General features: G+C 63.4%; 51 protein-coding genes and 1 pseudogene (1 of these 52 running past the window's edge). 26 read left to right on the forward strand and 26 right to left on the reverse strand.

Annotated features, from left to right (window positions below; genetic code table 11):
- From FJ425_RS12750 to FJ425_RS12760, 3 genes are all read left to right on the forward strand, one after another.
- Positions 1-1,239 (forward strand): hypothetical protein (locus FJ425_RS12750; protein ID WP_210239101.1); only part of this gene is annotated, 1,239 nt, incomplete at its 5' end.
- Positions 1,240-1,274: 35 nt separating this feature from the next.
- Entirely contained in the window at positions 1,275-3,287 is a 2,013-nt protein-coding gene (locus FJ425_RS12755; protein WP_246673494.1) for a type I secretion system permease/ATPase, read from the forward strand.
- A gap of 1 nt (position 3,288) precedes the next feature.
- On the forward strand, positions 3,289-4,590 hold the full coding sequence (locus FJ425_RS12760; protein ID WP_140723871.1) for an HlyD family type I secretion periplasmic adaptor subunit: 1,302 nt from the start codon (positions 3,289-3,291) through the stop codon (positions 4,588-4,590).
- Positions 4,591-4,682: 92 nt separating this feature from the next.
- Here the strand turns inward: FJ425_RS12760 and FJ425_RS12765 are convergent, their stop codons facing one another.
- The gene (locus tag FJ425_RS12765; RefSeq protein WP_140723874.1) at positions 4,683-5,222 is read right to left on the reverse strand and encodes a dihydrofolate reductase family protein; all 540 of its coding nucleotides are present in this window, start codon (positions 5,220-5,222) and stop codon (positions 4,683-4,685) included.
- A 118-nt stretch (positions 5,223-5,340) separates the two neighbouring features.
- A complete protein-coding gene (locus FJ425_RS12770) occupies positions 5,341-6,654 on the reverse strand; it encodes an outer membrane beta-barrel protein (RefSeq protein WP_140723878.1) in 1,314 nt (437 codons plus the stop codon).
- Positions 6,655-6,929: 275 nt separating this feature from the next.
- Here FJ425_RS12770 and FJ425_RS12775 point away from each other — a divergent pair, with 275 nt between their 5' ends.
- The 6 genes from FJ425_RS12775 to FJ425_RS12800 all read left to right on the forward strand — a co-directional run bounded on the left by FJ425_RS12775 (position 6,930) and on the right by FJ425_RS12800 (position 14,517).
- Entirely contained in the window at positions 6,930-7,871 is a 942-nt protein-coding gene (locus FJ425_RS12775) for a hypothetical protein (RefSeq protein ID WP_140723881.1), read from the forward strand.
- 179 nt (positions 7,872-8,050) lie between these two features.
- The gene (locus FJ425_RS12780; protein WP_140723884.1) at positions 8,051-9,094 is read left to right on the forward strand and encodes a LacI family DNA-binding transcriptional regulator; all 1,044 of its coding nucleotides are present in this window, start codon (positions 8,051-8,053) and stop codon (positions 9,092-9,094) included.
- A 76-nt stretch (positions 9,095-9,170) separates the two neighbouring features.
- Complete coding sequence (locus FJ425_RS12785) at positions 9,171-10,418, forward strand: sugar ABC transporter substrate-binding protein (protein ID WP_140723887.1); 1,248 nt, start codon at positions 9,171-9,173, stop codon at positions 10,416-10,418.
- A 338-nt stretch (positions 10,419-10,756) separates the two neighbouring features.
- Entirely contained in the window at positions 10,757-11,677 is a 921-nt protein-coding gene (locus tag FJ425_RS12790; protein ID WP_140723890.1) for a sugar ABC transporter permease, read from the forward strand.
- Positions 11,677-12,534, forward strand: a complete 858-nt coding sequence (locus tag FJ425_RS12795; protein ID WP_140634152.1) for a carbohydrate ABC transporter permease — start codon at positions 11,677-11,679, stop codon at positions 12,532-12,534. Before FJ425_RS12790 ends, FJ425_RS12795 begins: the two co-directional genes overlap by 1 nt.
- Before the next feature lie 18 nt (positions 12,535-12,552).
- Positions 12,553-14,517, forward strand: coding sequence for a glycoside hydrolase family 127 protein (locus tag FJ425_RS12800; RefSeq protein ID WP_140723893.1), 1,965 nt, complete (start codon positions 12,553-12,555; stop codon positions 14,515-14,517).
- Positions 14,518-14,529: 12 nt separating this feature from the next.
- Here the strand turns inward: FJ425_RS12800 and FJ425_RS12805 are convergent, their stop codons facing one another.
- The 4 genes from FJ425_RS12805 to FJ425_RS12820 all read right to left on the reverse strand — a co-directional run bounded on the left by FJ425_RS12805 (position 14,530) and on the right by FJ425_RS12820 (position 18,714).
- Positions 14,530-15,336, reverse strand: coding sequence for an endonuclease/exonuclease/phosphatase family protein (locus FJ425_RS12805; RefSeq protein ID WP_181170758.1), 807 nt, complete (start codon positions 15,334-15,336; stop codon positions 14,530-14,532).
- Between the two features lie 24 nt (positions 15,337-15,360).
- Positions 15,361-16,821, reverse strand: coding sequence for a phospholipase D-like domain-containing protein (locus tag FJ425_RS12810; RefSeq protein WP_140723896.1), 1,461 nt, complete (start codon positions 16,819-16,821; stop codon positions 15,361-15,363).
- A 148-nt stretch (positions 16,822-16,969) separates the two neighbouring features.
- Positions 16,970-17,617, reverse strand: a complete 648-nt coding sequence (locus FJ425_RS12815) for a class I SAM-dependent methyltransferase (RefSeq protein WP_140634146.1) — start codon at positions 17,615-17,617, stop codon at positions 16,970-16,972.
- Between the two features lie 38 nt (positions 17,618-17,655).
- Entirely contained in the window at positions 17,656-18,714 is a 1,059-nt protein-coding gene (locus FJ425_RS12820; RefSeq protein ID WP_140634144.1) for an aminopeptidase, read from the reverse strand.
- 194 nt (positions 18,715-18,908) lie between these two features.
- Here FJ425_RS12820 and FJ425_RS12825 point away from each other — a divergent pair, with 194 nt between their 5' ends.
- From FJ425_RS12825 to FJ425_RS12835, 3 genes are all read left to right on the forward strand, one after another.
- The gene (locus FJ425_RS12825; RefSeq protein ID WP_140723898.1) at positions 18,909-20,486 is read left to right on the forward strand and encodes an HD domain-containing phosphohydrolase; all 1,578 of its coding nucleotides are present in this window, start codon (positions 18,909-18,911) and stop codon (positions 20,484-20,486) included.
- 90 nt (positions 20,487-20,576) lie between these two features.
- The gene (locus FJ425_RS12830; protein ID WP_027024197.1) at positions 20,577-20,849 is read left to right on the forward strand and encodes a hypothetical protein; all 273 of its coding nucleotides are present in this window, start codon (positions 20,577-20,579) and stop codon (positions 20,847-20,849) included.
- 9 nt (positions 20,850-20,858) lie between these two features.
- The gene (locus FJ425_RS12835) at positions 20,859-22,055 is read left to right on the forward strand and encodes a substrate-binding protein (RefSeq protein WP_246677925.1); all 1,197 of its coding nucleotides are present in this window, start codon (positions 20,859-20,861) and stop codon (positions 22,053-22,055) included.
- A 220-nt stretch (positions 22,056-22,275) separates the two neighbouring features.
- Here the strand turns inward: FJ425_RS12835 and FJ425_RS12840 are convergent.
- Together FJ425_RS12840 and FJ425_RS12845 are read right to left on the reverse strand one after the other, a co-directional pair.
- A pseudogene (locus FJ425_RS12840) lies at positions 22,276-22,464 on the reverse strand (hypothetical protein); the annotation flags it as partial.
- 157 nt (positions 22,465-22,621) lie between these two features.
- Positions 22,622-23,371, reverse strand: a complete 750-nt coding sequence (locus FJ425_RS12845) for a DUF899 family protein (RefSeq protein WP_095767840.1) — start codon at positions 23,369-23,371, stop codon at positions 22,622-22,624.
- A gap of 121 nt (positions 23,372-23,492) precedes the next feature.
- On the opposite strand from FJ425_RS12845, the gene FJ425_RS12850 reads away from it, so the two are divergent.
- Complete coding sequence (locus FJ425_RS12850) at positions 23,493-24,713, forward strand: helix-turn-helix domain-containing protein (RefSeq protein ID WP_140634140.1); 1,221 nt, start codon at positions 23,493-23,495, stop codon at positions 24,711-24,713.
- Between the two features lie 31 nt (positions 24,714-24,744).
- A complete protein-coding gene (locus tag FJ425_RS12855; protein WP_140542750.1) occupies positions 24,745-25,386 on the forward strand; it encodes a DUF5074 domain-containing protein in 642 nt (213 codons plus the stop codon).
- Positions 25,387-25,411: 25 nt separating this feature from the next.
- On the opposite strand, the gene FJ425_RS12860 is transcribed toward FJ425_RS12855, so the two are convergent.
- From FJ425_RS12860 to FJ425_RS12870, 3 genes are all read right to left on the reverse strand, one after another.
- Positions 25,412-26,500 carry an acyltransferase family protein gene (locus tag FJ425_RS12860; RefSeq protein WP_140634138.1) on the reverse strand — a complete coding sequence of 363 codons (1,089 nt, stop codon included), beginning with the start codon at positions 26,498-26,500 and terminating at the stop codon, positions 25,412-25,414.
- Positions 26,501-26,607: 107 nt separating this feature from the next.
- Positions 26,608-27,870, reverse strand: coding sequence for an MFS transporter (locus FJ425_RS12865; protein WP_246673491.1), 1,263 nt, complete (start codon positions 27,868-27,870; stop codon positions 26,608-26,610).
- Positions 27,867-28,598: an MBL fold metallo-hydrolase gene (locus FJ425_RS12870; protein WP_140634136.1), complete on the reverse strand. Its 732-nt coding sequence runs from the start codon at positions 28,596-28,598 to the stop codon at positions 27,867-27,869. Before FJ425_RS12870 ends, FJ425_RS12865 begins: the two co-directional genes overlap by 4 nt.
- 114 nt (positions 28,599-28,712) lie before the next feature.
- Here FJ425_RS12870 and FJ425_RS12875 point away from each other — a divergent pair, with 114 nt between their 5' ends.
- Positions 28,713-29,378, forward strand: coding sequence for a metalloregulator ArsR/SmtB family transcription factor (locus tag FJ425_RS12875; protein WP_140634134.1), 666 nt, complete (start codon positions 28,713-28,715; stop codon positions 29,376-29,378).
- A 69-nt stretch (positions 29,379-29,447) separates the two neighbouring features.
- Here the strand turns inward: FJ425_RS12875 and FJ425_RS12880 are convergent, their stop codons facing one another.
- The 8 genes from FJ425_RS12880 to efp all read right to left on the reverse strand — a co-directional run bounded on the left by FJ425_RS12880 (position 29,448) and on the right by efp (position 38,831).
- Positions 29,448-29,777: an SMR family transporter gene (locus FJ425_RS12880; protein WP_140634132.1), complete on the reverse strand. Its 330-nt coding sequence runs from the start codon at positions 29,775-29,777 to the stop codon at positions 29,448-29,450.
- Between the two features lie 384 nt (positions 29,778-30,161).
- A complete protein-coding gene (locus tag FJ425_RS12885; protein ID WP_140634130.1) occupies positions 30,162-30,884 on the reverse strand; it encodes a DUF899 family protein in 723 nt (240 codons plus the stop codon).
- A gap of 103 nt (positions 30,885-30,987) precedes the next feature.
- Positions 30,988-31,371, reverse strand: coding sequence for a VOC family protein (locus FJ425_RS12890; protein ID WP_140634128.1), 384 nt, complete (start codon positions 31,369-31,371; stop codon positions 30,988-30,990).
- A gap of 382 nt (positions 31,372-31,753) precedes the next feature.
- Positions 31,754-32,962 carry a calcium-binding protein gene (locus tag FJ425_RS12895; protein ID WP_181164977.1) on the reverse strand — a complete coding sequence of 403 codons (1,209 nt, stop codon included), beginning with the start codon at positions 32,960-32,962 and terminating at the stop codon, positions 31,754-31,756.
- Between the two features lie 449 nt (positions 32,963-33,411).
- Positions 33,412-34,680: a calcium-binding protein gene (locus tag FJ425_RS12905; RefSeq protein WP_140723901.1), complete on the reverse strand. Its 1,269-nt coding sequence runs from the start codon at positions 34,678-34,680 to the stop codon at positions 33,412-33,414.
- 106 nt (positions 34,681-34,786) lie between these two features.
- Positions 34,787-36,118 carry an HlyD family type I secretion periplasmic adaptor subunit gene (locus FJ425_RS12910; protein WP_181175917.1) on the reverse strand — a complete coding sequence of 444 codons (1,332 nt, stop codon included), beginning with the start codon at positions 36,116-36,118 and terminating at the stop codon, positions 34,787-34,789.
- A gap of 26 nt (positions 36,119-36,144) precedes the next feature.
- Positions 36,145-37,848 (reverse strand): type I secretion system permease/ATPase, encoded by a 1,704-nt coding sequence (locus FJ425_RS12915; RefSeq protein WP_246677926.1) that lies wholly within the window; start codon positions 37,846-37,848, stop codon positions 36,145-36,147.
- A 413-nt stretch (positions 37,849-38,261) separates the two neighbouring features.
- Positions 38,262-38,831: an elongation factor P gene (gene efp, locus FJ425_RS12920; protein ID WP_140542739.1), complete on the reverse strand. Its 570-nt coding sequence runs from the start codon at positions 38,829-38,831 to the stop codon at positions 38,262-38,264.
- Between the two features lie 129 nt (positions 38,832-38,960).
- Here efp and epmA point away from each other — a divergent pair, with 129 nt between their 5' ends.
- On the forward strand, positions 38,961-40,007 hold the full coding sequence (gene epmA, locus FJ425_RS12925; RefSeq protein WP_140723907.1) for an EF-P lysine aminoacylase EpmA: 1,047 nt from the start codon (positions 38,961-38,963) through the stop codon (positions 40,005-40,007).
- A gap of 12 nt (positions 40,008-40,019) precedes the next feature.
- Here the strand turns inward: epmA and FJ425_RS12930 are convergent, their stop codons facing one another.
- Positions 40,020-41,123 (reverse strand): glycosyltransferase, encoded by a 1,104-nt coding sequence (locus FJ425_RS12930; protein ID WP_140723910.1) that lies wholly within the window; start codon positions 41,121-41,123, stop codon positions 40,020-40,022.
- Complete coding sequence (locus FJ425_RS12935) at positions 41,123-43,144, reverse strand: glycosyltransferase (protein WP_140723912.1); 2,022 nt, start codon at positions 43,142-43,144, stop codon at positions 41,123-41,125. The genes FJ425_RS12930 and FJ425_RS12935 overlap by 1 nt, the downstream gene beginning before the upstream one ends.
- Before the next feature lie 80 nt (positions 43,145-43,224).
- On the opposite strand from FJ425_RS12935, the gene FJ425_RS12940 reads away from it, so the two are divergent.
- The 6 genes from FJ425_RS12940 to lpxK all read left to right on the forward strand — a co-directional run bounded on the left by FJ425_RS12940 (position 43,225) and on the right by lpxK (position 48,886).
- A complete protein-coding gene (locus FJ425_RS12940; RefSeq protein WP_140696838.1) occupies positions 43,225-44,568 on the forward strand; it encodes a TldD/PmbA family protein in 1,344 nt (447 codons plus the stop codon).
- Positions 44,555-45,364 (forward strand): 3'(2'),5'-bisphosphate nucleotidase CysQ, encoded by an 810-nt coding sequence (locus FJ425_RS12945; protein WP_140723915.1) that lies wholly within the window; start codon positions 44,555-44,557, stop codon positions 45,362-45,364. Before FJ425_RS12940 ends, FJ425_RS12945 begins: the two co-directional genes overlap by 14 nt.
- Before the next feature lie 75 nt (positions 45,365-45,439).
- Positions 45,440-45,685, forward strand: a complete 246-nt coding sequence (locus FJ425_RS12950) for a DUF4170 domain-containing protein (protein ID WP_041002569.1) — start codon at positions 45,440-45,442, stop codon at positions 45,683-45,685.
- Positions 45,686-45,690: 5 nt separating this feature from the next.
- Entirely contained in the window at positions 45,691-46,470 is a 780-nt protein-coding gene (locus FJ425_RS12955) for a lysophospholipid acyltransferase family protein (protein ID WP_140542733.1), read from the forward strand.
- Entirely contained in the window at positions 46,467-47,783 is a 1,317-nt protein-coding gene (gene waaA / locus FJ425_RS12960; protein WP_140542732.1) for a lipid IV(A) 3-deoxy-D-manno-octulosonic acid transferase, read from the forward strand. Before FJ425_RS12955 ends, waaA begins: the two co-directional genes overlap by 4 nt.
- A gap of 74 nt (positions 47,784-47,857) precedes the next feature.
- Positions 47,858-48,886 (forward strand): tetraacyldisaccharide 4'-kinase, encoded by a 1,029-nt coding sequence (gene lpxK, locus FJ425_RS12965; protein WP_140724247.1) that lies wholly within the window; start codon positions 47,858-47,860, stop codon positions 48,884-48,886.
- A gap of 40 nt (positions 48,887-48,926) precedes the next feature.
- On the opposite strand, the gene FJ425_RS12970 is transcribed toward lpxK, so the two are convergent.
- Together FJ425_RS12970 and FJ425_RS12975 are read right to left on the reverse strand one after the other, a co-directional pair.
- Positions 48,927-49,718, reverse strand: coding sequence for a glycosyltransferase family 92 protein (locus FJ425_RS12970; RefSeq protein WP_246677927.1), 792 nt, complete (start codon positions 49,716-49,718; stop codon positions 48,927-48,929).
- 106 nt (positions 49,719-49,824) lie between these two features.
- Complete coding sequence (locus tag FJ425_RS12975; protein WP_040986608.1) at positions 49,825-50,058, reverse strand: DUF2093 domain-containing protein; 234 nt, start codon at positions 50,056-50,058, stop codon at positions 49,825-49,827.
- 115 nt (positions 50,059-50,173) lie between these two features.
- On the opposite strand from FJ425_RS12975, the gene FJ425_RS12980 reads away from it, so the two are divergent.
- Positions 50,174-50,776: a hypothetical protein gene (locus FJ425_RS12980; protein WP_140723920.1), complete on the forward strand. Its 603-nt coding sequence runs from the start codon at positions 50,174-50,176 to the stop codon at positions 50,774-50,776.
- Positions 50,777-50,782: 6 nt separating this feature from the next.
- Here the strand turns inward: FJ425_RS12980 and FJ425_RS12985 are convergent, their stop codons facing one another.
- Positions 50,783-51,709: a LysR substrate-binding domain-containing protein gene (locus FJ425_RS12985; RefSeq protein ID WP_140723923.1), complete on the reverse strand. Its 927-nt coding sequence runs from the start codon at positions 51,707-51,709 to the stop codon at positions 50,783-50,785.
- A 90-nt stretch (positions 51,710-51,799) separates the two neighbouring features.
- On the opposite strand from FJ425_RS12985, the gene FJ425_RS12990 reads away from it, so the two are divergent.
- Together FJ425_RS12990 and FJ425_RS12995 are read left to right on the forward strand one after the other, a co-directional pair.
- Complete coding sequence (locus FJ425_RS12990) at positions 51,800-52,693, forward strand: EamA family transporter (RefSeq protein ID WP_140723926.1); 894 nt, start codon at positions 51,800-51,802, stop codon at positions 52,691-52,693.
- Between the two features lie 152 nt (positions 52,694-52,845).
- The gene (locus tag FJ425_RS12995) at positions 52,846-53,571 is read left to right on the forward strand and encodes a hypothetical protein (RefSeq protein ID WP_140723929.1); all 726 of its coding nucleotides are present in this window, start codon (positions 52,846-52,848) and stop codon (positions 53,569-53,571) included.
- A 52-nt stretch (positions 53,572-53,623) separates the two neighbouring features.
- Here the strand turns inward: FJ425_RS12995 and mutL are convergent, their stop codons facing one another.
- The gene (gene mutL / locus FJ425_RS13000) at positions 53,624-55,486 is read right to left on the reverse strand and encodes a DNA mismatch repair endonuclease MutL (RefSeq protein WP_140723932.1); all 1,863 of its coding nucleotides are present in this window, start codon (positions 55,484-55,486) and stop codon (positions 53,624-53,626) included.
- A gap of 167 nt (positions 55,487-55,653) precedes the next feature.
- Here mutL and FJ425_RS13005 point away from each other — a divergent pair, with 167 nt between their 5' ends.
- On the forward strand, positions 55,654-57,042 hold the full coding sequence (locus FJ425_RS13005; RefSeq protein WP_140723935.1) for a DUF262 domain-containing protein: 1,389 nt from the start codon (positions 55,654-55,656) through the stop codon (positions 57,040-57,042).
- Between the two features lie 86 nt (positions 57,043-57,128).
- Here FJ425_RS13005 and FJ425_RS13010 read toward each other — a convergent pair whose 3' ends face one another.
- Positions 57,129-57,323: the final stretch of a LysR substrate-binding domain-containing protein gene (locus FJ425_RS13010; RefSeq protein WP_140634096.1), read on the reverse strand. It continues 708 nt past the right edge of the window; only the last 195 of its 903 coding nucleotides appear in the window; its start codon lies off the right edge, out of view; it ends in the stop codon at positions 57,129-57,131.

A 57,323-nucleotide genomic window follows, 5' to 3' on the forward strand; every position in this document is an offset into this window, starting at 1 on the left:
ACCGGCACGGCCACGAGTTCCTATCAGGACGATGCCGGTCACAGCGTGCCGGTTACCGCCCATGACGATTCCAGCTATTTCGGCGCCGATCCGCACATCACGCTCGACAAGAAGACGAACGGCGTCGACCACGGCCTCGACATCTTCCAAGGTCAGGCGGTCACCTGGACGTACGATGTGACCAATGACGGCAATGTCGCGCTCACCAACGTGGTTGTGAAGGATGACAATGGTACTCCGCTCAATCCTAGCGACGACTTCAATGCGACGGCGATCACCAGCAGCGGGTTCAACACCGGCGACGGCAATTTGAACGGCGTCTTCGACATCGGCGAAACCTGGCACTACCAAGCCACGGGCACGGCGCAGGTGGGTAGCTATGTCAACAACGCGACGGCCACGACCGACGCATATACAGACACCGCCGAACATTCGCGCACGCCGAGCGCCACGGATAGCAGCGACTATGAGGGCTTCTCCAACAAGGCGCTGACGCAAGGGTTCTGGGGCAGCCACACGGATGTTTGGGACAACGTCGGCGGCAACGAAGGTAATCCATCCAAGAGCGCATACGCTTCGGGCGTGTTGTCCAGCCTCGATGTGAATCCGAGTAAGGACGACCTGACCACAGCGAAGATCGACGAGAGCAAATATCTTCTGCTTGGCGACACCAACTCCGACGGCATAGCCAACGACACGCACGATCTGTGGATCTCAATCTCGCTGGCGAAGTCGATCGAATCCGCCTCGGCTGGCGGTGACGCGCGGCTAATCATGCTGCAGCAGGCGATTGCAACCCAGCTCAACATCAACAACGGCGTCGCTCAGCCCGATAATCTGATCGACGAAGCGGTGATGTGGCTTAAGAGCCAAGGCGCCTGGTCTACGGCTGGCGCTAACCTTGACGCCAACAATGACGGCTTCATCGACACCAACGGCGCCGGCACAGCGTTACTGGGCAACGCGCTCAAGACTAACACCAATGCTTGGACCAAATATGTCGACGTGACTGATCCTGCCGGCATCACCGACTGGAACGGGGGCAAGGAAGCCGACGGCGAAGGCTTGAAGAACGCCCTGATGTGGTTCAACCAGGGCCAGTTGGTGACCTCCGGCCCCGGCCCCGGCGGTCATGTTGCCTGGTTCAACGGCACCAGCATCGTCGACGACCACCCGAATACGCTCGACCAGTTCTGGGTGACGCTGCACGAGGTTGTGGGGCTGACGGGCATCAGCTGAGCGGTGTGATCTAATCGGGCCTAGTGAAAACCGCCATGGCAACAACTGGCATGCTCGGCACAGGGCAGGCGAGGACGACGCTGGCAGGCCTCGTCCTTCTCATCTTTGGCGTGGCGATTGTTGCGCGCGGATCGCTCTCAGGGGGCACGGTGTTGGGCGCAACAGCGGTCGCCGCCTTCGGCGGTCTGGTTCTGTTTCGCGCGCGCTCTGACGACGTCAGTGGGCGCGCGACAGTCGCAAACATCGGCGCCAGCGCTCGCCCGGCAGCAAAACCCGCCAGGCGCCCTCAGCGCTCGGAACTTGCCGAAGCGCTTCGCGCCTGCCGCTCCGCCTTCCTCGCAGTAGGACTGTTCAGCGGCGTGCTCAACGTTCTGATGCTCGCCGGCTCGCTCTATATGCTTGAGGTCTATGATCGCGTGCTGCCGAGCCGCAGCCTGCCGACGCTGGTTGGCCTCTCCATCCTGCTCCTCATTCTCTATAGCGGACAGGGAGTGCTCGAATTCGTGCGCGGACGCGTGCTCGTCCGCATCGGCGGGGCGCTTGACGAAGCGCTCGGCGGCCGAGTCTATCAATCAATCCTGCGTCTGCCCCTCAGGACGGGCCGCGACAGCGACAGCTTGCAGCCGATGCGCGACCTCGACAGCGTCCGCGTCTTCCTGTCGGGCAGCGGGCCAACGGCGCTTTTCGACCTGCCATGGCTGCCGCTCTATCTGTTTATCATCTTCATGTTCCACTGGCTGCTCGGCGTGACGGCGCTGGTCGGCGCGATCGTGCTGGTCGCGCTCACGATCATGGCCGAACGGCTGACGCGAAAGCCGGTTTCGTCCGGAACGTCGAGCGGCATCCGCCGCAACGGCCTGGTCAGCGCCGCCAATCGCAACGCCGAAGTCGTTGCCGCCATGGGGATGGCCGGCGGTCTTACCGCGCGGTGGGAAGACGCCAACCTCGATTACATCGCCGAGCAGCGCAAGGTGAGCGATGTGGCAGGCGGCTTCGGCGCGATATCGAAGGTCCTGCGCATGCTGCTGCAGTCGTCCATGCTCGGTCTCGGCGCCTGGCTGGTCATCGAGGGGCAGGCAACGGCGGGTATCATCATCACCGCCTCGATCCTCAGCGGTCGCGCATTGGCTCCGGTCGATCTTGCGATCGCCAACTGGAAGGGCTTTGTCACCGCGCGCCAGGGCTGGCAGCGGCTGAACAGGGTGCTGGCGGCGCTGCCGGCTGAAACCGAGCCGATGTTGCTGCCGCCGCCGAGCGCGAATGTCGGCATGCAAAACGTCTCGGTCGGCGCCCCGGGCACGCAGAGACTGCTGGTCCACGACGCAAGCTTCGCTCTGGAGGCCGGCCACGGCGTCGGTATCATCGGGCCCAGCGGGTCGGGAAAGTCCACGCTGGTGCGCGCGCTTGTCGGCGCCTGGCAACCGCTCGCCGGCCGCATCAAGCTGGACGGCGCCGACCTCGATCAATGGTCTCAGGCGGAGCGCGGCCGCCATATCGGATACCTACCGCAAGATGTCGAGCTCTTCGCCGGCACCGTGGCCGAGAACATCGCGCGCTTCGAGCCGGACGCGGACGCCGGCGCCATCATCGCCGCGGCGAAGGCGGCGGGCGCGCACGAGCTGATCGTCGGTTTCCGCGAAGGCTACGAGACCGAGATCGGCGAGCATGGCGAGGCGGTCTCGGCCGGCCAGCGCCAGCGCATCGCGCTGGCGCGCGCGCTCTATCGCGATCCTTTCCTCGTTGTGCTCGACGAGCCGAATTCCAATCTCGACATGGATGGCGAGCAGGCCCTGATCAAGGCCATGTTGGGCGTCCGCGAACGGGGCGGGGTTGTCGTGATCGTCGCGCACCGGCCGAACGTGCTGGCGGCCGTCGATTTCGTGCTGGCCATGAACCAGGGACGCGTCCATGCCTTCGGCCCGAAGGACGAGGTGTTCGCCAAGATGTTCCCGACGCTGCGGCCGGTGCCGGCCGGCGCCCCGCAACTGAGAGTGGCTTCCGACGGTCCCCATCTGGCCGTTGCCGACGGAACCGAGGCAGGGCGCTGACATGGCTACATCAGGCGCCTCGCATTTATCCATCCGCTTCTACACGCGGCTCGGCGTCGGCGTGGTGATCCTGCTTGCGGGCGGCGTCGGTGGCTGGGCATCGGTCACCGAAATCGCCGGCGCGGTCATCGCCCCCGGCATCCTCGTCGTCGATTCCCACGTCAAGGACGTGCAGCATTCCACCGGCGGCATCGTTGCGGAGATCGACGCCCGGGACGGCGACCACGTGAAAGCTGGAGATCTTCTGGTCCGTCTCGACCGCACTGTGCCGGCAGCCAACCTTGGCGTGGTGAGCAAGGCGCTCGACCAGCTCGCCGCGCGCAAGGCGCGCCTCGATTCGGAGCGCCGCGGCAGCGATGCCATCATCTTTCCGAACGAGCTTTTGGACCGCATTGCCGATCCTGATGTCGCCGAGGCAGTGGCCGGAGAAAAGCAGCATTTCGAGACACGGCGCACGTCGCGCGCGGGCCAGAAGAGCCAGCTTGCGGAACGCATCGCCCAACTCGAGAAGGAGATCGCCGGCGACACGGCGCAGGCTGAGGCCAAGAGCAAGGAGATAGAGCTGGTGCAGAAGGAGCTTGCCTCGGTGCGTACGCTCTGGGCCAAGAAGCTCATCTCCATCGACCGGCTGACCCAGACCGAGCGAGAGGCCACGCGCCTCGACGGCGAACGCGGCCAGCTAGTTGCGGCCCAGGCTCAGGCGCAGGGGCGGATCGCCGAGATCAAGCTGCAGATCATCCAGATCGATCTCGACCTCAGCACCGAAGTGAACAAGGACCTGCGCGATGTCGACGGCCGGATGGGCGAGCTTCTGGAACGCAAGGTCGCCGCCGAGGACCAGTTGAAGCGGGTCGACATCCGCGCGCCGCAGGACGGCGTCGTGCAGCAGTCGATCGCCTATACGATCGGCGGCGTGGTGAAGCCGGGCGAGACGATCATGCAGGTCGTGCCCGACAATGACAGCCTTGCGGTGGAAGCCAAGATCGCGCCGAGCGACATCGACCAGCTGTGGGTCGGCCAGCCCGCTTCGCTGCGCTTCTCGGCCTTCAACCAGCGCACCACGCCGCAGATCGACGGCGTGGTCGAACGGACCTCGCCCGACATCACCATCGACCAACGCACCGGCGTCAGCTATTACACGGTGCGCATCACCACGACCGCCGCGGAGGTCGCGCGGCTCGGCGAGGTCAAGCTGGTTCCCGGCATGCCGGTGGAATCCTTCATCAGGACCGAGGATCGCTCGGTGATGTCTTATCTGGTCAAGCCGCTGCAGGACCAGATCAGCCGGGCATTTAGACAGTAGGCCACCAGTACGTTTCACCGTTTCACGGAAACGGCGAAACGCCCTATCTCTTTGTTTTGACGCAATTCCGGACGGAAAACCGCCCCTCTAGTCTAAGCTTTCGCGACCGCCCTATATTCCATCGCCACCACGCCATTGCTGAACGGCACGGCCGAGACAAGCTCGAGCGCTATCGGTTTGTCCGAAGGAAAAAGCCGTTCGCCCTGGCCTGCGGCTGCCGGATAAACGAGTAGTCTGAGGGTATCGACGAGGCCAACGCCGAGCAGTTGCCGGGCGAGATTCACGCTGCCATGCACATAGATGTTGCCGCCGCTTCGTTGCTTCAGCCGGGTGACCGCATCGGTAAGGGGGCCTTCGAGCAATTCGGCCGGATGCCAATCGACCGCTTTCAAGGTCGTCGAGGCGACATATTTCGGCAGTGCGTTGAAGCGGTCGGCAAAGTCGCCTTTTTCGGCAGGCCAGTGGCCGGCAAAGATTTCGTAGGTCACGCGTCCGAGAAGCATGGCGCCGCTGTCGGCAAGCTCATCCTCCTTGAATGCCTGCATCTCATCGTTCCAGGCTATTTCTGGCAGTTTCTCGTGCTCGGCGATTCCGTCGATGGTGATGAATTCGGTGACGATGAGCTTTCTCATGGCATCCTCCATTGGTTAGGTCTCGCACCATAGGACGGCCACGCCGGCGCATTCCCGACAAAACAAAAAAGCCCGCCGGAATGACCGGCGGGCTTTCGCTTTGGCTGGAGGCCTTGGCTTAGTTGAACTTGTACTTGGCGTCGATCCGCACGGTGTGGAAGGACGGCGTCGCCATCGCGAGACCGCTCGGGATCGGTAATGCATCCGAGAAGTCTTCCTTCTCGAATTGCGAGTAACGGTATTCGATGCCGACGGTCATCTTGTCCGACAGGGCAGTTTCCAGGCCCGCGCCGACCGAGAAGCCGCTGGAGCCCCAATCGACGTCGAGCGGTGCCGGAGCATCGAGCTTGAAGTGCTGCCAGCTGTAGCCTGCGAGCGCATAAGCCAGGGTCGCCTCGTTGACCTTCATGCCGATGCGGCCGAGCACGTCGAAACCATAATCGGTATTGAGGCTGATCGAGTCGACACCGCCCAGGATGCCACCCAGATCAAGCTTCGACTTGATGCCGGAGAGACGCGCGTCGACCAGGCCGCCGATCACCCAGCTGCCCATTTCCTGGTCGTAGCCGATGCTGGCTTCGCCGAACACGCCTTCGCCGCCGAGGCCATTGAACTTGGCGCCGGCGAGCGGCGGAATCTCGATCTGGTGCACGACCGCGCCGGCACCGAGCCCACCGCCGACATAGAAGCCGGTCCAGTTGTAGGAAGGCGTCTCGAAGCTGGCGCCGCCGCCGTCATTGGCGTTGAAGCGATAGCTGGCGGCGACCTCGAACGTATGGCGCGAGGTGTCGAGGTTGAGCGTGCCGTCCGGCGCCGGCAATCCGGCATCCGAGAGCAGGCTGTCGTTGGTGCTGAAGCGGGTGTAGCGGTACTCGCCCTTTAGCGTCCAGTTGCTGCTGATAGCCGTTTCGACACCGGCGCCGACAAAGTAGCCGCCCTGATCCCAATCGAAACCGAAGCCGGCATTGGTGTCGAGCTTGTACTTCTGCCAGGCATAGCCGCCCAGGACATAGCCCAGCGTGGTCGGCGTCAACAGGTAGCCGGCGCGAACGCCAACATCGAAGCCGTAAGTTTCCTTGATATCGGCATTGAGGCCGCCGGCATCGAGCGAAGTCTTGATCGTGCCGACATGCGCGTCGATCAGGCCGCCGAGCAGGAAGCGCTGCGATACCATGTAATCATAGCCGGCAGTCACCTGGCCGTAGACGCCTTCACCACCGATGCCGTTCAGCGAAAGGCCCGGCACAAAATCGCTGCTGAGCTTGTGAACATTGGCGCCGGCGCCGACGCCGAAGCCGACATAGACGCCGCTCCAGTTGAAGCCCGGAGCAGCCTGCTGCTGGACCACGTCGGCGGCCTGCGCGGCCGACATCAAAGCGACGGCCGAAACGGCGCCCAACAAAACGGATTTCGCGGAAATACGAAGAAGCATGATTCAGAACCCCAAGTTAAAACCCGTCGAGGTTCTAGCAGGGGTTGTGAGAATTTGTGGTGGCAGAAATACCACACCCATGGGCAAACTGCCGTTACGACAGGTACAAGCAGGCGATGCTCCCGAAAATGGCCAGCCGGATGGCGGCGATCATTTCAACACGGGCGATGCCGGCGGCGTCTTAGATCTCGGATGGTTTTGCAGGAGTCTATTTTGTCCATCATGCCGCAAAGCATGTTATTCGATCGACGGAAACTTAACGAGGGGAAAAAATTATGAGACAAGGTCTGCGGATTGACGCCAACTATACGGAGGATGTCGTCGGCTTCGCTTTGGAATCTTTCCTAACTCTGTTGAGCTTTCCTCGGCATCGCTTTTCGATTGAGCCATTTTCTAGGGGCAAGGAGCGTTGGCTCGGCGCGGATGCACGGCTCCATGGCAAGATTCGCGGATTTCGACCCTTCTACATGCAGTTCAAGCGGCCGGCGGCCTATCCGGATTTCAGCACCTCGAAGATTGTTTCCGACCGCCGTAAAGCGGGACTGGCCACGACTCCGCGCGCCCTTTACTTTCCTCTGCGCCAGAAGCAGCAGACGCACCGCGACTTTCAGCACAACGTCCTGCTTCGCTTGCGCGAACGATTGCTCAATCGCGGGTTGGGCAATGCGGCTTATGTTTGCCCGCTGTTTTTGGATCGCTCGGCGTACCGACTCAATCTGCATTGGTCCGGTCTCGCGCTGTGGGGACGGATCTGGCGCCACTATCCCTGGGATTTGGAGCAGGTGTTGCTCGAGGACGGCGGACGTCGGATCAGGTTCGACCGAATGCCCGTCTTCGCGGAGCATATTTCTGTGCCACCGCACGCTGCGGTCTCCACCGCGTCGCATAAGTACAGCTTCACCGAGAGCGGAACCGACCTCTGCTTCCATTCGCCTGAGGCGCTGCCTGACGGATCAATGGATCTAGCAACATTCCTCAACAAAGTTTCGGCCGGATTCCTCGATGGCGGAGAGAAACTGTCTCCCGATGGCTCGGATCAAGTGCTGAGCGAACTGATAGCCGGCGTCGATGGCGATCCGACCACTGGGCCGACGTTCCGCCCCGAGGGCGAAGATCCCATCGGGCGTTGGTTCTCCTGGGGCGACCATCTGCGCAGCGAATATGAGATCGAGCAATTCGCGCTGGTTCGGTGGGAGGACGAGGCGGACCTATTTTAGTGCGGATGGAGCGCCAAGCTCCGCCTCTTCGCAAGCCCCTTGCCAACCTCCGCACCTTCCCCTAATCTCCACCTGAGAAAACCTTTTCCCAATCCGCTCCGCGCTCGCTGACCTCACTTGTCATCACCGCAGGGCGGTAAGAGAAAACCTTTTCCCAGCTAGGGGAATTCGCCGCGCCAATGTCCGCCGACGCCGAGCCAGCGCCAGTTTCCGCCAAGCCGCCGGTCACGCTGCGCGAGGTCGCCGCCGCGGCCGGCGTCAGCGTGGCGACGGCGTCGAAGGCGCTGAACGGGCAGGGGCGGATGACTGCGGAAACGCGCGAGCGCATCCGCGAGACGGCGCGGATGCTCGGCTTCCGGCCGAACAGCCTGGCGCAGAGTCTCTTGCGAAAACGCTCCTTCACCGTCGGGCTGCTCACCAACGATACCTATGGCCGCTTCTCGCTGCCGCTGATGGCCGGCGTTTCGGATGCGCTGGTCGACAAGGGCGTGTCGGTGTTCCTGTGCAATGTCGAGGACGACCAGCGGCTCGGCCAGCTGCATGTCGAGGCCATGCTCGACAAGCGGGTCGACGGCATTGTCGCCACGGGAAAACGCATCGACCGCCATCTGCCGGTCGATCTCTCCAACCTGCGCATCCCGGTCGTCTACGCCTTCACCCAGCCGGATCCCGGCGCGGTCGGCCTCGTCTCCGACGATGCCGGCGGCGCGCGGCTGGCGGTGGAGCAGTTCTTGCGGCTCGGGCGCCGCCGCATCGCCCATGTCAGCGGCCCGGCGAGCTTCGCCGTGGTGCATACGCGGGCCGAGGCTTATCGCGACGTCCTGAGGGAGAACGGCTTGCCCACAGCCGAGCCGCTGCTCGGCGCCTGGTCGGAAGCCTGGGGGCGCGATGCGGTGGCAAGACTGTTCGGCAAGGCGGGTAGCTGGCCCGACGCCGTATTCTGCGGCAACGACCAGATTGCCCGCGGCGTCATCGACGCGCTGCGCGAGCGCGGCATTAGCGTGCCCGACGATGTCGGCGTCATCGGCTTCGACAATTGGGAGATCGTGGCCGAGGCGACGCGCCCGCCGCTCACTTCCATCGACATGAACCTGGCAAGCCTCGGCCGCGAGGCCGGGCTTGCCCTGCTTTCGCTCGTCGACGGCCAGCCGGCCGCGCCGGGCATCAGGAAACTGCCGTGCCGGCTGGTGGTGCGTCAGTCATGCGGCAGTCCGCCGCAATGAAGCAACAAGGCTTACGCGCTCGGTTCCGCCGAGCGGCGTGGCCAAAACCGGGAGGAGAACCATGAGGAGGAGTAAAATGAAGACCATGTTTGCCAAGCTGGCTTTAGCCGCGGCCGTCATCGGCGGCGGCCTGCAGGCGGCGTCCGCCGAGACCGCCAACATCTGGGTGCGCGCCGACGGCTCGAACTTCATGCCGCGCATCGTCGACGCCTTCAACAAGGCCAACAAGGACCAGATCAAGCTCGACATCATTCCCAACGCCGAGATCATCCCGAAATATGGCGCGGCCGCGGCCGGCGGCACCGCGCCCGACGCGCTTTCGCTCGACCTGATCTACACGCCGTCCTTCGCCGCCGCCGGCCAGTTGGAGGACATTACAGATTGGGCGAAATCCTTGCCCTATTTCGCCAGCCTGTCGCCGGCGCATGTGAAGACCGGCACCTATAAGGACCGCATCTACGGCCTGCCGTTCTCAGCCGACGCCTCGGTGCTGATCTGGAACAAGAAGCTGTTCAAGCAGGCGGGGCTCGACCCCGAGAAGGGACCGACCAACTGGGCCGAGATCGAGGCCGACGCCGAAAAGGTCAACGCGCTCGGCGGCGACATCAAGGGCTTCTATTTCTCCGGCAATTGCGGCGGCTGCAACATCTTCACCTTCACGCCGCTGATCTGGGCCTCGGGCGGCGACATCCTGTCCGAAGACGGCTCGAAGGCAACGCTCGACAGCCCGCAGCTGCGCGGCGCGATCGACCTCTATCGCTCGATGGTCAAGAAGGGGCTGGTGCCCGAGGGCGCGCAGACCGACACCGGCGCCAATTTCTTCGCCGCCTTCGCCGGCGGCAAGATCGGCATCTCGCCGTCCGGCGCCTTCGCCATCGGCGCGCTCAACACGCAATACCCGGACGTCGACTACGGCATCACCTTCCTGCCGGGCAAGGACGGCGGCTGGTCGTCCTTTGCCGGCGGCGATAATTTCGTCGTCACCAAGGGCACCAAGAAGATCGCCGTGGTGAAGGAGTTCCTGGACTTCGCCTATTCGCTCGAGGGCCAGACGATCCTTGCCAAATATGGCAGCCTGCCGGTGCGCAACGACATCGCCAAGGACGCGTTGAAGGATCTCGACCCGCGCTACCAGGTGGCGGCCGAGGCGATGGCCAAGGGCAAGACGCCCTATTCGGTGGTATTCAACGACCTGATCAACTCGGCCAACGGGCCGTGGACGCAGATGATTAACGAGGTGTTCTTCGGCGACGACGTCGACGGCGCGATCAAGAACGCGCAGGACACCATGCAGTCGATCATCGACCAGGCGCCGAACAAGTAGACACCAGGGCCAACCGGCGGCGAGGATAGCGCAACGCCTCGCCGCCAAGGCTCTGACCGGCCGCCCGCCCCGTCTCCCTGGCCGGGCGGCCGGGGACTGTATCGCTGAATGGCAGGAACTGACGCGTTGAGAAAGCTCATTCACCAGCATCGCCAATTTGAGGCGCCGCGAGGTTCGCTCCCCCTTCTCCCCTTGTGGGAGAAGGTGGATCGGCGCGCAGCGCCGAGACGGATGAGGGGTGTTCCAGGGATAGCCAACGTCTCACTCCGCTGGAACACCCCTCATCCGGCCACTTCGCGGCCACCTTCCCCCACAGGGGGGGAAGGGGAGGCGCTGCCATGACCGCCATCACCGCAACCTCCGCTCCCGCCCGCTCACGCATCGGCGTCAGCCGCCGGCAATGGGTGGGCCTGCTCTATGTCCTGCCGGCCGTCGCCCTGGTCACCGTCTTCTTCGTCATCCCGCTCGGCATGACCGCCTGGATGTCGCTCCACAACTGGCCGCTGATGGGCGAGCATGCCTTCATCGGCCTCGACAACTACTTTGCCATCCTGCGCGACACGCGCTTCTGGAATGCGCTGAGATTTACGTTCTACTACACCGTGATCGTCACCATCGCGATTTTCGCCGTCGCGTTTCCGTTGGCGATCTTCATCGAAAAACCGCGTCCGCTGACCAATCTCTACCGCACCGCTTTCTTCATGCCGGCGGTGGTGGGCTTCGCCTCGGCGAGCCTGCTCTGGTCCTGGCTGCTCAACGTCGATTCCGGCCTGTTCAGCCCGGCCGCCTTCGATCTCGGCCTGACCGCGAAGAAGATCAATCTGCTCGCCACCTTCCAGCCGGCCTTCTGGTCGATCATCGCCATGGTGGTCTGGAAAGTCGCCGGCTTCACCATGATCATCCTGATGACCGGGCTGCAGTCGATCCCGCAGGACCTGCAGGAGGCCGCCGTCATCGACGGGGCAGGGCCGTTCGCAAGGTTCCGGGCCATCACCTTGCCGCTGATGCGCCGCACGCTGGCGCTGGCGCTGATCCTGTCGGTGGCGGGCTCGATCCTCGCCTTCGACCAGTTTTACATCATCCTGCGCGGCGGTCCGCGCAACCAGACGCTGACGGCGGTCTACTGGATCTTCAACCAGTCCTTCGTCTCGTTCAAGCTCGGCTACGGCGCCGCGCTCTCCATGGTGCTGCTGGTGATCCTGGTGGCGCTCAGCCTCATCCAGCTCTGGCTGCTGCGCAAGCCCGAGGGGCTCGACTGATGGCCGAGGCGATGTCGCAAAACCGCAAAGTCGGCTTCAGCCTGGCCAGGCACTCCACCGGCATCATCGCATCGGTGCTGTTCCTGGCGCCGATCGTCTGGACCGTGCTGTCGACCTTCAAGCCGGCGCAGGAGGCGCGCCAGCCGCCACTGCCGCCCTGGCCGACCACCGGCTTCTCGATCGAGAATTATCAGACGCTGAACTCCTTCGGCGACGGGCTCTGGGTCTCGGCGCAGAACAGCATCTATGTCTCGGTTATGACGGTGCTGCTCTCGGTGCTGGTCAGCGTGCTTGCCGGCTACGGCTTCTCGCGCTTCCGCTTTCCGTTCAGGGATTTCTTCTTCGTCCTCATCCTGTCGACGATCATGATCCCGTTCCAGTCGATCCTGACGCCGATCTTCCTGGTGCTGACGAAGCTCGGCCTGCACAACACGCTGACCGGGCTGGTCTGCGTCTACGTCACGCTGCAGCTGCCGTTCTCGATCTTCATGATGCGCAACGCCTTCGATGCCGTGCCGCGCGAGATCGAGGAGGCCGCGCGCATGGACGGCGCAAACAATGTCACCATGCTCGTCAAGGTGATGCTGCCGCTGGTCTGGCCGGGCGTCGTCACCATCGCGCTGTTCGCCTTCCTCGGCGCCTGGAACGAGTTCCTGGCAGCGCTCGTGCTGATGACCGACCAGTCCAAATTCACCCTGCCGGTGATGATGACCGCGCTTCAGTCCGGCCGCTTCGGCGCCATCGACTGGGGCGCCGTGCAGGCCGGCGTCACGGTGATGATGGTGCCTTGCCTGATCCTGTTCCTGGCGCTGCAGCGCTTCTACATCCGCGGCCTGATGGCCGGGGCCGTCAAGTAATTCGAATGGAGTGAAATCATGACCGCAACGCAGCCCGCCGCGCCGACCGGCACCTCCGCCAAGCCGAAGCTCGCCTTCCGCCCGTTGCCAGTGCCGCAGGTCGATGTCCACGGCTTCTGGGGCGACCGTGTCGACGCAGTGGCAGCCAAGACCGCCGGCATCCTCTACGACCGCTGTGTCGAGGCGCACATGCTGGAGCAGATCGATCCGGACGTGCCGTCGCCCGGCGTCGTCATCCCCTTCCATGTCAGCGACGGTTTTACCGCGCGCACCGTGACGACGCAGATGTTCTGGGATTCCGATTGGGGCAAGACCATCGAGACCGCCGCCTATTCGCTCTACCGGCGCCGCAATCCAGATCTGGAAAAGAAGATCGACGCCGTCATCGACATGTATGGCAAGCTGCAGCAGGAGGACGGCTATCTCTCCAGCTGGTACCAGCGCATCCAGCCCGGCCTGCGCTGGACCAACCTGCGCGACTGCCACGAACTTTACTGCGCCGGGCATCTGATCGAAGGCGCCGTCGCCTACTTTCAAGCGACCGGCAAACGCAAGCTGCTCGACATCATGAGCCGCTATGCCGACCACATCGCCGACACTTTCGGTCCCGAGCCCGGCAAGCGCAAGGGCTATTGCGGCCATGAGGAGATCGAGCTGGCGCTGGTCAGGCTCGCGCGCGCCACCGGCAACGACAAATATATGAAGCTGGCTAAGTATTTCATCGACCAGCGCGGCCAGCAGCCGCATTATTTCGACGAGGAGGCGCTGGCGCGCGGCGCCGACCCGAAGGATTTCCACTTCAAGACCTATGAATATAACCAGTCGCACAAGCCGGTGCGCGAGCAGGACAAAGTCGTCGGCCATGCGGTGAGGGCGATGTATCTCTATTCCGGCATGGCCGATATCGCGACCGAGTATGGTGACGACACGCTCAAGGTGACTCTCGAGCGGCTCTGGGACGATCTCACGACGAAGAGCCTCTACGTCACTGGCGGCCTCGGCCCGTCGGCCGACAATGAAGGCTTCACCAACGACTACGACCTGCCCAACGAAACCGCCTATGCCGAGACCTGCGCTTCGGTCGGCCTGGTGTTCTGGGCAAGCCGCATGCTCGGCATGGGCCCGAACGCCCGCTACGCCGACATGATGGAACGCGCCCTCTACAACGGCTCGATCTCCGGCCTATCGCTCGACGGCTCGCTGTTCTTCTACGAGAACCCGCTGGAGAGCCGGGGCGGCCATCATCGCTGGAAATGGCACCGCTGCCCGTGCTGCCCACCCAATATCGGCCGCATGGTGGCGTCGATCGGCAGCTATTTCTACGGCCTCGCCGACGATGCGCTGGCCGTGCACCTCTACGGCGATTCGAGCGCCCGCTTCGAGATCGCCGGCCAGCAGGTCAGCCTCGTCCAGGCCAGCAACTATCCGTGGGATGGCGCGATTGCGATCGAGATCGGGCCGGAGGCGCCCATAGAGTTCACGCTTCACCTGCGCATACCTGCCTGGTGCCGCAAGGCGGCGTTGCGCGTCAACGGCAAGCTCGTCGATCTCGAAGCGGCGACGGTCGACGGCTATGCAGCGATCCGCCGCGAATGGCAAAAAGGCGACAAGGTCGAGCTCGACCTCGAAATGTCGATGGCGCGCCTCTTCGCCAATCCGCAGGTGCGCCAGGACATCGGCCGTGTGGCGCTCGCGCGCGGCCCGCTGATCTATTGCGTCGAGGAAACCGACAATGGCGGCGGGCTGCATCGCATAGCGCTATCGCGCACGGCCAGGATCGAGGCGCACAAGGAGCCGAACCTGCTCGGCGGCGTCGTCACGCTTTCAGCCATCGGCAGCAGGGCCGAGACGGAAAACTGGGGCGCCGACCTCTATCGCTCGAAGCCGCCGGTGACGCAGGAAACGAACCTCAAGGCCGTTCCCTATTTCGCCTGGGACAATCGCGATCCCGGCGAGATGCTGGTCTGGCTGAGGGAAGGCTGAACGCGGCTTCTCTCAAAGATGCACGAAGGCCGTCAGCGGCAGGTGGTCGGAGGCGACCCGCGACAGCGGCGTGTCATGCGCCTCGACGCCTGAAACCAGGTCGTGCCGGTTGCCCATGATGCGGTCGAGCGCCAGCACCGGCAGGCCGGATGGGAAAGTCGGCACCGCCGGCGTCGGGCCGAAGGTCGTGTGCAGCGTGTTCAGCGCCGAGCGGTTGCCGAGCCGCCATTCGTTGAGGTCGCCCAGAAGCAGCGTCGGCCTCTCGTCGGCGCTGCTCATGATGTCGAGCACGACGCGGGCCTGTTCCGAACGCGAACGACGCAGCAGGCCGAGATGGGCGGCAATGACGCGCAGCGACCGTTTCTCGTCGAGATCGATCTCGGCGACCAGCGCGCCGCGCGGCTCCAGTCCCGGCAGTTTGAGCTGGTGGACGTCGCGCACGGTGCCGCGCTTGAACAACAGCACATTGCCGCGCCAGCCATGGCCCTTGCCGTTGCCGCTGACCGGCACCGGCACCAGCCCCGTTTCCAGCTCCAGGCGGGCCAGGTCGAGCAGCCCGGCCCTGTCGCCGAAGCGGTTGTCGGCCTCCTGCAGCGCGATCACGTCAGGGCTCATTTCGCGGATGACGCGTGCCGTCCGTTCGGGGTCGAATCTGCGGTCGGTGCCGATGCATTTGTGGACGTTGTAGGAGGCAACGACGATTTCAGTGTCGTTGACGCGCTTGCGCGGCGTCGCCTTCGCCTTGCGTGCGCTTCTGCTGCGGATCGAGAGCAGCACGGTCTCGGGCAGGCTGCGTCCTTTGATGTCGTCTATCTCCATGATCCCGATGCTCGATTTCCTGCTCTAAAGATAGGGCGATCCCAGCCACAGCAAACGGTCGAAGACGCGGATTGCGAACGGCCTTGCCTTCAGCGTCTGCAGCGTCACCGGCTGGGCGGTGGAGATGGCGGCGGCGATGCGGGCGTCGATCTCGGCGGCGAAGTTTTCATCCAGGACTTCCATGTCGATCTCGAAATTCAGCCTCAACGAGCGGGCGTCCAGATTGGAAGAGCCGACATAGGCCCACACGCCGTCGATCGCCATCAGCTTCGAATGGTCGAACGCGCCTTCATGGCGCCAGACGCGGCAATAATGCTTCAAAACCTGGTCGAACTGCGCCGTCATCGCATGATCGACGAGGAAGAGGTTGTTCACCGCCGGCACGACGATGTCGATTTCGACGCCGCGCCGGCCGGCCGTGGTCAGCGCGCTGATGAACTCGCGGTCCGGCAGGAAATAGGGCGACATGATGCGGATCGATTTGCGGGCGACCGAGAACGCCCCCATCAGCAGCTTGAGATTGGTTTCGTTGGACGCGTCCGGCCCGGTCGCGACCGCGCGCACCAGCATCGGCTGCCCTGGCGGCGGCAGGACGCGCTCGACCTGCCAGGGTCCGTCCTTCAGGGCTTCGTTGCCGGCGAAGCGCCAGTCCTCGGCGGCCACCGAGAACAGATCGGCCACCACCGGCCCGGTGACCTCGAAATGCGTGTCGCGCGAACTGTCGGAACCGGCGAATTCGGCCGAGAATCCCTTGCGGATGTTCATGCCTCCCGTGAACGCCACCGTGCCGTCGACGATGAGTATCTTCCTGTGGGTCCTGAGATTGGCATAGGGAAGTCTCAGGCCCATGACGATGTTGCCGTTGAAGAGATCGACCGTGACGTCGGCCTCCCTGAGCTGCTTCAGGATGCTGGGCACGGAATAGCGCACGCCGACGGCGTCGATCAGCACGCGCACGGTGACGCCGCGCTTGACGGCATTGCCGAGCGACTGCACGAAAAGCGCTCCGACCGCGTCATTGTCGAAAATATAGGTTTCCAGAAGCACGCTTCGTTGCGCCGCGTCGATCGCCCGGCACATCGCCATATAGGCCTCGTCGCCGGTCTTGAGCACCGCGATCGTGTTTCCCGAGGTGAGCGGGCGCCGCGCCACCCTGTCGCCCAGCGTCTTCAGCCCGGTAAAACGCTGGCCGAATTCGGCGTTGATCAAGGCTTCCAGCGCGACGTCGCGATCATGCCTGGCGGCGGCGGCCTCGGGCGAGACCGGCCGCATGGCGCTGATCGTCGCGCGGCGGATGCGGTTGATGCCGGCAATGGCGTAGATGATCGCGCCGAGGAAGGGCGACAAGAGCATCACGCCCACCCAGCCGGTGGCCGCGCGCACGTCTTCCTTCGTCATGATGGCATGCACGATGCCCACCGCCGCCATCGCCAGCGACAGGATCAGGATAAGCGTCGACCAGTGACTCGCAATCGCCTCGAACATCGGCCCGACTATTGTGCGAGCCGCCGCGGAAGGCAATGCGGACGGGTTATTCCCGGGCTCATTCGGAAGCCTGGCAGCAAGAACCGCGCTCATCCGCGCGGCCAGTTCCGTGACCGCGATCGAGCGATACGTCGGCAAGGCCGCCGGCCTAAAGCTTCCTGAAGAAGCCTGACAGAATGTTCGGACCTGCTTCGCCTGGCCGCAGCCTGATCCCGTCCTCGAAGCAGTTCAGCGTCACACACTCGAAGCCGTTGGCCGCGAGGAGCGCCACCAGCGAGTCGCGGTCGAAATGGTGCAGGTGCTCGTTGGGCAGACGCATGCGCCATTTGGCGAACCACGCGTCGCCGTCGGCGCCGAGCTCGCGCCAGCGGCAATAGGGGACGGCGACAGCCAGGTGGCGGGCCGGAAGGCGGGAAAGGAAACAGAGATCGGGGATGTGCTCCAGCACGTCGAACATGGCGACGAGGTCCCAGGCGCCGGCGAGCGCCTCATCCCAATCGACAAAGCGGACACCCTTGGGCAGGGGAAACTCGGCGATATCGCAGCCGGCGCAATCGGCAACGCCGGTTATCTTCGCGGCTTCGATGAATGTGCCGGTGCCATATCCGATTTCCAGCACTGAGCGAGGTATCTCGCCGGTGATGCCGAGCACCCAGCCAAGCCGCTGATAGCCGAGCTTGATGGTCCGGTCGCTCAGGTCCTCGTAATAGGAGATGTATTTCTTGTCGTATTTGATCGGTGTGAAGTCGATCTGGTGGATCACGCCGAACCTGTCCACCTCATAATTGTCCAACATTGTCCGCGCGGCCTCCGGATGCCGAATTCCTTATAAGGTCAATTGCACGTAGCCACGGTTCTAAGCGCTTCGGTTCGGGAAGGTGCGGGCAAATTTCCGATCCGTCGAACAGAAGCGTAGAACCTCGGATAGTCGCCGGAGCACAAGTCGAACAAGTGAAGGAACGCCGGAACCTGTTCGCCGTAGACAGCGGTCGCGGCAAGCTTTGCGTTGTTGATAGGGCTATCGAACCAGGCGTCATATCCCCGGTATCCGGCCCATCGCTTGTCGCGCATTTGCCGGTAGCGCATCCGCAGCCTGTCGATGGCGGCTGCTTTGGCGGCCGTCATCTGCTGCGGGCTGCGGGGACTTCCATAGACCTGCCTCAGCTCGGCCCGGGTTTTCGATATCAGTCCGAGAAAATCGGCCTTGCGCTTGCGATCGATCTCGTAGCTGCGCAATCCGGCGCGATTGCCCGTGGCGCGGAGCCATTTCCTCGTACCGGTGGTTTCGACGGAAACCGCGAAAGCCTCGTTGAATGCGGAGTCGCCGTTCACATAGACTTTCTGATGCGCCAGCTCATGGAAAATGAGGCTTGCCAGGTAGGTGTCGTCCTGACGCAGCATGGTGCTGAGCAGCGGATCGCTGAACCAGCCCAGCGTGGAATACGCGGTGACGCCCGACACATAGACGTCCAGCCTCTGCCGCTGCAGTTCAGCGGCACTTTCGAGCGCGTCTTTGCGCGAAAAATAACCCTTGTAGGGAACGCAGCCGAAGACTGGAAAGCACCATGTTATCGGCGCGAGCGAGAATTGCGGCGCGGCAAACACGGCCAAGGTCACATTGTTGCGACCGACGTCGACATAACTGCGGTAGCTGCTGTTATCGGGCAGCGCCAGCTCTTCCGTGGCAAAGCGGCGTATCGCGCTCGCCGACGTCAACTTAGCGCGCAATGTCTGTGGCGTCGAGGGATCAAGGATCAGCTTCGCAACATTCTTGCGCGCCGCCATGATCTCGACATGGCCCTCCAACGACTGCGCGTAATAGGAAATGCTGGTGCATCCGGTCGCGCCGGACGCCAGGATCGCCGCGGCCAGCAATCGAAAAACGCGCTTCACAGCTTGCCCACCGCCTGCCCGTCTCCCATGGAGCAAATGTCTGCTCCCGTGTCTCAGGCGCGCCTGTTTTCGTCAAGACCTGGAGGGGCAGGGACAATGCGACCTTCGCCGCAAGTGACAGCAGGCTTAGGACTTTTCCCGCTAGGTATTGCTGGCTCGTGGGGGTAGCATGAGGCACACTGGGGATGCGGGAGATGACAGACGCCTCGATACGCCGGGCGGACTTCATGATGGTCCTTGCCTATGCTTCGGACCTTGCCACCGGCCATTCGCGTGATTTCGCGCTGAAATCCTGCGTGCTTGCAATGCGGGTCGCCAAGCTCGCGGGCCTTTCAGACGAGGTTCGGCGTAATGCCTATCACCAGTCGATGCTGCGCTATGTCGGCTGCAATGCCGACACCGACCTGCTGGCGGCCACCTTCGGCGACGAGATCGCGCTCCGCCAGGATCTTGTCGGTCTCGACATGGGCAACCGCGCGGAACTGGGCAGGGTCTTCGTGCAGGCCTTCAAGCGGTTCTACTACGATCTCGAGCCTGACGCGCAGGCCAGGGCGATAGAGGCCGCGATGGCGCAGGCGCTGGCGGTGGCCCGCCCGGTGCTGACCGCGCATTGCGAGGTCGCGCAGCGGATCGGCGAGCGGCTCGGCCTGTCCGAGGAGATCCGGCGCAACCTTGGCCAGATCTACGAACGCTGGGACGGCAAAGGTCTGCCGCGCGGGCTGAGCGGCGAGGACGTTCTGCCGGCCGTGCGCCTGATCACATTGGCGCAGGATGTGATTGCGCTCAGCGATGCCCTCGGCATCGACGCGATGGCCGAAACCATCGCCAGTCGCGGCGATGGTCCATACGAAGCGGATCTGGCCCGGCTCGTCTCGGCCAACGCTGCCGCGCTGATGGAGGGCATCGGCGCGACGGTCGACCGCGAGACGATTTTGGCGCTGGAGCCCGATCCGCCGGTGACGCTGGACGAGGCGGCTTGCGACGAGGCGTTCCTCGCCATCGCCGACATGATCGACATGCGCACGCCGTTCACGCAAGGCCATTCGCGGATGGTATCGGAGTTGGCCGCGGGTGCGGGAAGACGGACCGGGCTGCCCGGGACTGACGTGCGCGCGCTGCGCTGGTCGGGCTGCATCCATGATATCGGCGAACTGGTGGTGCCGGTGGCGACCTGGATGCGCAACGGCCCGCTGTCGGTGCGAGAGCGCGACGCGGCGCAACTGCACGCGTATTACGGTGAGCGGGCGCTGGCTTCCTTCGGCCGCGGCGGCGACGCGATGGGCGCGCTCGTGCTGCGCCATCACGAGCGCCTGGACGGTTCGGGATATCACCGCAAGGTCAGCGGCTCCGATCTGTCTCCGGCGGCCAGGATCCTGGCTGCCGCCGAGGCCTTTCAGACGTCGCGGGAGGAGCGCCCGCACCGCAAGGCGCTGTCCAGCGAGGCGGCGGCGACGCAGTTGCGTGCGGCTGTTCGTGACGGCTGTATCTGCCCCGACGCTGCCGAGGCCGTGTTGTCCTTCGCCGGACAGCAGTCGCGCCGGGCTTTGCCGCAGGCGCTAGCCGGCATGACGCGGCGCGAAATCGAGGTGCTGCGCCTGATCGCCGCCGGCCTTACGGCGAAGGAGACGGCTCGCAAGCTCGGTATCTCGCCCAAGACCGCCGACCACCACATCCAGAGCGTCTACTCCAAGGTCGGCGTGACCACGCGTGCCGGTGCCGCGCTCTATGCGGTCGAGCACGGCCTTGTCCGACCGGGCGAAATGCCGGCATAGGGAATCCACCCCATGTGCGCCCGTTCCGGCGCGCGCATCGTGATCCTGTCGATGGACCAATGGTGGCCGCGACCGACAGGAGGAAATCAGATGCTTCTCGCAACGACCAAGGTGGCGGACGTCGACCACTTCATCCGCATCTTCTCGACCAAGGGCGCCGACAAGCGCCGGCTGCATGGCTCGAACGGCGCAACCGTGTTCCGCGACCCGAGCGAACCTGACCGCGTCTGGGCGATCTTCGACTGGGACGCCGAGGGTTGGAAGAATTTCGTGTCGGATCCGGAGGTTCCCGCGATCCTGCAGGAAGCCGGCCATGTCGGCAAGCCGCAAGCGGCGCTGCTGCTGGGCCACTACGAGGCCTGAGAGTCCATCTTGCGCGCCGCCTGCCTTTGGCGGCGGCGCGCCCAACGAATCCCCCAGAAACGGAGAAATCAGATGGATCCGAAACCCATCAAGATCGGCCTTATCGCCGAGCTCACCGGCCCATTGTCCTTCATGGGCATCGCCAATGCCAACCTCACCACCATGCTTGTCGACGACATCAACGCCAAAGGCGGCCTCCTCGGCCGCCCGGTGGAGCTGGTCGTCGAGGACGGCGAGACCGTCGAAAGCGTCGCCAAGGCAAAGGCTGCGAAACTAGTCGACGTCGACAAGGTCGATGTGGTTGTCGGCGGCATCTACAGTTCGACCCGCCTGGCCATCAAGAGCGAGGCGGTCACCCGGGGCAGGACGCTTTACATCTATACCGAGCAGTATGAGGGGCAGGAAAACGATCCGCTGATTTTCTGCACCGGACCCGTTCCAGCTCAGCAAGTCGAGCCGCTGATACCGTGGCTCATGAACAACACCGGAGCGAAGCGGTTCTATTTTCCATCGGCCGATTACATCTGGCCGCATTTGCTGAACAAGGCCGCGAGCCGGGCGGTGCTCGCCAATGGCGGCGAGATCGTCGGCGAGGAGTATTTTCCGCTGGACACCGTCGATTTCCGGCGGACGGTGCAGCAGATCATGGCCAGCGGCACCGACGTGGTTTTCAACACCATCGTCCCGCCGGGGCTGACACCGTTCCTCGAAGAACTGCACAAGGCCGGCTTCGGCAAACGCGGCGGCCGGATCGTCTGCACCTACTTCGATGAGAACTTCTTCAACCTGGTGCCGTCCGAGCAGATCGAGGGCCTCTACAGCTGCCTCGACTATTACCAGGAACTCGACGAACCGTTCGGCCGCGCGCTGTTGCGCCGCTACAGTGAACGGTTCCCCGGCAGCGCTACCTTGACTGCCGGCAGCGGGTGCACTGGGCACTACCGGGCGATCAAGATGTGGGAAGCTGCCGTCAACGAGGCGGGCAGTGTCGAGCGCGACGCGGTCATACGGGCACTCGACCATGCTCGTATCGCCGAAGGCCCAGGAGGTGCGGCCGAGATGGTTCCCGGTCAGCATCACGTTCGCATGAATATGTACATCGCGCAGGCGCAGGGCGGTCAATTCCGGGTCGTGAGAAACTTGGGTCCGATCGATCCCAACGAGCGCGTGATTACCAACGAATTCCAGCCAAGCCAGGTGGGGTGACTGTCGGCACCTTTCTTTCAATTGGCAGGGCCGCCGAACGGTGCCTCCGTCCTGCCATCCATTTGGCCAGCAACGACGTTGCTGGCCAAATGGAGATTGCCAACGGAATTGCACCTTCTGGCCAGCGCATTCCCCGAACCTGATTGACACGGCCGTGCGTCGCGAACTCGCGCGTGGCCGGATATTCAGGGCCGCTCGCCGATGCTCCCGCGGTCCAGTCTTACGCCCGCCGCGCCGCCAGCCGAAGCCACGGCGCCAGATGGAACGCAGCCATCAACAGATACATCGGCACCATGCCGCCGAGCGCCGAGGCGCCCGACATGCACATCATGTCCCGGCCGTCATAGACAGCCGTGAGCAGCGCCATCGTGGCGAAGGTGGGAGCCGCGGCGAGGCAAAGCCAGTCGGCGAGGCCGAAGCCGCTCAGGCCGTTTGGGCGAGGGGCAGGATTGTCGATGCTCATGATATCCATCTTCTGATGCGGGCAGGGTTCGAGCCCGTTGGAACAAGCGTGAGGCGATCGGCTCCGGCGGCGCGTGGTTTGCGCCGCCGGAACCGCTTCACGCTCAGGCGTTCTTGTTGCGGAACGCCGCTTCGCCGGCATCCGACACCTCGACCCATCTCTGGTCGGGGGCGGCGCCTTCCTCGTAATTGTCGTGCCAGTTCCACCATTTGTAGGTCTGGGTCTGCGGATAGCCCTCGGGTGAATCCTCCCACACCTCCTGGCGGCCGAGCGGGGTGACGTCGAGATAGCTCCAGACGGTGCCAAAGGCTTCGTCGCCGCGGTTGTTGACGAAATAAGTTCGGAAGATGCGCTTGCCGTCATGGATGAAGACGTTGTGGCCATGCCATTCGTCGACGCCGAAATCCTTATCCCAGCTATCGGTGATGGTGTACCAGGGCATCTTCCAGTCCATGCGCTGCTTCAGCCGCTGGATGTCGGCCTGCGGCGCGCGCGAGGCATAGGCAAGCGTGGTGTCGCGGGCGTTGAGATGGGCGAGGTTGCCGACCTGGTCGGCGCCGAGCGAGCAGCCGCGGCACGCATGTTCGGGCCAGCCATAGACGCCGGGCTCGAAGAAGGCGCGGTAGACGACGAGCTGCCGGCGGCCTTCGAAGAGGTCGAGCAGGCTCATCTTGCCGTTCGGGCCTTCGAACACATAGTCCTTCTTGACTTCCATCCACGGCATGCGGCGTCGTTCGGCGGCCAAAGCATCGCGGGCGCGGGTGAGGGCCTTTTCCTTCACGAGCATCTCTTCATAGGCGCCTTCCCACGCTTCCTGCGAAACGACCGGCGGTGTCTTCATATGTTGGGTCATTGCTCTTGTCCCGTTCTTGGGTTTGGTTGGGGGTGACGAGGACAGACATAGGGCCGCATCCGGCGATGGTGAGAGTTACAACTGTGACGCGATTTGCTGCGGCGGGCTTTGAGGCGACGGCATGGACTCGCTGATCAACGCCGCCGGCCGCGCGCTCGCGGCAGGCGATCCGCTCGGCGCCTTGAAGCGCGTCGCGCTGCGCGACGACGCGCCGGCGCTGGCGCTGCGCGGCATTGCGATGGCGCAGCTCGGCGATTTCGCCAAGGCCAAGGCGCTGCTGAAGGACGCCGCCCGCGCCTTCAGCCCTAGGGAAGCGGTGGCGCGCGCCCGCTGTGTCGTCGCCGAGGCCGAGATCGCGCTGGTCTCGCGCGACCTCGGCTGGCCGGAGAAGGCGCTGCGGTCCGCCCGCGCGACGCTGGCCGCGCATGGCGACCGGCTGAACGCCGCTTATGCCGGCAGCCTCGAGGCGCGCCGCCTCATCCTGATCGGCCGCCTCGACGAGGCCGAGCGCCTGCTTGCCGACTTCGATCCGACGCCGCTGCCGCCGGTGGCGCGCGTCGCGCATGAACTGGCCGCGGCCGGAATCGCCGTCCGGCGCCTGAGGACAAAGGCGGCGCGCTCGGCATTCGGCCGGGCATCGCTTGCCGCCTATCAAGCCAACATCCCGGCATTGAAGGCCGAAGTCGAAGCGGCGTCCCTGGTGCTGAACACGCCGGTGGGCCGGCTGATCGCGCGCGGCGCGGAGAAAGAGTTGCTGCTCGACAAGGTCGAGGCGCTGCTGGGGTCGGGCGCGCTGGTCATCGATGCCTGCCGCAACGTCGTGCGCGAAGGCGGCACCGTGGTCTCGCTGGCGACCCGGCCGGTGCTGTTTGCGCTGGCGCGCACGCTCGCCGAAACCTGGCCGGCGGATGTCCCGCGCGAGACATTGCTGAGGCGCGCGTTCCGGGCGAGGCACGCCGACGAGTCGCACCGCGCGCGGCTCAGGGTCGAGATGGGGCGGCTCCGCGCCGAGCTCACCGGCTTGGCCGAGATCAATGCGACAACAGGTGGCTTTGCGTTGACGCCGCTGAACGCCGCCGAGATCGTCGTGCTGGCGCCGCCGGTCGAGGATGAGCATGGCGCGGTGCTTGCCTTCCTGACCGATGGCGAGGCCTGGTCGAGCTCGGCGCTGGCGATCGCGCTTGGCGCCAGCGCGCGCACCGTGCAGCGGGCGCTGGAGCAGTTGTCGGCCGAGCACAAGGTGCAGGCGGTCGGCCGCGGCCGGGCGCGCCGCTGGATGATGCCGCCGATGACCGGATTCCCGACTGTCTTGTTACTCCCCGGTCCGCTGCCGAGCGAGTAGTTTGCCGCCATTGTTCGAACGGAGATCGAAAATGAAAAGAGCCGCCGCCGAGATCCTGCGCGAATATGGTCCCTTTCCGGACGCCGAGCGCGTCAATGGTGTCACCTATGACGGCAAGAATGTCTGGTTCGCCACCGGCGACAAGCTGAAGGCCCTCGACCCGGAGAGCGGCACCATCGTGCAATCGGTCGACGTCGCCTCGCATGCCGGAACCGCTTTCGACGGCGAGCACCTCTACCAGATCGCCGAGGACCGCATTCACAAGGTCGACCCAAAGACCGGCGAGGTCGTCGCCACCATTCCCGCGCCGGGCAATGGCGGCGATTCAGGCATGGCCTGGGCCGAAGGTTCGCTCTGGGTCGGCGAATACAGGGCCCATAAGATCCACCAGATCGATCCTGAAACGGGCGAGGTGATCCGTAGCATCGAGTCGAAACGCGTCGTCACCGGCGTCACCTGGATCGACGGCGAACTCTGGCATGCCACTTGGGAAGGTGAGGAGGGCGATCTGCTGCGCATCGATCCCGAGACGGGCGACGTGCTGCAGGAGGTCGCGATGCCCTCCGGTGTATCGGGACTGGAATCAGATGGCGACGGCTGTTTCTTTTGCGGCGGCGGCAGCAGCGGCAAGATCAGGGCCGTGCGCCGGCCGGGATACGGCGCCGGCAAATAACGGATGGCCGGAACGGGCGGCCCGGTCAGGCCGCCTCGCGTGCCGGCCGGCTCATGGGCTTGCCGGAGGCCTTGGCGGCTGTCGGCCTGTCGAAATGCGCCCAGGCCGGCCGCTCGAACAGGAAGGTGCCGAAGCCGACGCGCTGGACGATGAAGTAGAGCACCACCGGGCTTATGACCGAAACCAGCAGCACCGCCAGGCTCAGCACGCCGGTATCGGTCAGCAGGCCGCTCGCCAGCATGACGCCCCGGAAGATCGACATCGGGATGGTGAAGGCGACATAGACGACCAGCGAATGCTCGCCGAGCCAGCGCAGCCATTCCATGGAAGCGAATTTTGACAGGAAACCGCCGGCAACGCAGAGCGCCACGGCGCCGGCGACGGCAAGCGACAGATGCAGCGGCGGCCATGCCGCCAGTCCCATCTGCATGCCGACCGGTTGCATCGCATAGCCCGGCGAATAGACGAGCAGGCCGTTGACGATCGCCCAGGCGAGCAGGCCGAGAACGGCGACCGCCCGCCGATCCTGCGTCCACGCCACCAGCCGGAATATCAGCGGCGCGAGCACGAAGCCGAGATAGAAGAACACGAAATAGGCCGCGAACTGCTCAAGCGCGTAGCTGTCCGGCTTCGGCGCCCACATCTGCAGCGCGGCGGCAGCCAAGATGACGATCCAGTGCGGCACGCGAAGCTCGCGCAGCACGCGTATGACGATCCCGAACACCGCCAGCATGTAGATGAACCACAACACGCCGTATGGCTGGACGGCGGCCATCGCGAGATCATGCAGCATGCCGGCGGGGTCGCGGCTGAAGATGCCGATCTTCAGCCCGATCGAGATGATCGCCCAAAGCACGTAGAAATAGAGGTAGTGGACGACGCGGCGGTCGATATAGCGCCGCCATGGCCGGTCGATCACCTGCGACAGGAACAGGCCCGAGATCAGGAAGAATTCCGGCATGCGGAACGGTGTCGCGAAGCCGATGACATAATGCAGGAAGCCGACGCCGCCGGTGTATTCACCGGTGTTGTAGGCGGCATACATCATCACCACCAGAATGATGGAAAGACCTTTTGCCGTATCCACCCACGGCATGCGGTTCGGGTTGCTCATGCGCGATCTCGAGGAAATGTACCTGTTCAGATTGTAGCTGACCGGCGCATCCCGCGCAGCATCAAGCTTCCATTAACGTAAACGCGGTCCTCGTTTCGCAGGCGGTCTCAACTGTCGCCCGATGTCGGAACCACGGTGGCGGAACGCGGCTCACGCATCGTCACCGCGACGATCGCGCCCGACAGGAAGGTCAATGCGGCAATGGCCGCAATCGCGGCGACGAAGCCGAAGAAGTCGGCGATCAGGCCGGCGGACAGCGCCCCGATCGCGTAGCCGAGATCGCGCCAGAAACGGTAGACGCTGAGCGAGCGCGCCCGCCAGGAGGGATGCGATGCGTCCGACACCGCCGCGATCAGGCACGGATAGACCATCGCGGTGCCGAGACCGAGCAAAAGGCTGGCCAGCAGCCACCAGCCGAAATTGCGGGTCATGGCGGTGGTGAGAAGCCCCGCTGCCTGCACCCACATGCCGGCGACGATCAGCCCCTTGCGGCCCCAGCGGTCGCTTAGCGGCCCGGTGGCGACCTGCAAGATGCCCCACACCGCCGGATAGATCGCCTTGAGGATACCGATGCGCTCGATGCCGAGCCCATTGGCGGCGAAGAAGAGCGGAAACAGCCCCCAGCTCATGCCATCGTTGAGGTTGTTCACCAGGCCGGCTTGCGACGCGGCGAACAGATTGCGATCCCCGAACGAGGTCAGCATGAAAATCTCGCGGAAGCCGAGCGGGGAAGCTTGTCTTGGATGGTTGGCCAGCTCCAGCCGCAGATGCTCGCGCGTGTCGCGCACGAGTAGGATCGACAGCGCCGCACCCAGGATCGCGTAGCCGACGCCGAGATAGATCGGCACGGGACGAAAGCCGTAACGGCTCGCGAGATAGCCGGTAAGGAAAGCGGTGACGCCGACCGCGAGGTAACCGGCGAACTCGTTGAGGCCGACGGCGAGCCCGCGCGACTTCGGTCCGACCAGGTCGACCTTCATGATCACCGTCATCGACCAGGCGAAGCCCTGGTTGATGCCGAGGAGCGCGTTGGCGGCGACGATCCAGCCCCAGCTCGGCGCCCAGATGATGATGAACGGCACCGGCAGGCCGAACAGCCAGCCGAGGATCAGCACGCGCTTGCGGCCCCATCTGTCGGCAAGCTGGCCGGAGACGAGGTTGGCGCAGGCCTTGACCACCCCGAAGCTGACGATGAAGGAGACGACCAGCGTGGTCGACGCTACGCCGAACTCCTCCGCGCCGATCAGCGGCACCACGGTCCGCTCGATGCCGACCATGCCGCCGACAAAGGCGTTGATCAGCACCAGGAGCGAAAACTGCTTCCAGTTGGCCTTGAGGCCGAGCGCGACGACAGACGCCGCTATGTTCAAGATTTCGCTCCGGCGTTGACGGCCCGGGTCCGGGCGGCCTGCGGCGGCGGGGGAGGGATGTCGGCGGTCATGGCGGCGACGAACTCACCCTCGTCCTCGATGCGGAAGGCCTTGTTGAAGCGTCGCTCGAAGCCGATGGTCGATGTCGGCTTGCCGCTCAGCGAGCGGCCGCAAACCGAGCCGGAATAGGCGCCGGGTAGCACCTCGATATGGTCGGCCAACTCCTTCAGGCGGCGCACACTGGCGTAAAGCGCGCGCGCCCCGTCTTCGGCGCTTGAAGCAAGCTCGGTACGGCCGAGATCGCCGACCATCAGCGTGTGCCCGGTGAGCACGAACCAGGGTTCGGCCGACCGCGTCCGGTCGGTGACCAACAGGCTCAGATGCTCCGGCGTGTGGCCCGGTGTATGCAAGATCGTCGCCGTGACATTGCCGAGCTCGAGCACCTCGCCATCCTTGACACGCCGGAACGGGAAGCCTGCTTCGGCCCCTTCGAACAGCACGTATTCCGCGCCCGTCGCCTCGGCCAGCGAGCGTCCGGCCGAGATGTGGTCGGCATGGATATGCGTGTCGACGACATAGAGGATGCGCATGCCTGTCGCGCGCGCCGCCTCGACATAGGGCGCGATGTCGCCGAGCGGATCGACCACGGCCGCGGAAGCCTTGCCGCCGCAGCCGAACAGATAGGAAGCGGCCACCGGGTCGGTGTGCAGGAACTGCCTGAGAATCATCGCTTTTTCCTCCGAACAGGCGAACGTGTCAGGCAGCGTGCCCTTGCTTGACAGTCTGAGCTGAAACTGTCATTCAACAATTCTATTGAATGACGATGCGTTAGCGAAAAGGCTATGTCAATCCGCAATCCGAAACAGGCGCTGTACGAGCAGTTCTCGATCGTCGCCAAGGCGCTCGGCCATCCGCTGCGCCTGGAAATGATCGAGCATCTGGCGCAAGGCGGGCGCAGCGTCGAGGCGCTCGCCGCGAAGCTTAGCCAGCCGGTTGCCAACATCTCCCAGCATCTACAGGCGCTGCGCCGCGCCGGCATCGTCTCGGCCGAGCGCGACGGTAAATTCGTGCATTATTCGCTGGCCGATGACAGCGTGCTTTCCGCCTTCGCCGCTGTGCGCGGCGTCGCCGAGCGGCAGCTCGCCGAGGTCGACCGCATCGTGCGCGGCTATTTCGACGCGCGCGACGACATGCGGCCGGTCACGCGCGACGAGCTTCAGACGCTGATGCGCGACGGACTGGTGACGCTGATCGACGTCCGCCCGAAAGACGAGTTCGCGCTCGGCCATGTGCCGGGCGCCATCAATGTCCCGCTGGGGAAAGTCAGGGCCTGGTCGACCGACGCCGCTATCGGCCGCGAAATCGTCGCCTATTGCCGCGGCCCGTGGTGCGTGATGTCCTTCGAGGCAGTCGCGGCGCTGCGCGCGCTCGGCCATTCCGCGCGCCGGCTGGAGGACGGCATGCCGGAATGGAAAGCCGCCGGCCTGCCGGTGGCAGTGGTTGCCTGATCGTGGCCAATTAGGCTGTGAACCCATAAACGGGGAGGTCCGCACCTAGGTGGAAAGCGGACGCGCGACTTAGTGCCCTGCCGCCTTGGAGAACATATTCATCACAATTACGCCTGCCACTATCAATCCAATTCCCAGCAGTGCGGGCACGTCCAACTTCTGTCCCTGGAACACCCAAGCAATTGCAGTGATGAGCACGATGCCTGACCCCGACCAAACGGCGTACGCGACGCCCGTTGGGATCGTCTTTAACGTCTGTGATAGACAGTAAAATGCGATTGCGTAGGCGACCGTCGTGATGATGGTTGGGACCAGTCTCGAAAAGCCGTCCGACTGCTTCATAAAGCCGGTGCCGACGACTTCGGCTACAATCGCACCCGCTAGGTAAAGGTAGTTCATAGTCGCTCCTGTTGGTGACGGAGCGAACCACGAGGCCACGCGCCATCACCCATCTTGGGATTTTGACGCCGTGGCGGGGAAGAACCCTTACGGGCGCAGGAGACACCACCCTGCTACTCTATTCTCGGCGCACATACTCTACACCACGGTGCTCTCATCGTCACGTCTCCGAAGGGGGCCGACCGGCAGTTTTCAGATCATGTCGACTCTGATTCAGCATCGGCATGAGCCGCTACGCCGAACGCTCGCAAGCGGATAGACCGCTGAGCGCCAGTTGCAGACGCTTGATGACAAACTGGTGAATGCCTTAAGCGGGACCGCGAGCGGATTGGCAGGTCTCCACCCTTTCCGCTACGCCAGACCCTGGCAAACCATCTCGACCGCTTAGTAGGTGATCTTCGGGTACCAGTCGGTCCCGCGACCTTCCGGCGTCCAGTCCAGGACGTTCCACAGCATCATCAAGTCCGGCTCGGTTGTCGGGTCTTTGCCTGGATCGGCTGACTCGAAACCCAATTCCGCGCCCCAGAAGTGCCGGATGGTTCCGTCGCGCCGGGTGAAGACGTTTTCGGCGGCGGTGTCGGTCCCATCGTCCATGATCGCGTGGTAATCCCGGCTAAAATTCCCGTTGACGTCGGCGTAGAAAGGCAGGTTCTTCCAGCCACGCTCTACCTTGAAGGCGATCTGCCGCTCGATGGCCGAAAGGCCGACGACGGCGAGGGCAATTCGCTGGCGGAGGTGGTCGGCATTGCCGTCCAGGCAGCTCAGCAGAGCGGTGCACATGGGGCAAGGGCGCTGGCGCTTGGGGCCATACATCCAGTTGTAGACGAACAGAGTGTCCTTATCGCCGAAGAGCTCCTCGAAGCCGACGGGATTGGCGCCGGCCACGCTACTGGCTTCGCCGATGAATTGATAGTCGCCCTTCACCTCGCCGCCAGGCGGCAAGGCGCGACGCTGGGCGGCGACGCGCGCGATATGGCGGTTGAGTTCGATCTCCTCGATCAACAGGGCCTCGCGCGCCTTGCGGTACTCGACGCTCTCGTTCGGCTGGCGGGCGCGGTTCTTGTGAGCGATCGCAGCAGCGGGTTGCAAGGCGGAACCGTCGGCCATGACGTTGTCTCCTTTCCAATCCCTTTCAACTGGTCACCCGTCTTAGGGTTCCGCCCGGATTGCTGCTGCGCGCGATACGCCGACTGTCGTATCAGACGGTACTTTATTGCGCTTCGTAGAGTTCCAACGGCAATCCATCCGGGTCGCTAAAGAAGGTGAAGCGCCGATCCGTATATGGGTCGATCCGGATTGGCTCTACGGCAACGCCGGCGGCCTCCAGGCGCACAACTACGGCTTCGAGGTTCCCCACAGCAAATGCCAAGTGCCGCAGCCCTGTCGCCTCTGGATAAGACGGCCGCGGCGCTGGGGCAGGGAAGGAAAACAATTCTAGCTGGGCGGATCCGATCCGCAGGTCAGCCTTCCAGGACTGCCGCTCCTCCCGATAGACCTCGCGGATCAGGTCCAGGCCGAGGAGCTCGACATAGAACCGTCGCGACCGATCGTAGTCGGTGCAGATAAGCGCGACGTGGTGAATGGCGTCCAGCATCTTTCGAAGTCTAGCCAAGCGGGGCTTTGGGGCCAAGGTCACCACTTTGTTGCCGCCGTCGCTGACAGACGGCGGACACCGTGCTGACCCGTGGCCCGCTTGGTCGCAGGCGGGCTGATGCCCAGCGCTCCCTGGTCCTCTACCGTACTGATATGGATTTCTGTCGGCACAATGGCAGCGCCTTATCCTCATTGTCCACCCTGCACGTCTACCGGGCAGGACAATCACGCAACCAGCCAGCCTTCTCGATCGGCGTCGGGAGGCCCTCTGTTGTCGGCATTACGCAGCCGCCCCGCCAGAGCACCGCGCTCCAAAAGGGCTGACCTCAGTAACCGAGACTTGGCGCTCGTACTCCACTGCAAGTTTTACAGGCGCAACTTTTCTACGCGAAGAGGAAGTCTGATTCGGTGATGTGAGCTGCCGCCGTCTCGCCCACCGCCACATTTAGGTCGATTGTACCGGCGTCGTCGCTGAAACCGACAATGAGCCCGCTGCTGCCGGTGTCGACTTTCACCACTGCTCCCTCGGCGGATATGTTGTGTGCGTGCAGATAGTCGAGAGCTGCCTGAGACGAGGCGAAAGTTCCGCTACTACCGGAAGCGTCGTTAAGGATCAAAGCGATGTGCCGCGATTCATGCAGATCGATTTTATCCTCGCCATGCTTGAATCCCTGGATGGTGTCCTGCACGGTCGCCGATGAGTCGCCCGAGAAGAAGACAAAGGTGTCCCGGGCGCCGTCCCCGGTGGTGATGCCGTTATTCGCCGACATCCAGTCCGCGCCTGCGCCGCCGAGGATGATGTCGGCGCCCCTGCCGCCATAGATGGTATCGTTCTGGTCTCCACCCAATATCGTGTCATTCCCGGCATCGCCGTATAGGGTGTTGGTACCGTGACTATCTTCTACCACGTCATCGCCGGCACCGCCGTGGATGGTGTCGTTACCGCTGGTGGGGGAGGTGGCGGTGTCGTCGCCGTAGAGGGTATCGTTGCCGGCACCGCCGTCGATATAGTCGTCGCCGGCGTTGCCGAAGATCGTGTCGTTGCCGGCACCGCCGTAGAGTGTGTCGTTCGTGTCGCCGGGAGTGTGATCCTGACCGTCGCTCGGGCGAATCCCGCTGCCGCCGTAGATAGTGTCGTCCCCGGTACCGCCGTAAATCACGTCGCTGTCGATACCGCCTCGGATTGTGTCGTTGTCAGCGCCGCCATTGATCGTGTCGTTGCCGGCGCCGCCGTCGAGAAGATCATCCCCGGCCCCGCCGGTGATAAAATCGTTGCCGTCATCGCCGTTGAGGGCGTCGGCACCGGCGCCGCCGTGGAGGAAATCGTTGCCGGGGCCACCGGAAAATAGGTTGGTGAGATCGTCACCGATCATTCGGTCGGAGAAAGCCGAACCGAACCAGGTGCCGGTGTATGTGAAATCGGTGGTGTATGCGGTCCCGCCGGCGAAATAAGCTGCCTCGTTGGTGACTGTCGCGCTCGGCGGGATGTTCTCTTCTAATTGGACTGTGTGGGTGTGCAGATTCAGATCGACACTCGCCGTCGACTGCGAGAAATCCGGGCCGACTGATACTAAGACTGGCTTTTTAGTCATGGTATTCATCTCCCTGTTGTGCACAAGATTGTGCGCGTTGTGGCGCTACACTGCGGATATGAAATATGTGTCTTTGGTCTAGGTTCTCCTTTGTTGTGAAAAGGACGCGTACGGAGCTGTTTAAGATTTCATTTCTCGCGCAATGAGCGACGGATATTTTGCGTGAGCGGTTCGGCAAGATATGCCAGCACGGTGCGGGTGCCGGTCTTGATCATGGCCTCGCTCGACATACCCGGCAGCAGACTTTGTCCACGCCGCCGAGCCCGTCGGAGATTTGGAAGCCGTCTGTATTATCGCCGCCCGAGGCCGAGGTGTATGGAGGCGGCCAGGTCGGCTCTGATACCGCTTCGGGCACCCCCTGAACCGCGCACTCCCTACCTCTGTCCGCATACGTGTATCTCACTATCAGGTGTTGGGGGGGCGACTTGTGCGCCGCCCCTCACTGTAGGTTACACCAGAGCGCCGAAGAGGAAGTCCGCCTGTGTGATATGCGCCGCCGCCGACGCGCTTACCGACACGTTGAGGTCGAGAGTGCCGGCGTCGTCGCTAAAACTGACGAGGTCGACGGCAGAACCGTCGATGACCTTTACTACTGTACTCTCGACAGAGAGATTGTGCGCGTGGAGATAATCGATAGCCGACTGTGCCGAGTTAAAGTTGGGGCCTTGCAGGAACGCGGTGTCGTGAGTGTCCCTCAGGTCGAACTTATCGTCACCGTGTTTGAAGTCGGTGATGACGTCATGTTGGCCGGCGACGAAGGTGTGGCTGTGGAAGACGAAGGTGTCGCTACCCCCGCCGCCCGTCAGGGTGTCGCTGCCGGAATTGATCGAGAAATTTGCCCTACCCCCTTCGATGGTGTCGTTGCCGGCCCCACCGTTGATGGTGTCGTCACCGATAAACCCGACGATAGTGTCGTTGCCCCCGTCACCGTACAGGAAGTTAGCTCTGCCGGACGGGAGAAACATGACGTCACCTTCGATATAATCATCACCGGCACCGCCGTGGATGGTGTCGGTGCTGTTGCGATTCATAGCGCCGTTGTCGCCGTAGAGGGTGTCGTTGCCGGCCCCGCCGTTGATAGTGTCCTGGCCCTCGCTGCCGGTGATGGTGTCGTTGCCAGCGTCGCCATTGAATATGCCGCCGTCACGGCCGGCCCTGATAAAATCGTTGCCGCCACCGCCATTGACTATGTCGACACCGGGGGAGTAGTGGGCTTGGCTGTCGTCACTGGTATAGATGGCGTCATCACCGGCCCCGCCGTAGATGATATCGTTACCGTCACCGGCTCTGATAAAGTCGTTACCGTCACCACCTTTGATGGTGTCGTCGCCGGCGTTGCCGTAGAGGGAATCGTCGCCGGCGTCACCGGCAATAGAATCGTTGCCGTCACCGCCTTCAATCCAATCGTTACCGCCGCCGCCGTATATGAAATCGTTGCCGCCGCCGCCGAGAAGATGGTTGAGGAGATCGTCGCCGATCATTCGGTCTGAGAATTCCGAGCCGGTGTAAACACGGAGATAATCCCCGGTGGGGTTGGTGAAGTCGGTGGTGTAGGCGATGCCGTTACTGCCGGCGAAGTAAGCGGACTCGTCGACGACTGTCGCGCTCGGGGGGTTCTCTTCGAGCTGCACTGTGTGGTTATGCAAGTTCAGGTCGACGCTGGCCGCTGACAGCGAGAAATCCGGGCCAATTGATACTAAACCTGGTTTCTTAGTCATGGTATTCACCTCCCTATTGTGCACGCAATTGTGTGCGCTCAACTCTATAGTGTGGTATAGTGAGAATGATACGCACGTTTGTCACAGGTGTTTACGCAATTTTACATTACTTCTCACGCAAAGAGCGACGGATGTGTTGTGTGAGCGGTTCGGCGAGATAAGCCAGCACCGTGCGGGTGCCGGTCTTGATCATGGCCTCGCTCGACATGCCCGGCAGCAGCCTGCGACCGTCAAGCTTGGCCAGTTCGCTCTTGTTGATGATCACCGTCGCGGAGAAGTAGGGAGCGTTCGTGCGCTCATCCACCAATCGATCGGCCGACACCGTTTCCACAACTCCGCTGAGCTGCGGCAGGTTGTATTTGGCGAAGGCCGGGAAGCTGACATAGGCCGTCTGGCCAGGGGCGATCGTCTCGACGTCTTCGGGCTTGACCATTGTCTCGATTACCAGCTTCTCGCCGAGCGGCACGACCGTCATCAGCGTGTCGCCGGGTTTCACCACACCGCCCGTCGTGTGGACTTTCACGTCCATCACGATTCCGTCGACGGGGGCGGTGATGTCGGTGCGCTTGAGGACATCCGCGGCTGCGCGCGCTTGCTGCCGGAAGTCGAACAGCTCCGCCTCGACTTTGCTCAATTCGTCGACGGAATCGTTCAATTGCTGAGTTGTTAGGTTGAGGATTTGCATATCGATTTCGGCGATAGAGCTGCGGGCGCGAGCGATCGACGCGATATTCGTGGCGCGTTCTCCCTCGGTCTGTCGCTGTTGCTGGGTAAGCGTCAGGTTGCGTTCGCGGGTGGTGAGCCCCTTGCTGAGCAAAGTCTCGAGGTCTTTGTTCTCGTTCACGAATGCCGCGATCCGCTTGTCCTCGGTCGCGATAAGCTGTTGCAGTCCGGCAATTTGCTCGGCGGTCTGCTGGCGGCGTTCGTCGAGGATTGCCTTCTCGTCCTTCAGGTTGCGGTGCTTCGCGTTGAAGACGTCACGTTGAGTGGCCACCGCGTCCTTGACGGCAGGGTCCGGGTTGTCGAGCAATGCCTGGTCGAACTCGATCGTGTCCTTGCCATCGCGTTCGGCCCTGAGACGGGCGACGAGTGCCTCGCGTGTGGCGATCTTGTTTTGGATCGAGTCCAGTTGAGCCTTGGCTTGCGTGTTGTCGAGACGGATGAGCACTTTGCCCTTCTTGACGACATCGCCGTTGACGGCGTCCAGTTCGGCGATAATGCCGCCCTCGAGATGCTGAACGAGTTTGCGGTCTCCGTCGACCTTGACCACTCCGGTCGTCACCGCGGCGCTGTCGAGCGGTGCCAAGGCCGCCCAGCCGCCGGCCACGCCGAAGAACAGGAACATGATTGAGAAACCGGCGTTCGTGACGGCTCTGAGACGGAGCGGTTGCAACGTCGGCGGGGGTGGCAGTGGCTGGGGGAGAGCGACTATGTTCATATCGTTGTCTGCTGGGTTTGCGCGGGTCATGACGTGACCGCCGTGACGTGAGTGGTGTTGGGCAACTGGGCCACTCTCCTGGCGCGGGCGGCGAGTTCGTTGAAGACCGTGTCACGCGCCCCGAATAATTCTTGTCTGCCCTGATTGAGCACCAGCACCTTGTCGACTTTCTCCATGATGCTTGGGCGGTGTGCGATCAGGATGATTGTGGTGCCCGTCGCCTTGACTGCGCTGATGGCGGCGATCAGCGCGTCTTCGCCATCGCGGTCGAGGTTGGAGTTCGGTTCGTCCAGGATGATGAGGGCCGGATCGCCGTAAAGTGCTCGTGCCAGCCCGATTCGTTGACGCTGTCCGCCCGACAGCGATGCGCCTGAGTCCCCGACTTGAGTTTCGTAGCCTTTCGGCAAGCCCTTGATCAATTCGTGAACGCCCGCCAGTTGCGCGGCCTTGACTACGTTGTTGAAGACCGCGGGACTGAGCTTCGCGAAGCGGGCGATGTTCTCGGTGATCGTACCGGCGAACAACTCGATGTCCTGCGGCAAATACCCGACGTGCCGACCACGGTCCTCGGCGGGCCACTCGGCGACGTCCATGCCGTCGAGCAAAGCGCGGCCGGCTGATGGTCGCCAAGCGCCGGCGATAACGCGGGCCAGGCTTGTCTTGCCGGATGCGCTCGGGCCGATGAGCGCCATCACTTCGCCGGGCTTGAGTTGGAAACTCACGCCTTTCAAGACAGGCTCACCACCACCCTGCCGGGCGAGGACAATACTCTCTGCCTCGAGCTTTCCTTGTGGGCGTGGCAAAGACCACACTGCTTTGGCCTCGGGTCGCTGGCCGACAAACGCGGTGAGACGCTTGTAAGCGGCGCGTGCCCCGAGTGTCGCCTTCCACGTGCTGATCGCTTGCTCCACCGGGGCCAGCGCGCGACCCATCAGGATTGAGGATGAGATCATGATGCCAGGAGAGGCCTCGTTCTGCAGCACCAGGTAAGAGCCAAGGCCGAGGATGGCCATTTGCAAGGCCATCCGCCAGAAACGTGCGACAGACGCGATAGCGCTGGCGCGGTTGCCGGCGGCGACTTGTCCGGCGCTCGCTTCATCCTGCTGCTCTTGCCATCTGGCGAGCAATGGCCGCAGCATGCCCATGGCCTGGACGACCTCGGCGTTGCGGACTGTCGAGTCAGCTCGGATGAAGGCCCTCACCTGTGCGTTGCCGGCCTCTGTGAGCGGTTTGCGGGTAGCGAGTTCGTTGAGCAATGCCAGCGCGAACAACACACACCCGCCGGCCAGCGCCAACCAACCGAGCCACGGATGCATGAAGAAGATGGCGATGAAGAAGATTGGCGCCCACGGTGCGTCGAGGATTGGGTAGATGCTCGGGCTGGTGAAGAAATTCCGCACTTGGTCGAGATCGCGCAGAGACCTCGTGCTGCCTTGACCCGGCGCGGCGGCCGACTGCTCTACTGACGCGGTCAACAGGACTGGGGCCAGCCTCGAGTTCATCCAGGCGCCTACGGTTGACAGCAGGCGGGCGCGTACCATTTCGAGCCCTGCCATTGTCAGGATCGCCGCGCAGGCCATTAACGACAGCGCTGCTAAAGTTTCCACGCTGTGGCTGGATAGCACCCGGTGGTAGACTTGAAGCATGTAGAACGAGCTGGTGAGCATCAGTATATTGATGCCGCCGCTGAACCAGATCAGCGGCGTTATGGCGCGTTTGGCCTCTTTCATCACTGCCTGCAGAGCAGGAGCCTGTTTGTTGCTTATTTGCATGACGGCGACCGCGCCCGTTCCGCGCGCCGCACGCTATCTTGCTTTTTGGCCTCTGAAATCCATCAAAGGAATGATGCGGCGCTACAAGCGTCCTCGTCTTTCGCTAACCGTTCGGGGTGTAACTGCCTTTGATAAAAACGCAGCGTGCGCTGGGCATTTGGGCAATCAGCAGATGCCCATGAGGTGGCGCGGGCCTTTGGTGCCAACAGTATTTCAGCTTTCAGGTGCCGGCATTCGTGCTTCGCGCCGCTGAAGGAGGCGTAAAGCGATCGTCCGCAGGCGAAACTGGCGGATACGGGTCAAAAAAGCCAACTATGTGTGATTGCAGGCCCGCCTGTGCTCAGGCGAGCCACTTCAATCGACCTAAAACCTCAGTCCTTGGCGCGTTCGACGTAAGAGCCGTCGGCGGTCATCACCACGACGCGCGTGCCGGCCGAGATATGTGGCGGCACGGCTGTGCGCACGCCGTTGGAGAGCATCGCCGGCTTGTAGGACGAAGACGCCGTCTGGCCCTTGGTGACAGGCTCGGTGTCGACCACCTCGAAGGTGGCGCGCTGCGGCAGCACCAGCGAGATCGGCACGCCGTTGAACTGCGCGAGCTGCACGGCCATGCCTTCCTGCAGATAGGGCGCCATGTCGCCGACCACGGCTTCCGAGGCCACGACCTGGTCGTAGCTTTCCGGGTTCATGAAGTGAAAGCCTTCGCCGTCGGAATAGAGGAAGGTGTGCTCGCGCTCCTCGACATAGGCGCGCTCGACCATTTCGGTCGTACGGTAGCGCTCCGAGACCTTCACCCCGTCGCCGATGCGGCGCATGTCGAGCTGGGTCACCGGCGTGCCCTTGCCAGGGTGGATGTTTTCGGCAAAGAGGATGACATAAAGCTTGCCGTCCTTATCGACGACGTTGCCTTTGCGTAAGGAACTGGCGATGACCTTGACCACGATATTCGATCCCGTTCGAGTTTTTCGGCCTGCAAGCGTCGATTTCCGCGAAGCGGCGACGGCGGCCATCGCGTGCGCCCTAGCGCATCTTGCGCCGAACCGCCAGCCTGTCGGGCGATTTTCCTGCCCATGACCGCCGCTTCGCCCTGGTGGACGCCGCATATCCATGCCGACCGCCGACCCCGGCTGATGGCGCGCAATGCCATCGCCGCCGCCCTGCGCGGCTGGTTCGCTCAGCGCGATTTCGTCGAGGTGACGACCTCGGGCCTGCAGGTTTCGCCGGGCAACGAGGCGCATCTCGCCGCCTTCGCCACCGAGGCGATCGAGCCCGACGCATCGCGCCGGCAGCTCTATCTCCACACCTCGCCGGAATTTGCCTGCAAGAAGCTGCTCGCCGCCGGCGAGGAACGCATCTTCAGCCTCGGCCCGGTCTGGCGCAACCGCGAGCGCGGGCCGTTGCATCACCCTGAATTCACCATGCTCGAATGGTACTGCGTCGGCGATACAGTTGAGCGCCTGATGGATGACTGCGCCGAATTCCTGGCGCTCGCCGCGGACAAGGCGGGCGCCAAGAGTTTCCGTTTTCGCGGCCGCGAGGCCGATCCGTTTGCCGAGCCGGAGCGATTGAGCGTGGCGGAGGCTTTCCTGCGCCATGCCGGCATCGACCTGCTCGCGACCCTATCGGCCGACGGCAGCACCGACCGCGACGCCCTTCACGAGGCACTGGTCCGCGCCGGCCTGCGCACTGCTCCCGACGACAACTGGGCCGACCTGTTCAGCCGGGTGATGGTCGAAAAAATCGAGCCGGTGCTGGGGCAGGGGCGGGCCACCATCTTGTACGGCTATCCGATTTCGGAAGCGGCGCTCGCCCGGCCGAGCGCTGAAGATCCGCGCGTTGCCGAGCGCTTCGAGCTCTATTGCTGCGGCGTCGAGCTTGCCAACGCCTTCGGCGAGCTGACCGATGCAGCCGAGCAGCGCCGCCGCTTCGCCGCCGAGATGGATGAGAAAGAGCGCGTCTATGGCGAGCGCTATCCGCTGGACGAGGATTTCCTCGCCGCTTTGGCCATCATGCCGCAAGCCAGCGGCTCGGCCCTCGGCTTCGATCGGCTGGTGATGCTGGCGACGGGGGCCGCAAGGGTCGACGAGGTGATCTGGGCGCCGGTGGCCAGCCACTGAGCTGCAAGCACTTCATGGCGCTGTCCTGTTCGCGCCGGCGTTTCCATCGCGCACCCTGGTCATGAACACGTCGTAGCCCTTTGGCCCCATGCGCGCACGCAATTCCTTGCTGGTCTGTGCTTCGCCGCACGCAGCGACGAGTTCGTCAAAATGTTCGCGCAGTATGTCCTGGATAACTGGATCGTTGAAATAGTCATGCCGGGAAACCCCGTCGGGGACAGGGGCGGCGTCCATTATCATCCAGAACGTGTCGGCGTGCGTGGAAACGAAATCGCGGGCACGCGACGCCAGAGTCCGGACCATTGCCTTCCTGTCTGCATAGGTGCGCGCGGCGGATTGTTTGCTGGTCGGCCTTAAGCCCGGGCCTGCCGGAATGACGCTGTAGCGATTCCTGCCGTGTATCCGATAGGCCGAAAGCGGTATGTCGATGCAAGCCGAGCCGCTCAACGCGCTCAGGAACGGCATGAAATAGTTGTCCGTGGACGTTGAGTTGACCACATTCAATATTGGCCGTGCCCGTTTCAGGAACGATAGTTTGTACATGTTCGCCGTACCTGGCGACCAATGCCACCCATATTCGTGTGGCGCGATGAGTGTCGATTGTCGCCACAACAGTTCCCGGTCAGACTGGCTTAACAAACGCGGCACACCCTCGGCGTCGCCGGGACACATCGCCGTGCCGGCCTTGCTATGCAAAAAGAATGCGTAGCTTGGCGTCAGCATGGCGCCGGTTCCATCAACCTCACAAACGCCGCCCGATGTCACCGCGATACGATCGCCGCAATCGAGGTGAAGCTGGACGTGAAACGCGGCGAAGTTCGCAAAAAGGAAATCGTCGGCATCGACGATACAGACCAACTCGCCCGACAGCCGGTCGATGACATGTAGGAAGCCACCCATTTGATTTAGGTTTCTATCCAGATATTCGATGCGCAACCTGTTGTCAGCGTTTTCGAATTGCCTGATCGCATCCCGACTTGAATCGGTCGAGGCGTTGTCGAGGACAACGCATTCGAACTCGGCGTAGTCTTGCGACAGAACGCTCGATATCGCCTGGCCGACATACTGGCCGTAATTGTGGTTGATGATGACGAAGCTGATCTTCGGCGCGGTCATTATCGCTTCCGCCCGATCCTCAGAGAGATGCGGACATCGCGGAACAGCGATTTCGACAGGACGCGCATCGGCATTCGGCCTCCGAAACCGGCTCTGAGGATGGATCTTGCCTGGGCTCCGGAAAACCGGGCCAGGACCTCTCTGCCGAACCTCCTGGCACCGAAAACAGACCTTAATCGCGGCGCGTTGCGCTTGAATATCTCGACCGCGATCTTGTCGCTGAAATAATCGCGCAACCTGTCGGGGTTTTCTCGCGTGACTCGGTCCACGACCGGCCAGAACTCGCCCCCTAAGAGCCAGTCGAACCTTTCGCTTCCTTCGATCAGATACTTGACGCTTTCATATGTGAATTTCCGCAATTTGGCCGCGTATTCTCTGGTACCGGTGCGAATGCCCTCCATGCTTTCGCCCGTGGCGAAATAATTGCTTGAGTGCAGGCGATAGCCGGACAAGGGCATGTCGATCAGCGCGCTGCCGGCAACCGCATGGCATATCGTATTGAAATAGCCGTCGGCCGACGTCATCCAAGGGTTGCCGCCATCGTCCAACCGCAACAGACGCAGGATCGAGGTGCGGAACATGTTGGCGCTGCCCGGCGCCCAGAACCAGCCGACGTGTCCACGCGGTATGGTCGCCGTGCTGATGTCGAGGAGCCGGTATTGCGACGGGGAGACGGTCGGCAGCCGCAGCACGGTCCGCTCACCTCGCAGGCCTCGCTGCGCGCCCGGTCTGTTCAGCCGGAGTTGCTGGTACGAGGCCGTCAGGGCTGTGCCTGTCGAGTCCATCTCTGCGACGTTGGCCGAAGTGAAGCCGACGCTTCGTTGCAATGCCATATGCACCTGGATGTGCGTCGAAGCGTAGTTGTCGAACAGCACGTCGTCCGCGTCCACGAAGGTGACGAATCCGCCGTTCACCTTCTCCAGAGCCCACAGCGCGGCGCCGAGCTGGCCGTGGTTCTGCGCCAGCGTCTCGACCCGGAAACGCGGATCGCCTTCGACATGCCGGGCAATCACCTCCGCGCTGTCATCGGTCGAGCCGTTGTTGATGACGATGCACTCGAAATGCGGGTAGTCCTGCCGGCGTATGGAATCGATCGTCGCGCCGACATAGCCGCCGTAATTCCAGTTGATGACGACGAAGCTGACCAGCGGCGGCGACAGCGCGCCGCCGGCGAGCCCGTCAATGTCGCGGCCGGCGATCGTGAATGACTTGGCCGCGACGATCTCGCTCTTGCGAATGACGATCTGCTGGCCCCGGTGCAACAGCTCGTATTCCCCGGCGACTTGGCTCAGGAAGGCTTCGATCCCTGCCTGGGGACGCCTGGCCATCGGCAGATCCGGCCCCCACAGGTAATCGTCCAGGATCATGACACCGTCATTGTCGAGCAGATCCCAGGCCAGTCGGGCATCGCTGTAGGCGGACGTGGCGCAATGGTCGCCGTCGACATAGACCACGTCATACAGCCTTCCTTCGCCGGCAAGGCCGGGCAGGATCGTTAACGAATGGCCTTTGCGTTTCTCGACCCGGCCGGCGAAGGGCTTGAGGTTGCGGTCGAAGCGTCGTTCGACCTCGGCCATATCCGATTCATGCTTCGAGCCAGGCTCGAGATGCTCTTCGCTGCCCTGGAAGCTGTCGACGCAGGTAATGCGGGATTTTGACAGGAATTGCAGGAAAAACAGCGCGGAACGCCCCTCGAACGAGCCGATTTCGAGTACAGCCGTCGCCGTGCCGGCCTTGTCGCCGAGAAGCTCCTCCCAAAGCTTCAGGTGATGGGAGGTCCAGTCATGGGTAAACTCTCCGTCGACAAAATAGTCCATCCTTCCCCCATTAGCCCGGCGCTGAAGCGCGCGCGGCCAAGCCCACTTCGTCAGAACGTGACACTGTTCCAGCGACCGGAACCCCTTCCGGTCGCTTTGGACGGTTTGGCCGCGATATCCTGATTGTCCTGAGCCCATTGCACAAGCGGCAATGGAACAATAGATGGTGCGTGAGCATCCAGCAGATGGTGCGTGAGCATCCACAGACGGTGCGTGAGCATCGATGGATGGGCGCGGGCGTGATCCCGACCTGACAGACCGCGTGAACAGACAGGAACAACCGCATGACCGATAAGCTCGACGCAGCGAAATTGACCGATCGCGTCGCGGCGCTCGTCGAGGCCGCAAGGCGCGCCGGCGCCGATGCGGCCGACGCGGTGGCGGTGCGCGGCCGTTCGGCCGGCGTGTCGGTTCGGCTGGGCAAGGTCGAAGGCACCGAATCGTCGGAGAGCGAGGACGTGTCGCTGCGCGTCTTCGTCGGCCAACGTGTGGCGAGCGTCTCGGCCACCGCCGCATCCGACCCGAAGGCGCTCGCCGAGCGTGCCGTGGCGATGGCCAGGGTTTCGCCCGAAGACCCGTTCCAGGGCCTCGCCGACCCAGCGCTGCTTGCCCGCAATTTGCGCGATCTCGACCTCTTTGACCCGACAGAGGTATCGGCAGACGAGCTGAAGGAAGCTGCACTTGCCGCCGAAGCGGCCGCGTTGGCCGTCAAGGGCGTCACCAATTCCGCCGGCAGCAGCGCCGGCGCCGGCTTGGGCGGCATGGTTCTCGCCACCTCGCATGGCTTTGTCGGCCAGTATGTCGCCTCGCGTTTCTCGCGCTCGACCAGCGTCATTGCGGGTGAGGGAACCGCGATGGAACGCGACTACGAATTCTCGTCGCGCCAGCATTTCGCCGATCTCGACACGCCGCAGGACATCGGTCGCAAGGCGGGCGAACGTACCGTTCGTCGCCTCGGCGCCCGCAAGGCGAAGACCGGCCCGGTCGACGTAGTGTTCGATCCGCGCGTCGCGCGCGGCATTGCCGGCCATCTCGCCGGCGCCATCAACGGCGCCGCGGTCGCTCGCAAGACCAGCTTCCTGCGCGACATGATGGGCAAGCAGGTGGCGTCGGCCGCGATCACCGTCACCGACGAGCCTTTGCGGCGGCGCGGCCAGGCCTCGCGCCCCTTCGATGGCGAGGGCATCGAGGGCGAGAAGCTGCTGATGGTCGAGAAGGGCGTCTTGAATCACTGGTTCCTGTCCACCTCGGCCGCGCGCGAGCTCGGCCTTGTCACCAACGGGCGCGGCTCGCGCAGCGGCTCGTCGGTTTCGCCGTCCTCGACCAACCTTGCCATCGAGCCCGGCGAGCGCTCGCCGGAAGATCTGATCGCGTCGTTGAAGAGCGGCTTCTATGTCACCGAGGTGTTCGGCCAAGGCGTCGACATGGTGACCGGCGAATACAGCCGCGGCGCTTCCGGCTACTGGATCGAGAACGGCGCATTGGCCTATCCGGTCGCCGAGGTGACGATCGCCTCGAACCTAAAGGCCATGTTCCTGAACATGGTTCCGGCGAACGATCTCGACCGCAATTTCGGCACAGCGGCGCCGACGCTCCTGATCGAAGGGATGACCCTTGCCGGCGCTTGACCAATTGACCTCGAGCGACGCCCGCGACGACCTCGCTTTGCTGCGCGACGCCGCCCGCGAGGCCGGCGCCATCGCCATGGGCTATTTCGGCAAGAACCCGCAGGTGTGGATGAAGGGCGGCACCTCGCCGGTGAGCGAGGCCGATCATGCCGCCGATACCTACCTGCGCGAGACCTTGCTCCGGCTGCGTCCGGATTATGGCTGGCTGTCGGAGGAGACCGCCGATGACCATGCCAGGCTGTCGGCCCGCCGCACCTTCGTGGTCGACCCGATCGACGGCACGCGCGGCTTTCTCGACGGCCTGCATTCCTGGTGCGTCAGCGTCGCCGTGGTCGAGAACGGGCGCTCGTTCGCCGGCGTGCTCGAATGCCCGGCCAAACGCGAGACCTATTGGGCGCTGCCGGGCGAGGGCGCCTATCTCAACGACAAGCGCATCTATGTGCGCCCGCTGGGCGAGAGCGTCGATATCGGCGGGCCCAAGCCGCTGGTCGACTTGATGCCGCCGGCATGGCAGGACAGACTGCGGCGGACGGCCTACATCCCTTCGCTTGCCTATAGGCTGGCGATGATCGCCGCCGGAAAGCTCGATGCGACCTTCGTCAAGCCGAGCGCGCATGACTGGGACATCGCCGCCGCCGACCTCATCCTTGCCGAGGCGGGCGGAGCATTGCTCGACCGCACCGGCAAGCCGCCGCGCTATGCCGGCGAGGTGATCAACCATGGCGCGCTCGCCGCGGGCAGCGGCGAACTGCTCGGCGTGCTCGCCAGGGTGATCGCGGGGATTGACCAAGGGTGAGTCGGCCCGCAGTTCCAAAATCGGCTGCTTTGGGCTAAACGTTTCACAAAACTCATGAATCTGCGAAGGATCGGCATGGCCGTGGAAGACGGAAAGAAGCAGCTTTTGCACCTGGTGTTCGGTGGCGAGCTGAAAAAGCTGGGTGGAACCGAGTTTCGCGACCTGGACGCGCTCGACATTGTCGGCATCTATCCCGACTATCAATCGGCGCACGCCGCCTGGAAGGCGAAGGCGCAGGCAAGTGTCGACAATGCTCATATGCGCTATTTCGTTGTTCATCTGCACCGCTTGCTCGATCCAGAATCGAAGGTCGGCGGTTGACGTCGATGGAGCATGAAGCGGTGAAAGGGGCGACCCGGCCGCGCGCCGGCAGACGCGGCGGAACGCGCACGCTGTGGCGGCGCATCCGCGAGCCGTTGGCACAGTCGAGTTTCGTCAAGAACTTCATCGCCAGCCTGTTCGCCTGGTTCTTGCGGCTGATTCGGGTTACCAGCCCGCTCGTCGACGGCTCGACCCGAGTAGCCGGCGGGGCTTATGCGCATCTTGAGCCGGGCATCATCGCGCTCTGGCACGGTCAGCATCTTTTGACCCCTGCCTATTACCCCGAGGGCCGGCCGCTGGTCGCCATGGTTTCGCGCAGCGCCGACGCCGAGCTCCAGGCGCTGATGATCGAGAAATTCGGCATCGAGGCGGTGCGCGGCTCCGGCGGCCGCAACAATTCGAGGCATTTGGACAAGGGCGGCGCCAAGGCCCTGATCGCGCTGAGGAAGGCGCTCGCCACCGGCAAGAACGTCGCCATGATCGCCGACATTCCGAATGGCACGCCGCGCGACGCTGGGCTTGGCATCGTTCTCCTGGCAAGGCTTTCCGGCCGGCCGATCCTGCCATCGGCCATCGCCACCAGCCGCCGCAAGGTGCTGGAGAAGAGCTGGGACAAGACCACAATCAACCTGCCGTTCGGCCGCTCCGCGGTCATCGTGGGCCAGCCTGTCTTCGTGCCCGCCGATGCCGATGACGCCGAGATGGAGCGCAAGCGCCAGGAGGTCACGGCCTCCCTCAACGCCGCGACGGCTGAGGCTTATCGCCTCGTGGACGGCGGCAAATGAGCGAGCGCTGGGCGCGTGCGGCCCTGACTGCCTATCGCTATGCGGGGGCGGTCGCCTATCCGCTGATCGGCCCCTATGTCGCCTGGCGCGCCTCGCGCGGCAAGGAGGATCGTGTCCGCCGCCGAGAACGCTATGGCGTCGCCGGCCGTCCCCGTCCGGAAGGGCCGGTGATCTGGATCCATGCCGCAAGCGTGGGCGAGACCATCGCGGTGGTGCCGCTGGTCGAGAGCATCCTCGACTATGGCGTCAACATCGTCTTGACCACGGGCACGGTGACCTCGGCCAAGGTCGCCGAAGAGCGCCTCGGCAGCCGCATCATCCACCAATATGTGCCGCTCGATCTCAAGCCCGCGGTAAGCCGTTTTCTTGATCACTGGCGGCCGGAACTGGCGATCATCGCCGAATCGGAAATCTGGCCGATGACGATCCTGGAACTTGGCGCCCGCAACGTGCCGCAGGTTCTGGTCAACGGCCGGCTGTCGGACCGCTCCTTCATGTCCTGGAAGAAGCGCGCCGGCGTTGCCGAGGCGCTGTTCGAGAATCTTGCCCACGTCATTGCCCAGTCGGATGTCGACGGCGAGCGGTTCCGCGCGCTGGGCGCCCGGCCGGTCACCGTTTCCGGCAACCTCAAGGTCGACACCAACCCGCCGCCGGTCGACGAGCGGGCTTTGGCCACCCTGCAGCGCCAGATCGGCGAGCGCCCGACCTGGGCTGCGATCTCGACCCATGACGGCGAGGAGGTCGTGGCCGCCGAGGTCCATGCCAGCCTGTACAAGCGTCATCACGGGCTCTTGACCATCATCGTGCCGCGTCACCCCGATCGCGCCGATGCGCTGGCCGCGCAGATTTCCGGCATGGGCCTGTCCGTGGCAAGGCGCAGCAAGGGTGACCGCATCTCCCACGATACCGACATCCTGCTCGGCGATACGATCGGCGAAATGGGCCTTTATCTGAGGCTGACCGAGATCGCTTTTGTCGGCCGCTCGCTGACTTCGCAGGGCGGCCAGAACCCGCTCGAGCCGGCGATGCTCGAAACCGCAGTGCTGGCCGGCCGTAACGTGCAGAATTTCCGCGAGGCCTATCAGCGCCTGCTCGACAGTGGCGGCGCCAAGCTGGTGCGCGACCGCGACATGCTGGCCGGCGCCGTCAATTTCCTTTTGACCAACGAAGCGGCGCGCCACGAGATGATGGCGGCGGGTGCCGCCACAGTCGACGAAATGCGCGGTGCGCTTGCCCGCACGCTGAAATCGCTCGAGCCCTATATCCAGCCTCTGGTCGTCAAGGCGCGCCTGAAAGGCGCAAACGGGCGCTAGATCATGACCCCAGAAATCGGATCCGATTTTTGGAAAAGTCGATGCGCGAAGCCGAGACGCATGGGGCAGGCGCGATGACCAGCGAAGCGCCACCCTTCTGGTGGGAAAAGCCGGACTGGCGCGTGCTTGCGCTGTCGCCCGCATCGGCGATCTATGGACTGGTCGCCGGCCGCCGCATGCGCCACGCGCCGCGCGAGAAGGTCGCAGCGCCGGTCCTGTGCGTCGGCAACCTTACCGTCGGCGGCAGCGGCAAGACACCGGTCGCCATCGCTTTGGCCAGGCAGGCCAGACGAATGCAGCTCACGCCAGGCTTCCTGTCGCGCGGCCATGGCGGCTCGTTCGCCGAGCCGCATGTCGTCGATGCGCATCACGACGCCGCCAAGCATGTCGGTGACGAGCCGCTGCTCCTGGCCGAACATGCGCCCGTCGCGGTGACGGCGAACCGCGCCGCCGGCGCGAAGCTGCTCATCGAAGGACATGGCTGCGATTTCCTGATCATGGATGATGGGTTCCAGTCGGCGCGCATCCATATCGACTATGCGCTGGTCGTGGTCGACGCCCGCTTCGGCATCGGCAACGGCCGCGTCATCCCGGGCGGGCCGCTCCGCGCCAAGGTCGTCGACCAGCTGGTCTTCACCAGCGGCTTGCTGAAGATGGGCGAGGGGGCCGCCGCCGACGGCGTCGTGCGCCAGGCGGCGCGCGCCGGCCGGCCGATCTTCCTGGCGCATGTCGAGCCGGCCGACCCGTCGCGCTTCGCAGGTGGCCGCTTCCTTGCCTTCGCCGGCATCGGCCATCCGGAGAAATTCTTCGACACGGTGCGTGGCGCGGGCGGCGAAGTCGCGCTGTCGCGCGCCTTTCCGGACCATCATTTCTACGCCCAGGATGAGCTTGCCGATCTCCTGACGCTTGCCCGGCAAGAGGGGCTGCGGCTTGTCACCACGGCAAAGGACGCAGCACGGCTGCGCCACGGCGAGACGCCTGCCGGTTTCCTCGCCCAGTTGGACGTGCTCGATATCGAGGCCGTCTTCGAGCTCGGTCATGTGCCCGAACGCATCATCGACGAGACGCTCGACGCCTGGCGGCAGCGCAAGATGCGGGGCTGAGCTTCGAGCTTGATGAGGGGAGGCGAACAAGTGGCTACGGCTATCCTGCGCGCCGCATCGCCTGCAGGATCGCCTCGTCGCGCTCGACATTGAGCTTGCTTTCGAAGTCGAAATGCCAATCCCTGTCGCGCAGCGCGGAAGTCGAGGCGTCGCCGCGCCGGATTTTCTGGTCGAGGTCGGAAAGCGATCGCGACCAATAGTGATTGATCCTCAGGATATCGAACTGGGGAGGCATGCCGGGCACGATGGTCCGTCGACGGGTGTCCATCCCCTCACCGGACAGGAATTTCGACTGATGGACACCCACCCTGTAGACCATGCGCGGGTTGAGGATTGTCTTGACCGTCGTGATGTCCGGCCCGGCTCGCATCGTATAGGCCTCGACCACCGGCCGTTCCGGTCGATCGACCTGGCCGGAGGAGCCATAGAAAGCTTGCCAGACGCAAACGCCTGGCAGGTCGCGATAATCCTTCAGAACCGAGGCTACGTCACATCCGTCGGGCGCGAAAAGAAACTCATCGATGTCGAAGAATCCGATCCACAACGCTTCGCGCCAGCGCCTGCGGATACAGTCCCCATAAGCCGACAACTGCCCCACCGGCCGCGGCCAGTCGACCAGCGTAACCAGGCCCTCCTGGATGAACGGGTTCAATACGGCTTTGAAGTCGTCGGTCGAGAAGTTGTTGTAGAGATAGAAATGCTCGAATCCCACATTCTGATGGAACCTGATCCATTCGGCCAGGAACGGCGCTTCCTCGCGGAAGATGGCGCAGGCCGTCAGCTTGAATCGGGGCGCCCTCGACACCGCCCGATCGCGCCGTCTCGCACGCATGACAAGCGGCATGCGAAGAAGTGTCTTGAGAGATTTCCTGAAGTTTTTCAATGTAGTACCCTGAGCGGTCGAGCTTGGCTGCCAAGGCGCCATGGGCTCGCAAGGGTTATCCCCGCTTGCGCAATTCCGGGTGCATCTCGATCTCGCGGGCAAGCGACACCGCAGCGTTCACATAGGGCTCCTGCCGGGCGACGCTCCAATATTTGAGCTCGTCGAGCGGAATGTTCTCGCCCGTCACTGCACAGCGCACGAAAGAGCCCGGACTGGTGACTTGGAAGTCGCCGTCGAGATAACGGATCCGGGCTTCCCTGCCGCCCGGGCCTTCGAAACGGTTCATCATGAAAGGACGCTGCAGTTCATCGGGTTTCAATCGCCATAAATCGTAAGCAACGTCAAGCTTGACGCAATGCTCATCCGGTATGGCTGCAGCGACAAATGGTTCCCGGAGCCCCGGCATGGACATCACTCCGACCCGCTTGAACACGCTGATCAATGAGGCGCTCACCCCGCAGGCGGTGCCATCGCCGAAGGCCAATCCGGCGACGGCGGCTTTGATCAAGACGCTGGTCCAGCCGCCGGTGCCATCAATGGTGCAGGCGGCGCAAATCGCGGCCCAGTCGCTGCCAAGCGCGCTGCCGCGCCCTGCCGCCCAGGCATCGCCACGCCTGTCGTCCTCCGAGGTCGAGGACGCTTACCGGGCCGTCATGGAGCCCGATGCCGCCTCAGGCGATGCGCCGGCAAGACCTTCGACAGGCAGGGCGGCGACGGATACAGATCAGGCACCGCGCGGCTTCGCCCCGCCACCGGCAGCGGTCATCGACACCACGCCGAGCCCCGCGGTCACTCCGCCATTGTCCACATTTTCGCCGACCGTCGCTTCCGCCACGATGCTGGTCGCGGCCAATGCCAATGCACCGCAGCCTCGCGGCGCCGCGGTTCGTCCGGCTGGTCACGCGCCGCGATCCGATTCTGTTGCGGTATCGCTCTGGACAATTTCGGTCGTCACGGCAATCGTCTCGGCCGTGACCGCCACCATCATGGTTCTGTTGCTTCGATAAGCCCGCTCAGACGCCGTCCTGAAGGAAAGCCTCGAGCTTTTCCGGAGCAAGCCCAGCCTGTTCGGCAATGCGCCTGGCAAGGTCCGCCGCCGCCGCGCGCGGCCGGCCGACCGGGCGGTCCATCCAATAAGACACCGGATTGAGCGCAGAGCGCTCGTCGACGGCAACGATGCGGCCGGATTGGAGCTGGTCTGCCGTCAGCGGCGGCCGCGCCAGCGCGATGCCCAACCCATGCGCGGCCGCATCGAGCACCAGATTATAGTCCTCGAAACGCCGGTCCTGCGGACGCGGGCGATAGTCCATGTCCTGCGCCGCGAGCCAGGCGCGCCAGGCGGACGCGTCGGAATCGTTGATCAGCGGGAATTTCAGCAGCCGGGCAGGATCGCCTTGTCCGATCTCCTTCGCCAGCTCCGGCGAGGCGATCGGGAAAATATGCTCCTCGAACAGCTGTACCGAGACGCGGCCCGGAATGCGGCCGCGCCCGCAGCGCACCGAAAGGTCGATGCCTTCGTCGGCAAGATCGGCCTGGCGGTTGTCGACGTCGAGCACGATGCGCAGCTTGGTCGGATGGTTCTCCAGCGCGGCCATGCGCGGCATTAGCCATAGCCCGCTCACCGACGGGATCGAGGCCAGCCGCACCACGGCGGTGCCGCGCGGCTCGACCCAGCGGTCGGAGTTGAACGAGATCAGCGCGAAGGCCTCGGCGGTCCTCAAATGCAGCCGGTTGCCCTCGATCGTCAGCGTCACGCCACGCGCGTTGCGCTCGAACACTTTCAAGCCAAGCCAGTCCTCCAGCTTGGCGATCTGGCGGCTTACCGCGCCATGGGTGAGGTTGAGTTTTTCAGCCGCCGCGGAAAAACTACCCATGCGCGCCGCCGCATCGAAGGCACGCAGGGTTTCAAGCGGCAGTATCTGGTCAGAGCTGTGATCCATGGTCACAGCTGACCCTCGAATTGGTCGTTTGTCAATCGGCCGGCAATAGCGTTTTCTGCATCCATGACGCAGAAGGACGAGGCTACGGCAATGAGCGCTTACACCGGCACGTTGAATGAGACACAGCGCATGGACACCGCCGCAGCGATCGCGGTGACGCTGACGGTTATCGGCTGGGCCTCCGCTTTCCCGGCGATCCGCGCCGGCCTTGCCGCCTTCCAGCCGCTGGAGCTCGGCGCGCTGCGCTTTGCCATCGCGGCGGTTCCGGCCGCCATCTTCCTCGCGGTGAAGCGCCCGGCACTGCCCCGGGTGGGCGAGCTGTGGCGCTTCGGCTTCGGCGGCGCCATCTTTGTCGCGCTCTACACGGCCATGCTCAATTTCGGCGAGCTGACCGTCTCGGCGGGCGCGGCCGGCTTCATCATCAATGTCAGCCCGATCTTCACCGCCATCATGGCGATGGCGCTGCTCGGCGAGCGCTTCTCGCGTCTGGCGTGGCTCGGCACGGTCATTTCCTTCGCCGGCATCGGCATCATCGCGGTGGCCGACGGGCACGGCCTTCATTTCAACGCCGGCGCGCTGCTGGTGCTGGGCTCCGCGCTCTGCTCCGCCGTCAACACCATTGTGCAAAAGCCGCTCTTTGCTCGCCATCATCCGCTGACTATTTCCGCTTCCAACATGGTGCTCGGCGCGCTCTGCCTGTCACCCTTCCTGCCCGAGGCTTTTTCGCAGGCAGCGGTCGCCGACACCGCCGGTCTTGGCGCCGTCATCTATCTCGGCATCGTGCCCTCGTTGATCGCCTATGCCGCCTGGGCGACCGCGCTGTCGCGCCTGCCTGCCGCGCGCGCCTCGAACTTCCTCTACCTCGTCTCGCCGACCTCCGCCTTGATCGGCTTCTTCTGGCTAGGCGAAGTGCCGTCGCTGCTCGGCATCCTGGGCGGCGCGCTGGCGCTGGGTGGCGTGATCGTGGTCAATTTGAAGCGTTAGGTCAAAAGTTTACGGCCGTTTCCGGACTCGAACTGAAAAGTTGAATGCGGCTACCGGCTGCCCCTGTGACGCAGGCGCAAGGCAAGCTATCCTGACCCGCCTTGACGGAGGGGATAGGGGTGGGAAGAGGGTTCATTGCCGCGGTTGGCTGCTTGCTGCTGCTAGGCCAAAAAGCGTTCGCGGGTTGGTATCAGGTGGAGAACTACGAAGGCTCCATCGGACCGAACCCGGTTCACGTCTCCCTGCAGCGCTATGCCAGCTTCGGCAGCGGCATCAGTGTCGAGGGAAGCTATTTCTACGACTCCAGGCAAAACCCAATCGCGATCTACGGCAAGGCGGAAGGCTCAAAGCTTACGCTGTGCGAAATCGCGGACGACCGGGAATTTCAACGCGTCCTCGTCATGGGGTCCAAAACACCCGTCGGCACCACGGGATGCCCTTTCTCTCTCGAGATCAATGACAGCGGCGCGGCGGGAAGCTGGAGCGAAGGCGTGGACAAATTTCCCGTTACGCTCAGGAAGGTCGCGAGTCTCGACGATACAGGCGACCTGAAGATCGACGGGACCGTGGAAATTCCCTTTTGGGCTGAGACGACCCGCGACAGATTTGCGGGGATTTACACGAAGTCCGACGCTGGCATCTGCATGACGAAAATGCAGGTGATCAACAAGAAGAAAAAGAAGGCCGTTCAGGAGATCGGCTTCGACGATGAGGACTGCAATGCCGGTATGTCGACGACGCCCATTTATATGAACGTGCAAAAATGGGTGGAGGGAGGCAAGGTCATCATTTCGGTGGATTTTGGAGGCGGCAAATTCGCAGGCGCGAATGACTATGTCCTCAACCCGAAGACAAGAAAATACCACCTCAAGAAATGATATTCAGTGAATGGCGCCAACACTGCTGTTGCGCAACGAGCCAGGCGCACGCTCACCGCCGCCCGAACAGCCGCTCGATATCGGCGAGCTTGAGCTCGATATAGGTCGGGCGGCCGTGATTGCAGGTGCCGGAGCCGGGCGTCGCCTCCATCTGGCGCAGCAGCGCGTTCATCTCCTCGGCCTTGAGCAGGCGCCCTGAACGCACCGAACCATGGCAGGCCATGGTGGCGGCTATTCGGTCCAGCCGATCCTTCAGCGTCTCGACCGTGTCGTTGTCGGCGATCTCGTCGGCGAGGTCGCGCACCAGCTGCTGCACATTGGTTTCGCCCAGCATCGAGGGCGTCTCGCGCACCGCCACCGCACCGGGACCGAAGCGCTCGAGGCCCAGGCCGAATTTGGCGAGCGTCTCGGAATGCATCGCCAGTCGCTCGGCATCCTCTTCCGGCAGGTCGACGATCTCGGGCAAGAGCAGCATCTGCGACGGCACGGCGCGCGAATGCAGCGCATTCTTCAGCGCCTCGTAGACCAGCCGCTCATGCGCGGCATGCTGGTCGACGATGACAAGCGAATCCCGCGTCTGGGCGACGATATAGTTCTCATGCACCTGCGCGCGCGCCGCGCCCAGCACCATGCCGAGCAGCGCCTCAGTCGGCTCGGCCATGCCGGCGCGGACATCGGCGCTGGCGAGCGGCCCGGTGTCGAAGGCCGCCTGCTCGTTCTCGGCGAAGCCGTTTCGTGGCGTCCGTGCCTCGTCCATGTCGAGCGGCCGCTGCGCCGAGCGCAACGGGTCGAAGCCTCCGGAAGCGCGATAAGCGGCCTCGTAGCTGCGATGGCCGTTGGCCGGGCCGGGATGCGAGTGGGGCGCCGCACCCGGCCGGAACGCCGCCATCATGCCGGCAGCGCCCGTCGTCGCCGCGCGGATGCCGGCGCCGGCCAGCGCCTCGCGGATGGCGCCGACGATCAGCCCGCGCACCAGGCCGGGATCCCGGAAACGCACATCGGCCTTGGCCGGATGGACGTTGACGTCGACCGTCGAGGGATCGAGCGACAGGAAGAGCACCGTCACCGCATGCCGGTCTCGCGGCAAGACGTCAGCGAAGGCGCCGCGGATCGCGCCGGCGATCAGTTTGTCGCGCACCGGCCGTCCATTGACATAGGCATATTGCTGCAGCGCATTGGCACGCGTGTAGGACGGGATCGAGACGTGGCCGGCAAGGTGAACTCCCTCCCGCGCGGCATCGATGGCAATGGCATTGTCCGGGAAATCCTTGCCCATCACCTGCGCGACGCGGGCAAGCCGGCCCTCCGGCGTGTCGCTGGTTGCCGGCAGTTCCAGCGTCGAGCGGTCGGCGCCGGCCAGCGTGAAGCGGACAGCGGGAAAGGCGATGGCGATGCGCTTCACCACGTCGCTGGTGGCCGAACTTTCGGCGCGCTCGCCCTTCATGAATTTCAGCCTGGCCGGGGTGGCGAAGAAAAGGTCGCGCACCTCGACCGTGGTGCCGCGGTTCGCCGCCGCCGGCTTCACCGCCGAGACGCGCCCGCCGTCGATGCCGATCTCGGCCGCGCTGTCGCCGCCAGCCGTGCGCGAGCGGATCGACAGCCGCGCCACCGAGCCGATCGAAGGCAGCGCCTCGCCGCGGAAGCCGAGCGAGCGGATGTCGTGGATGCTGTCGGAAAGCTTTGAGGTGCAGTGGCGCGCTATCGCCAGAGCGAGTTCCTGTTCGGGAATGCCCGAGCCGTCATCGGTGACGCGGATCAGGTTCAGTCCGCCGCCGGCGGTGACGATCTCCACGCGCGATGCGCCGGCATCAAGCGCATTCTCGACCAGTTCCTTCACCACGCTCGCCGGACGCTCGATGACCTCGCCGGCGGCGATCTGGTTGATCATCGTTTCGGAAAGCTGGCGGATGGGCATCAGGCGATTATAGGCGGATTCGTAGAAGCTCGAACAGCGATCTAGCGCAGAAGCCGCCCAAAAGACACAGACAGCGCGCGTGCTAGCTCGCAGAGTTAGCTATCGCAATTGCCAAGGAGTTCACTATCGAGATATTACGCTGTGGGACATGTTAAAAGGGGGTGAGAATGCAAGCGACACAGGTAAAACACACCATTGAAGAGTTAATCGCTCTTCGTAAAAACAGCATGCTTGCTGCAAATCCTGAATATCAACGAGGTGCGGTTTGGAATCGAATCCATCAGAAGAAATTGATCGATTCGATAATGCGAGGATATCCGTTGCCGGTGATTTATCTACACCACATTAAGAAAGGTGTCGGAAACTACGCTCGCGATGATTTCGAGATCATTGATGGCCAGCAGAGAATCAACGCGATCTACGAGTTCTTTGAGGGTGCGTTTTCTCTTTTTCATCCTGTAAGTGACGAGCATGTGGCCCGTTTTCCTGCCTTCGTTAAAACGCAGCCATGTCCTTGGGGTGGGCTGACATTCGATGGACTTTCAAATGACCTAAAGCAGCTGTTTCTCAAAACCGAAATCCCGGTCGCAATGATCGAGACTAACCAACATAATGAAGTGCGGGATTTGTTCGTACGACTTCAGAGTGGATTGCCGTTGAATCATCAGGAAACGCGTGATGCGTGGCCTGGGAATTTTACGGAATTTGTCCTAAAGCTTGGTGGCAAGCCGGAACTCCCTCGATACCCAGGTCATCCGTTTTTTACAAACGTTCTTGGGATGAAGCCGATATCTGACCGCGGAAAAACCCGCCAGTTAGCCGCGCAATTGACGATGCTTTTTCTAACAAGGCGAGAAAACGGTGCCGACACCTTTTGCGATATAAACGCCGAAGCAACGAACGCTTTTTACTATGATCATCTTGATTTCGACAACGCTTCGCCAAACGCTCAACGTCTTCATGGCATTCTGACACGTTTGGAAAGAATGCTGGTTCCTGGGAAGCATCCAAAGCTACGTGGTCACGATGCCATTCACGCGGTCCTGCTCGTTGATGCGTTGATTGATGACTACCCTCCAAATTGGGAAGACCGTTTTCCCAACGCGCTCGATAAGTTCCTGGAAGGTTTGGCAAAAGGCAAAGCTGCCAATGACGCAGGGATTGCTGATGAGTTCTGGACACAGTACGGACAGTGGACTCGTGTGAGTTCCGATCGCGGAGAACACATTTCCCGACGACACCGATTTTATGTAGAAAAGATGTTCCAATACCTTCAGCCGCTCATACCCAAAGATCCAACGCGACTTTTTGGAGAGGTGGAGCGTACAATCCTTTTTTATGCACAAGGAAAGCGCTGTGCAGTTTGCGATGGTTCGGTGGATTGGAGCGATTCTGAAGTGCATCACGTCCATGAGCACTCGGCTGGAGGACCTACAACTCTCGAAAACGGCGCTTTAGTACATGTAGCTTGTCATCCCAAGGGAGCCGGCCAGACTGCGGCATTCGCAGAGAAATTCGCAAAGCAAAAGGCTGCAGATCCGGGGATACAGTTGTAGAGGGAGCGCCCGGATAGTGGTTCGGTCACAGGGTGGGGCGGTTCCTTTTTGATTTGAACAAAGTGCGGGGTCGCTGCGATCTTGCCTCACGCCTGCGCCACCAGCCAGTCCCTGACCCTGCGCGCATTCTCGCTGAGGTCGCGGTTCTTCGGCCAGATGACGTGGAAGCCGATGCCGGTCCGCATGACATGATCGGTCACCGGCACCAGCAGCCCTGATGCCACCAGCCGCTCAACCAGATGCCGCCACCCGAGCGAGATGCCTTGTCCCTCCATCACCGC

It is taken from the genome of Mesorhizobium sp. B2-7-2 (assembly GCF_006440775.1).
GTDB lineage: Bacteria > Pseudomonadota > Alphaproteobacteria > Rhizobiales > Rhizobiaceae > Mesorhizobium.

Excerpts from the sequence above, each read along its gene's own strand:
- FJ425_RS12755 (WP_246673494.1), top strand. The coding sequence starts at position 1,275 with ATGGCAACAACTGGCATGCTCGGCACAGGGCAGGCGAGGACGACGCTG.
- FJ425_RS12760 (WP_140723871.1), top strand. The coding sequence starts at position 3,289 with ATGGCTACATCAGGCGCCTCGCATTTATCCATCCGCTTCTACACGCGG.
- FJ425_RS12765 (WP_140723874.1), bottom strand. The coding sequence starts at position 5,222 with ATGAGAAAGCTCATCGTCACCGAATTCATCACCATCGACGGAATCGCC.
- FJ425_RS12770 (WP_140723878.1), bottom strand. The coding sequence starts at position 6,654 with ATGCTTCTTCGTATTTCCGCGAAATCCGTTTTGTTGGGCGCCGTTTCG.
- FJ425_RS12775 (WP_140723881.1), top strand. The coding sequence starts at position 6,930 with ATGAGACAAGGTCTGCGGATTGACGCCAACTATACGGAGGATGTCGTC.
- FJ425_RS12780 (WP_140723884.1), top strand. The coding sequence starts at position 8,051 with ATGTCCGCCGACGCCGAGCCAGCGCCAGTTTCCGCCAAGCCGCCGGTC.
- FJ425_RS12785 (WP_140723887.1), top strand. The coding sequence starts at position 9,171 with ATGAAGACCATGTTTGCCAAGCTGGCTTTAGCCGCGGCCGTCATCGGC.
- FJ425_RS12790 (WP_140723890.1), top strand. The coding sequence starts at position 10,757 with ATGACCGCCATCACCGCAACCTCCGCTCCCGCCCGCTCACGCATCGGC.
- FJ425_RS12795 (WP_140634152.1), top strand. The coding sequence starts at position 11,677 with ATGGCCGAGGCGATGTCGCAAAACCGCAAAGTCGGCTTCAGCCTGGCC.
- FJ425_RS12800 (WP_140723893.1), top strand. The coding sequence starts at position 12,553 with ATGACCGCAACGCAGCCCGCCGCGCCGACCGGCACCTCCGCCAAGCCG.
- FJ425_RS12805 (WP_181170758.1), bottom strand. The coding sequence starts at position 15,336 with ATGGAGATAGACGACATCAAAGGACGCAGCCTGCCCGAGACCGTGCTG.
- FJ425_RS12810 (WP_140723896.1), bottom strand. The coding sequence starts at position 16,821 with ATGTTCGAGGCGATTGCGAGTCACTGGTCGACGCTTATCCTGATCCTG.
- FJ425_RS12815 (WP_140634146.1), bottom strand. The coding sequence starts at position 17,617 with ATGTTGGACAATTATGAGGTGGACAGGTTCGGCGTGATCCACCAGATC.
- FJ425_RS12825 (WP_140723898.1), top strand. The coding sequence starts at position 18,909 with ATGACAGACGCCTCGATACGCCGGGCGGACTTCATGATGGTCCTTGCC.
- FJ425_RS12830 (WP_027024197.1), top strand. The coding sequence starts at position 20,577 with ATGCTTCTCGCAACGACCAAGGTGGCGGACGTCGACCACTTCATCCGC.
- FJ425_RS12845 (WP_095767840.1), bottom strand. The coding sequence starts at position 23,371 with ATGACCCAACATATGAAGACACCGCCGGTCGTTTCGCAGGAAGCGTGG.
- FJ425_RS12850 (WP_140634140.1), top strand. The coding sequence starts at position 23,493 with ATGGACTCGCTGATCAACGCCGCCGGCCGCGCGCTCGCGGCAGGCGAT.
- FJ425_RS12855 (WP_140542750.1), top strand. The coding sequence starts at position 24,745 with ATGAAAAGAGCCGCCGCCGAGATCCTGCGCGAATATGGTCCCTTTCCG.
- FJ425_RS12860 (WP_140634138.1), bottom strand. The coding sequence starts at position 26,500 with ATGAGCAACCCGAACCGCATGCCGTGGGTGGATACGGCAAAAGGTCTT.
- FJ425_RS12870 (WP_140634136.1), bottom strand. The coding sequence starts at position 28,598 with ATGATTCTCAGGCAGTTCCTGCACACCGACCCGGTGGCCGCTTCCTAT.
- FJ425_RS12875 (WP_140634134.1), top strand. The coding sequence starts at position 28,713 with ATGTCAATCCGCAATCCGAAACAGGCGCTGTACGAGCAGTTCTCGATC.
- FJ425_RS12880 (WP_140634132.1), bottom strand. The coding sequence starts at position 29,777 with ATGAACTACCTTTACCTAGCGGGTGCGATTGTAGCCGAAGTCGTCGGC.
- FJ425_RS12885 (WP_140634130.1), bottom strand. The coding sequence starts at position 30,884 with ATGGCCGACGGTTCCGCCTTGCAACCCGCTGCTGCGATCGCTCACAAG.
- FJ425_RS12890 (WP_140634128.1), bottom strand. The coding sequence starts at position 31,371 with ATGCTGGACGCCATTCACCACGTCGCGCTTATCTGCACCGACTACGAT.
- FJ425_RS12895 (WP_181164977.1), bottom strand. The coding sequence starts at position 32,962 with ATGACTAAAAAGCCAGTCTTAGTATCAGTCGGCCCGGATTTCTCGCAG.
- FJ425_RS12905 (WP_140723901.1), bottom strand. The coding sequence starts at position 34,680 with ATGACTAAGAAACCAGGTTTAGTATCAATTGGCCCGGATTTCTCGCTG.
- FJ425_RS12910 (WP_181175917.1), bottom strand. The coding sequence starts at position 36,118 with ATGAACATAGTCGCTCTCCCCCAGCCACTGCCACCCCCGCCGACGTTG.
- FJ425_RS12915 (WP_246677926.1), bottom strand. The coding sequence starts at position 37,848 with ATGAAAGAGGCCAAACGCGCCATAACGCCGCTGATCTGGTTCAGCGGC.
- epmA (WP_140723907.1), top strand. The coding sequence starts at position 38,961 with ATGACCGCCGCTTCGCCCTGGTGGACGCCGCATATCCATGCCGACCGC.
- FJ425_RS12930 (WP_140723910.1), bottom strand. The coding sequence starts at position 41,123 with ATGACCGCGCCGAAGATCAGCTTCGTCATCATCAACCACAATTACGGC.
- FJ425_RS12940 (WP_140696838.1), top strand. The coding sequence starts at position 43,225 with ATGACCGATAAGCTCGACGCAGCGAAATTGACCGATCGCGTCGCGGCG.
- FJ425_RS12950 (WP_041002569.1), top strand. The coding sequence starts at position 45,440 with ATGGCCGTGGAAGACGGAAAGAAGCAGCTTTTGCACCTGGTGTTCGGT.
- FJ425_RS12955 (WP_140542733.1), top strand. The coding sequence starts at position 45,691 with ATGGAGCATGAAGCGGTGAAAGGGGCGACCCGGCCGCGCGCCGGCAGA.
- waaA (WP_140542732.1), top strand. The coding sequence starts at position 46,467 with ATGAGCGAGCGCTGGGCGCGTGCGGCCCTGACTGCCTATCGCTATGCG.
- lpxK (WP_140724247.1), top strand. The coding sequence starts at position 47,858 with ATGACCAGCGAAGCGCCACCCTTCTGGTGGGAAAAGCCGGACTGGCGC.
- FJ425_RS12970 (WP_246677927.1), bottom strand. The coding sequence starts at position 49,718 with ATGCGTGCGAGACGGCGCGATCGGGCGGTGTCGAGGGCGCCCCGATTC.
- FJ425_RS12975 (WP_040986608.1), bottom strand. The coding sequence starts at position 50,058 with ATGATGAACCGTTTCGAAGGCCCGGGCGGCAGGGAAGCCCGGATCCGT.
- FJ425_RS12980 (WP_140723920.1), top strand. The coding sequence starts at position 50,174 with ATGGACATCACTCCGACCCGCTTGAACACGCTGATCAATGAGGCGCTC.
- FJ425_RS12985 (WP_140723923.1), bottom strand. The coding sequence starts at position 51,709 with ATGGATCACAGCTCTGACCAGATACTGCCGCTTGAAACCCTGCGTGCC.
- FJ425_RS12990 (WP_140723926.1), top strand. The coding sequence starts at position 51,800 with ATGAGCGCTTACACCGGCACGTTGAATGAGACACAGCGCATGGACACC.
- mutL (WP_140723932.1), bottom strand. The coding sequence starts at position 55,486 with ATGCCCATCCGCCAGCTTTCCGAAACGATGATCAACCAGATCGCCGCC.
- FJ425_RS13005 (WP_140723935.1), top strand. The coding sequence starts at position 55,654 with ATGCAAGCGACACAGGTAAAACACACCATTGAAGAGTTAATCGCTCTT.